The organism is Rhodococcus sp. LB1, assembly GCF_001583455.1.
GTDB classification, from domain to species: Bacteria; Actinomycetota; Actinomycetes; order Mycobacteriales; family Mycobacteriaceae; genus Rhodococcus_F; species Rhodococcus_F opacus.
Window position 1 is genome coordinate 1 of sequence record NZ_LTCZ01000012.1, and the last position, 48,127, is coordinate 48,127.

A 48,127-nucleotide genomic window follows, 5' to 3' on the forward strand; every position below is an offset into this window, starting at 1 on the left:
CGAGCCCGCCAACGCCGGATCGGAGGTCGCCTGAAACTCACTCATCCACAGGTATTGACAATATCTCCAGACTGACCGCGCGTCCCCTGAACATGGCATGGGTGGCGTTGTCGAAGAACACATCGTTTTCGAACCGACGCTCAAGTTCAGCCAGAGGCTGTCCCGATGCCGCCTCCAGGGTTCGGCGGTCGACGTACACCGTCATGATGTAGCCGTCCACGACGCCGTTTTCGATGATTGTCGACATGTACGCACCCTCGACGGCACCGACATTGATGGTGAACAAACGCCGGCCTGCCCCAGTCGAGGGCAGGCAGCTGATCGACCATCCGTCAACGATCGTGTCCTTGGGATGTGCGATCGCGGCGTGGAGATAGCTGCGTGCGACCGCCACCGCGAGTTCTAGGTCGTAGGACTCCTTCAGCCTGAAGTAGTTGTCCTCGGTGGCGGAGGGATAAGCGCGTGGCACGTGACGGTCGTCCTTCATAGGGTGGGATTCACGCACGTGTGAACACGGTCGCGATGGTGCTGTATCAGTCGGTCGGTAAAGGCATCACAGGGTCGGCGCCGAACAGTGATCCAGTCTGGTTCCTGAAGGTTCTCCAGACTAGTCATTCACTCGAATGTCATTCAGCCGGTCTAGGTGAGGTGTCTGTCTTTTCGAGATTTCGCATGGGAGCAACGACTGATTTGACCTGGCGAGTGTCGCTTGTAGCTTCCAGGGTGGCACCGATACCAGAAGGATCCTGAGCAGGGCGCCCGGTATGTTGGGGAGCCCGGCTCCATCTGCCGCTTGTCTGTTGCGGCGGTGTCGGGGGCGGAGTCGGAACGTGCGTGCTGATGTGGGCTACGGGCTGGTGGTTTCGAGTGCAGCCGCCGCGAGTTGTCGGCAGTGTGAAGGTTTGTATGCGGACTGGCGTTTGCGCATCAGATCGAGGTTGAATGCTGCGGCGGATCGGCGGACGTGCTTCGACTTCAAGACCGAGCGGAGATGGCGGATGTCGTCGATGAGCAGGCACTGTTCGTACGCGCCGCCCGATTTGTGGTTGTAGTCGTCGTCGAACATCACTCCGCGTGCGGCGAGGAGGGCCCGGCCCCACCTGCCGGTCGGAAGATGGCGTTTGTCGACGAACATCACAGCTCCGATGGTGTCCGCGTCGTCGGAGACGGCGATGTAGAACGTCTCTAGGGCTGCCATCGAGACGCAGAAGATTCGTCTCCGGTTGGAGCTGGGGAAGCAGCTAACGGTCCAGAAGGTCGCTTCGGTGCGGCGGGGGAACGGAATGCACTGAGCGGCATACACACCGAGTGTCTCGACGATCTCGGTATAGCGTGAGTGCTCTTGGAGGCGTCGGAAGTCACCGTCGTGGGCGGCGAGTTGACTGCGATCCAGTTCGATCAGTGGGTGCTGGTCGAGGGCGTTGTGAGTGATCGGATCGTGCAGCCACGCTTCTTGCTCGTCCTCGGTGATTAGTGTGTCGAGGGTCGACGGCCCGAAGTGGCCGCTGGCGTGTTCACGGTTTCGGACGATCAGCCCGGCGAGTTGTGCGTCGCGGACCAGTTGCCGCTCGACCTTGCGGCGCTCCGGTTCATCCCCGGGGTGTGGCAGGAAGCGAAAGATCTGCACATCGGGGTGTTTCTTGAGGTGGTGCGGTAGTCGCTGGGCGACATCCTTCGCGATGCCGATGTAAATGTCATGGTGGGCGCACTCGAACAGATAGAGGCCGCACCGCTCGGCAGGGAAGTCGGTCTTGAACTGCGTCAGACCGTCACGGTTGAACGTGTACGTTCGGTCGCCGTACCCCTGGGCAATTGCCCACTTCGCAATGTCGACGTTGCTCGACCATCGTGGTACGAGATCATCACTGGGCGCATTGGTTACCACCATGTGCGAATGGTACGAGGGGAGGTAGCCGGGGCGTTCGTTGGGATTCGGACTGTGTACTCGATACTCGCGGAAGCAGGTTCGCGGGTCGGCGAACTATCACGAGTCCGCGACCTTGGAGCCCGGCTGTCGGCCACCGCGACTGGACTGGGCCTGCCGCGATCGGACTACCCCGGACCCGTTTGAGAACTACCATCTGCGGGGTCGATAGATCGAAGTGGCCCTATGGACGGCGCGCTTCAGCTGCGAGTTGTCGATCTCGAAGTGAGCATCGACGTCCGGTGGTAGGGGATCGCAGGGACAGCGACCGTCGGCTTGACCGGCGTACGTTGAGAGCACGGCGCCGTCCTGAACTACGAACACGTCCGGATAGATCTCGCATGCCAGGCCATTTGAATTGGTGAGGTGAGTCGCCTTGACCTCGTACATTCGCGTTCCTCCCGGCGAGCGCCACGGGTTACCCGATGATCGTGTATTCCGGAGACCTTAACTGGTATGTGCCCACTGTTCTCGCAAAAGTCATGCCGTCATTCCTGTGAAGGGAAGGCGGCTGCGATTGGAATCGCACTCGAACCGCCAGTGGGTACCGGCAGTCCGAGTGTGCTGAGGGGGGGCACAGAGGCGTCGATCTCGCCCGGGGGCTTTTCGACGAAGGTGAGCAGAGGGTAAGGACGTTGTGTGGTGGTTTCGTTTCGATCCCGACCATTGGGCGGCGATTGATCATGCCGGTTCGTCGCGGTCTCTGTCGTTTGCATGACTGACTGCGCAAGTCTGCGACTGGTGAAATACTGACGACAATTTTCTACTTTCAGGGGGAGCGAGTGTCGGACATGATCGCCGAAATATCTGTGCGAGGATGACTTACAGCCCTGGTCAGGGGTCGTCGCGCCCATTTTTGCGTTCTCAGGAGACGTCACGGTGACCTCACCCTCGGACCCGTTCGCTTCCGATCCTTTCGCCGCCCGGTCGCCGTCGTACCCAGGCGGGTTACCGGCCCCGCCGTCATTCACCCCGAGCGCAGGTGACGCGAGTCCCGGTGCCCCCGGTGGTGGGCGTGGTCTGACGGTGGCGACCCCGCCTATCGGGCTCCTTGCGGTAGCTGGAGCGGTCGCCGTGCTCGGTGTTGTGCTCGGACTCGTGGCAGGCGGTTCGGGCCCGCTGGCCCTTGCGGGTTGGGCTTTGGCCGGTCCGGGAGCGATCGGGGTGTTATCGGCGTTCACCTTGCTGGACACGAAACGTCGGGCTGCCCCGGTGTACACGCAGCCAAGCTGGATTACGGCGGCGTATTGGAGCGTGTTGGTAGTAGCCGGAGTCGGAATTGTGATCGGCGCGTTGCGAGTCGCAGATTGGGTGGGCCGGCTGTGAGGATTTCCACACGGGTGGCGGTGGCAGCTGCGCTCCTTGCCTGCGCTGCTGGCGGGGCGGTTGTCAGTCCGATGACAGCCGCTGCGGCTCCATCGGGCACAGCGGTCACCGACTTCGGTGCCTGTCTGGCGTCTCAGCGTTCGGGCGACCTGCTGTTGATGATCGACGAGTCCTCCAGCTTGCAGACGTCCGACCCAGATGCGGCGCGGGTTACTTCGGCGGAGTACCTAGTCGGGCAGCTTGCCGCATTCGAGAACTCGTCCGGCGTCGACTTGAATGTCGCCGTCGCAGGGTTCGCCGACACGTATTCGGTCGATCTCGAGTGGACTGCACTTGACGACGGGACGTTGCCTGCCATCAACGGTGCGCTGGACGGATTCCGAACTCGCAACCAGGGCATCGATACCGACTACTGGTTGGCGTTGGACGGGGCACGCGAGACCCTCGCTGCACGGACCGCGGGCATCGACGGTGCCGGCTCGTGTCAAGCCGTTGCGTGGTTCTCGGATGGAAAGATCGATTTCACATCACGCGGCGACACACGCAAACCCTATGCTCCGGAGACGTCCCTCGACTCTCAGGCCGGGGTGGATCAGGTGGTCAGGACGGCGACGGAATCGATCTGCCGGCCAGGCGGCGTCGCCGACCAATTGCGTTCGTCCGGTGTCGTGCTTTTCGGTATTGGTCTCGCCGCGGGGACGGCGGCACCTGCAGATTTCGACGTGATGAGGTCGATCACGACGGGTGAGCCGTCGGGCTCCACGACATGTGGGGCGATCTCGTCGCCGAGCCCGGGCGACTTCTATCTGGCCCAGAACATCGACGATTTGCTGTTCGCTTTCGATGCGTTCAGCACGCCGGGGCAGTCACCGTTGGCGCGGGAAGCTGGAGTCTGCGCTCAGATCGTGTGTGAGGAGGGTAAGCACCGTTTCGTGCTGGACCGGTCGATCGGCAGTGTCGCGGTGCTCGGGTCCGCCGATTCGGAGGGTTTGATTCCCACCCTGATGTCGCCGCTCGGGGATCAGGTTCCTTTGCCGGACACCGGTCAGGAGGGGCGAGCCGATATCGGTGGCGTTGACATCAACTACCGGTGGCAGTCGCCCCGGACTATCTCGATCGAGATGACGAATCCTTCGGCGCCGCAGTGGCAGGGTTTGTGGTCCTTGGTCTTTGTCGATCCTGCCGGTTCGTCGTCTGCGCGTTCTAAGTCGAACATCCATATCTCGGGCAATCTGTTTCCGGCGTGGAAGGGGCAGCACACCGTCGCCATTCATAGCGGCGAGTCGTCCGTGCCGGTGGACCTTGCAATCGTCGATTCTGTGCGCTCCGAGATCGATGCGGAGTCACTGCTCGGTAAGGCTTCTCTGTCGGTGGTTCTGATTGGGCAGGATGGTCAGCAGCGCACGGTTGCGGCTGGTATTCCGAAAGATCGGATCGACCAGCCGGTGATTCTCGACCTCAATGAGGTGCCGGCGGGTCAGGCGACGCTCCGCCTCACGTTGGATGTCACCACGGCGGATGCGACGACGGTGTCGGGACAGACTGAACCCGGTACGCCGCTGGCTCCGCAGTCGGTTGACATTCCGCTCGCGATTGCTCCGCCCATCGGTTATCCGACGCTGCCGGCCAAGATTGACTTCGGCACGGTCGAGGGTGCCGGACAGTTCGGTGTGGATGTGCCTGTCACCGGTCCCGGGTGTGTGTGGCTTCCCGAATCACCTCCGGCTTCGGTGCTGGCGTCGCCGGACGGGGCCGGCAGCATTACTGTCGCCTCCTCGACGGCCGGGGCCGCCGCATGTGTTCAGGTCGAAGAGGGGCAGACCGGGTCGATTCCGGTGTCGTTGTCCGTTCCGAACTCGGTCAATGGTGTAGTCAATGGGTCAGTGTCGTTGATGGTTGCGCCTGCAGGTGAGCTGGATCGAGCGCTTCCCGTTGATGTGCCCTTCACGGCTGCGCTTGAAAAGCCTCTGGATAAGGGCAACTTCATTCTTGCGCTGGTCGTGGCTCTGCTGCTCGGCCCGGGGATTCCGCTGCTGCTGTTGTATGGCGGGAAGTGGTTCACGGCGCGGATACCTGCGCGCACGCTCAAGGCGCAGCAGTTCCCTGTCACTGTTTCGGGAGCCACGGTTCTCCGCGATGGTCGGCCGTTTGCGCTTACCGATCGGGATCTCATCGAGGTTGTCCGGGGGCTCGATTCGCCGGCGCGGCAGCTCGACATCGGTGGCCTGGTGTTGAGGACGCGTGTTGGTCGCTCGCCTGTGGGTGCCGGGTTCGTGGTGGTTGAGTCCGGTGCACGTGCCGGGGCATCCGGTTCCTCCCCGTCGATGTTCGGAAGGCGACCCCACGCGAGGTTGCCTCTGGCCGTGCACAACACCTGGTTCGTGCTCCATGACCCGGCGGGTCCGTCCGATGCCGCCACCGTGGTCCTGCTCGTCGGAGACGATGCAGGGCCGACGGTGCGGGGTGGGTTGGTCGACGATATGCGTAGTCGGTTGCCTGGCGTCCTGTCGGATCTGCGCGCGCGTGCAACACCGGCATCGGGTTCGCCTAGCGCTCCTGCTTCGGGTGGTGCAGCGGATTCGTTCGATCCCTTCGGAGGATCTCCGCAGGGTTCCTCGCCGATTTTCGGTGGTGGGAGTCCGGGCGCGGCTCCATCGGACCCGTTCGATCCCTTTCGTGGTGGAAGCAATCGATGACGGACTCGGCGACAACGACAACCTGGATCGACAACAAGGTGGAGGGTGACGGATGAGGCGATTTCTCGTCGTCGGTTGCGGTGGTTCAGGTGGAGCCACGCTGGCGTACATGATGGACCAGCTACGGTCGGACCTGGCTGCGCATGGTGTGAATGAGATTCCTGCTGGTTGGCAGTTCATTCATCTCGATGTCCCTACTGCTCCGTCACACGGTCCGGACGGTATGGGGAATGTGCGCGACCAGGGTGGCCAGTACGTAGGTACCGGTCCGCAGAGTGACAGCTACAGCGTTCTCGACAACGCGATGAGTCAGCAGTTCGCCGGGAAGCAGAAGCTGGACACGATCGCGACGTGGGCGCCGCGGAATCCTGCCACTGTGCACACGCCGCTGAGCACGGGCGCGGGTCAGTTCCGTGCATTGGGGCGGATGATCACGCTGAGTCGGGCTGTGACGGTTCGTGAATCTCTTCAACGTGCCTGGGAGAAGTTGTTTCTCGTTGAGACCGAGGCCGAGATGCGGGATCTCGATGTGCCCGGTGCAGGGAAGTACGATTCGGCTGAGCGCCCGGTGGTTCTAGTGGTGTCCTCGATGGCCGGCGGGGCCGGTGCGTCGATGGCCCTCGACATCTGTCGACTCCTTACCCTGATTCCGGGTGTCGATCCGCGGCTGATGGGTGTCTTCATGGTGGCACCTGACATCTTCGACGGGTTGGACGCGTCGGCGACTACCGGAGTGCGTGCGAATGCGCTGGCGATGCTCGGGGAGATCGTGGCGAGCCAGACCGGGTCTGCTCGTGAGCACGACGTGTCGATCCTGCGGGCGCTGGGACAACAGAACGGCGAGGGCGAGCTGATCCCGTTTGCGCGAGTGTTCCCGGTTGGCCGGTATGTCGGGGCCGAGCGGACCTTGTTCGGCGACGGCACCCCGAATGCTGTGTATCGGGGTCTTGGTCGAGGGCTGTCCGCGTTGATGATGAGTGTCTCGGCAACGCAGCAGTTCGTCGAGTGGGACTTGACCAATGGTGGCGGCCTGCCCGGAAGCCGGGAATTCCTCGGTTGGGGCAACGAGATCTGGGATCCGTTGCCGTGGGGTACCTTCGGATTCGCGAGCCTGAGCATGGGGCGCGACCGCTATGCCGAGTACTCGGCCCAACGATTGGCGCGGAGCAGCGCGGATAAGTTGCTCCGAGGTCATGTGCAGATCGGGAATCCGGCGTCGGAAGACGAACAGGCTGGTGCGATTCTCGACAACCAGTGGGGCAATATCCGCGGAAAGCTTGGTCTGCCGGCGGTGTCGGCAGGGTCGAATTTGCCATTAGACATTGGTAACTGGGTGACGTCCACCGTACTTCCGTCGAGTGACGCGGTTACCCTGTCGGCGCAGGTGGTGGACGGCGAGCTGCGTGACTATATTCCGTCGGGCAACGGTCTCAATGCGTCCAGTTGGGTTCCCGAAGTCAATCGCGCGTTGAGCGTCCGACGTGCCGCGCTGTTGACAGGTGCTCAGAGCGCCGCGTACTCGTGGGCCTACCGGTGGCATCTGGAATTCGCGCGCCGGCTTGAGGGTGTCGTCGCGGCGGCGATCGCGGACCTCGGGTTGCCGTATGCAACGGCGTTGGTCAAGCGGGTCTCGCAGTACATGCAGAACGACATCTTGACGACGACGCAGGACATCAGCAAGTACGCGCCGCAGGATATCGCCGCCCCGCCGGAGGATGTGCGCACCACGTTGGCGGCTTTGCGGGGCAACATTGCCAACGCCAACGAGATTGTTCAGAGCGTCCTCGATGGGGCGCGTAGGACGGTGGAGCGGCAGATCTACGCCTCGTTGTCGGCGCATCTGAGTGCTGCGGCGGGCGCGATGGTTACGGAGGTTTTCGATCCGCTGATCGCGGCGTTGAACGAGTCACACACACTTCTGCGTCAGGCTTCGCTGGAACAGACTCGTGATCTGGGTCTGGCGCGACTGCAGACCTCGCAGTATGCGGCGTGGCCGTCGGACAGCGATGAGCGTGTGCCGAGTCGGTTCGCGGAGGCGAACAACGAGGTGATGTTGACCAGCTCCGCGGATTTCAAGCAACGGTACGAGCTCGATTTGCCTGCGTCGGTGGGGCTGCAGAGCGTCGATCAGCGTGGGTTCGGTGAGGCGGTGGTCCGTGCGGGCGCGCAGGTGATCACGGGGCAGTGGCAGACCCTCGATGGGACGAGGGCGCCGGGGGAGGAGTTGCCTCTCGTGGAACGGATCGCGACGTGGCGTTCCCGGGTGTTCCCGACTGATCCCGGGACGGGGGAGTCGATTATCTCGTCTCCGTCCAAGTACGACGTGCACACTCGGCCGGCCGAGTTGCTCTCGCGTGCTCGTCTGTATGTGGCGCGCACGGGTGAGGCCTTCGACAAGTTCTGTTCGGTGTCGTTGCAGGAGTTCGTCACCGGTGTAGGTGCTGCGGAGTCGGAACTTGCCGGCCGCCACCGGGACGTGGTCTCGAAGTTCGGGCAGGCCATCTCTCTGGCGAAACCGTTGGCCAGTGTGAATGAACAGGCGTTGCAGGCTATTCACGGCGATCGTCAGATGGAGTATCGGTTCAAGTTCTCGTCGGTCCCGTTTCGGGGGTTGCGGGTGGGTGACGATCTTGTCGCCGCCCTGGATGAGGGTTCGCGGATCGATGAGAAGACGAAAGAGGTCCTCAGGAATGCGCTGAGCGACGAGAAGCAGATCAAGCGGATCGACATCTTCGGGTCGTACCCCAACTATTCGCCGTTGGCGTACAACTCGGTCCTCGAGCCGGCGGCGCGTCAGTGGCTCGAGTCGTCGCCGTCGCAGCGGAAGGCGTTCTGGACGATGCGGCGGGCGCGGCCTCTGGCTGCGTCGCTGCCGATGCATGGTGCTGAGCGTCGGGCGTTGGTGGCCGGGTGGATTCTGGGGCAGATTCTCGGCCGTATTCATCTGCCGCAGGCGCCGTTCGTGGAACCGGCCCGGATCTGGGATGAGGAGGCAGGGCGGTGGCTCGAGTTCCCGAACCCGCTGCTGACCCCTCCGTCGGAGTTTTCGGCGGATTACGACTGGCTGCCCGCGGTCCTCGAGTCGGTGCTGTTGGCGATGGCGCAGTCGCATGAACCGCCGGTGATGTCGTCGATGTTGCCGTACCGGGCGCTCCGGAGAATTTACGACGGATCGGCGGAGGACGAGGTCAGCGGCATCTTCGGGCTGTCGGCGGCCACTCACCTCACCGAATGGCTCCGAACGGGTTCCACGAATACGGGTGTGGGATCGAGTGTCCCGGACACCGGCGAATCGGTGACGGTGCAGGAACGGGCCGAGCGGGTGAAGTTGTCGCTGCAGGAGTCGCGAGATTTCGCGGGTCGGCACTACATGCCGCCGGGGTCGGGCGGCGCGGTCGGCGAGGCGGGTGCTGTCGGTGGTGGGGTGTTCTCCACTATTACGGTGCGGGCTCAGGCATCGAAGACACCGATCTTCAGGGATGTCGCCCCCGATGTGTTCTGGGCGACAGGAAAGCTGATTTCTCTGGTCGATGAGTGTGCGCTAGCTGCGCTCCGCCCGAAGGTGGGTGTGGACAGCGTTGTGCCGCAGGCTCCCACATCGAGTTGGCCGGCGTCTGGTGACGCATTCGAGATCCCCCAACGAGGAGCGATCTGACATGTCTGAACTGACCGTGTTCTTGGCGCCCCGCGGCATCGCGGAGGGGGTCAAGGATGTCCTGAAGGATTTGTCGGCTGCACAGTTGATCGAACCGTTCATCTGGATCGACGATGACGGGGCGGCCAAGAACCCGGTCGAGGCAGTGCGGGTCGAGCGGGGCAGTGAGTACGACACGACGCTGCAGGAAGTCGTCTCGACGCACCGGATCGATGTCCTTCGGCTCGGTGTTCTCGTCCCCGTGATCGGCGGCGAGGAACCGCTGGACACCGGCGTGGAACGGCGAATCGCGGAGTTGGCGACATCGACCTCCGGCGGCGCGCGGGTGGTCCGTGTTCGGCTTCTTCTCGCCCGCCCGGGTAGTGCTCCCACCGCAGACGCGGTGTGTGCACTCGATGGTTGGCACAACGTGCTTGTTGCGCCTGAGGACGCTCGTGGTCCGGGCATGGGGCATGTGGCGCTCGGTCCCGCCACTGGACCTGCCGATCTGGGGAGGTTCGCGGCTCCGGTGGTGGCGGGTGTAACCGGTCTGTGGAGCGATGTCGAGCACGCCCCCCTTGACGACAAGCCGGTCCTTCCCGGTCATCTGGTCCGCATTGCCCGGTCGTTCTATCGGCGTCTCGATACGTCGGTGGCCGAGGACTCGCTGCGGGGCAAGATCCTCGCACAAGAGGGTGGTTTCCCGCTGCCGCGCGAGAACGGTGCCCCAGTGACGTATATCAACGACGTCGCGCTGGCCACCCGATCGATGGCGGACGCGTTGTGGCGCAAACACGCCGGTGTGCTTCGGGGGCCGCGGTTGGCATATGAGGTGATCGATTCGCAGCGTGTCGGTTTCTGGGACGCGCTGCGGATGTTCTTCTCGTTCCTGTGGGCGGCACTGCGCAATGCGCCGTCGGCGTGGTACGCGCGGGTGGTGAACAGTGTGTCCACGGGAGTGGCGAACGCGGTTCACGCAACTGTGTTCGGGGCAGCGCCGTCGGCGTATGAGGTCGTTGTCAAGGGTCGGACATCGCAGGGTGATCGGGCGAGCTGGTCCGAGATCGGTTATGCCTCGGAGCAGCTCGGTGGAACCATGGATTCGCCTGGTGACGATCAGCATCATGCGGCGCGGGTGGACCTGTCCGATCTATGGCAGGACTACAGTCGAGCAGCGTTGACGCTTGCGGACGCGGGCGCGCGATCGGCGGATCTTCCTCCCGTGCAGGTGGGGGCCAGTCGAGGAATCCTCCGACGTGCCTCCGATGCGGTGCCGGGTCCGTCCGAGAGGTTCGACCAGATCCCGGGAATCGTGGCAGCGACGGTGGGAACCCACAGCGTCGACGCCACCGACACTCTGGGTATTCGTGAGCTCCGGGACAAGCTCGGGGCCTTGGATCAGGATCCCAATATCGGGTTGGAGGCCCGGCGGACGGGCGCCGCACTCGATGAGTGGCAGCGGCGGGGCTCCAACAGTTTCGGTGTCGTGGTGGGGCAGCGGATCGCGGGACAGTTCTACGCGACGTTCCAGGAGGTTCGGGAGTTGCTGGCCCGCTTGCGGGCCGCTGGTGAGGAGCCGGTGGAGGGGAGCCGGCGGCATAAGACGCTTGCACGGTGGGCGCAGATCACGTTCGCCTTGCTGGTGTTGGTCATCGCAGTGTCGGCGGTTGCGATTGCGCAGGACTGGTTGGTGTGGTGGCAGGGCGCTCTGGTGATCCTGACGGCGATCGTGTTGTGGATCGTCGGGTTGGTGATCGTCTTCATGCGGAGCCAGCAAGAGCTGTTCCAGCAGTTGAATAAGCGTAAGAAGGGGATCGCCGATCTCGAGGTGGACCAAGCCAATCTTCGTAGTGGGTTGCGTGACCTCGATCGTCTCGCCAGTGCGTACAGCCAGTACCTGGTGTGGAGCCGGGCGCTCGGCGCGTTCCTCGCCGAACCGCTGGGACCTGACGAAGTTCGCACCTCCCATGACGGACGCATCGCGTGGGGTCTGCCGAAGAGCACCGCGATCGGGTACGCGTCGCCGCACTCTGAGGAGGTGTCGACTGCGGCCGAGTACTTGCGGCAGGACCTGTTCGGCATGGGATGGTTGACGTCGTCGTGGGAGCGGCTTCTCGGTAGTGCGGGCACGTCGCTCGGTATTGAGGGTCGCGACATCGCGGCGAATCCTGCGGTGTTGTGGTCGGAAGCGGGTAGTGGATCGGGCTCGCCGCTCGAGCGGTGGTCGGCGGCGCTGTTCGCGGGGACTGTGACGTCTACTGGTGCTGCGTTGATGTGGGACAAGGCGCGCGCGAACCTCCTGGGTCCGAAGTCGGAGTTGGTTCGTTCCCTGGTGGGCACTGTCGATGTGGAGGTCGACGGCGTGACGAGGTCGACCTCGATCGACGACTTCATCGCGGGTGTGGGGGAGGAACGCCCGAGCGGGAGGGCGGACCATTTCGATAGAGGGGTGTTGACCGATTCGGCGACCACCGGGGGACTCACCGCAGTGAAGGATGACGTGCGTCACCGGAGTTACGTCGGCATCGGATCCGTCAGTGTCGTCACACAGTTCAGCGATGGGTTGTCGGTCGACAACCTTCAGTTGGCACCGGCCGCCGTCGCCGATGCGCAGGTCAGCCAATGGGATGTGCCGGCGTTCCCGACTGCGCACGCGGGTGGCAGCGCACCGTCCGGAGCTGCCGGGGTCGACAGCTTTGAGCCACCACGGGCAGAAGAGGGTTTCAGGTTCTGACATGGCAAGCGACAAGCAGGCCCGCCGCGAGACCGCACTGCTGGCATGGTCCCGTCCCGCTGGTGCTCTTGGCTTCGAGGTGCCCGCCGAGGACGAGCTTCGGCGGATAGCAGCGAATCAGGACACGTGGAGGTCCGAGGCTCCGTCCGCAGCGGCGGTCGACTGGGCCGACACGATCGTGCACATCCTGCATCAGATCAAGTTCGGTATGGATCCTCTCGAAGTCGTCCGCCACCTCCCGGACGACCTTCGGATCCCGACGAGCGGCCCTGTTCGTCGGCAGGCACCTGCCTCTGCTCCGGTTCCGGCTGCGGCCGCACCGGAGCCGCAGCCGGAACCGGTGCTCACGCCGATCGATGCCTTGTTCGCGTGGCGTGCGCAGCAGATCGCGAATGGTGTGGAGTACGCGGAGACGATCAAAGACGCCACTTTCCACAATCTCATCAAGTACGGCCACACCTCGGTCGAGCAGGTTCGCCGGCAACTGCGAGGTCCGGCGACAGCACTGGCCGAAGAGATCGCAGCAATTCTCGGTTCGTTTACGCAGCCGAGCGGTGAGCCGGCGCCGACCGATGCAACCGCTCCGGCCAACGAGGCCGCGGATACCCGGCCAGAGCCTGCCGTGACGGTGCCGCCGGATGCGTCCGGCGCTGCGGGCGTGCTGGATCGACTCATCACCGAAGACTTCTGCGAATACGAGTACGGCGAGACCGACATCGTCCCGACCGATCTGAAGTTCACGAAGATCGCGGACGGATACACCTTTACCTGGGCCCCGCACCTGTCCCAGACCGCGGTCACTCTGTACCGAATCGTCTCCGGTGAAGGTTCCGTTCCGCACAAGCCCGAAGCCGGTGATCTCGTCGGTGTCACCCTCGAGACGACGTGGGATGACGCACGCTTCTTCGCCTCAGCCGTGCGCAACCTGCAGATCTGGTGTCATACCGGAGCCGACGTCGACGATGCCCGCAAACGGCAACCCGTCCTGATCGCACAGGGCGAGATCGTCAGCCCTGTTACCGATTTCGTGCTTACCGAGGACGAAGGCCGGGTGATCGGCCAATGGAACGTGTGGTCGGGCACCCAGGCGGTGCGGATCCACCGGATCCCGCTGGGGACCGGATCGCCGGTGGTTCACGACCCGCGTAACGAAATTTGCTCCGGGCAGCCCAATCTCACAGGTTTCGTGGACCGCGACGTCGAGCGCGGAGCCCGATACCTCTACCGAGCGATGTCGGAGGTCGTCGTCAACGGCGGCACCCGGCTGTCGCAACCGGCGCAGGGTGAGATCCTGGTGTCGGTCGTGCTGGAATCGGTCAATGACCTGACGGTGCAGTCCGAGGATGCCGGCGACATCCCGTACTTCGACCTCGCCTGGACCGATCCTGCCGCTGGGCGGGTCGTCATCTACCGAACTGAGTTTCCGCCGGACGCCGGCTTGCAGGATACGGAAGTGCCCGAGGCGTCCCTGGGCCCTCAGGGGCTGACCGAGGAGACCCGACTGGCACACCCCGCAGTGGCCGGTGAGGGGCGCACCTCCCGGATGGTTGGTGTTCCGTGGCCGAGCGGGTGGGATCGCGCGTATCTGACTCCCGTCACCCTGCTGAATGGCACCGCACGTGTCGGCACCACCACGGTCCAGACGCGGCCCATCGCACCTGTCAGCAACGCGCGCATCATCGAACGGTGCAACAAGCAGATCGTCACCTTCGGCTGGCCGAAGTCGGCGGCTGCGGTCCTCGCCTACGTCGGGCCCATGGGGCTCCCCTTCGATCAGGTCTCGCCCAGTGCCGATGCTGACGAAATTTCCGCGCGTCAATACCGGCGGGACGGCGGAATGTCGCTTCGGTCGAACCTTCCCGCCGGTGGGTGCGCGGTGCACCTTGTGCCGATTGCGTTCTCCCGTGGTGAGCAGATCACGGGAACGGTCACGTCCATCGAGTACAACGGGCTGGTGCGAATGGCGTACGGCCTGCGGCGAGACGACAGTCCCGGCGCGTCGTCCTGGGTCTCCATCCATTTGTTCAGTGCGGAGGATGTGGAGTCGCCTCCGCCGCTCGTGCTGGTGTTCAATCGGGATCGATTGCCGCTCAGTTCCCGTGACGGCCGCAGTGTGCCTCTGCGGGGTGTCGGCGAGGATCGGCCGGTCATGCAGTGCGTGATGCCCCGATTGTCGAGGGGCTGGGCTGACACAGGCTGGAAGGCCGATCTGGGTGGGCATGCTGGGTATGTGCGTCTGTTCGTCGACGCCAGTCGGGCGCAGTTCGGTGCCAGGAGATTCGCCATGCTCGACCCGGCGGTCTCCACGCTGAGGCTGGATCCGGGTTCGGGGTCGTCGGCATGAGCGCTGTACTCCCCGAGCCGACCGGGTACCCGCAGGCAGAGGGTGTTGCCGCCCGTTGCCGGTTCGGTGAGTTGACGTACACCTCTTTCGACGACGGATCCGGTTCGGGGGGTGGGTGGCAGGTCAAGAGCACCGTCGGTGACCTGTCCGATCGTGAGCGTTCGGTGCTGACGGCGTGGATTTCTACCCGGTTCGACCTCGAGCCGCCGCTGCCTCGGTTCCCGACTCCGGCGGATATCGACGGTAGGCCCGCCCGGTTGATGTACGCGGCGGTCGACGGTGGTGCCGCGTATTGGCACACGGTCGATGCCGGGTTGGATGGATCTGGGCGCCCAGGCAATGTGTTCGCTCATGTCGTTCTGGATCGGGAGCTCGGGGCATCGACGTCGCCGCTGCGGCCTGTCGAGCTGTGGAAGTGGTCGGGGTGGCTGACGCCGTACGGGGCCAGGGCGGTGTTGGAGTCCTCGCTCGAGGACAGGCGAGTGCCGGTGCCGGACGGGCCTGTGACGCGGTCTCAGGTGATCGAGTTCTTGGACGATCCCGCAGTGTTCCGTGTCGGACTTTTTCAGGTGCTGCTCGATGCGGTTGCCGCGGCGATGGCAGGTGGTCCGTCGGTGGTGCTGACGGTCAGCGATGCGACTACCGCGGTGATGTGGATTGGCGCCGTGAGTTACTTCATGTCGCCGGGTTCCGCTCGGCGGTTTGCATGGTCGACCCACGACAAGGCGCATTCACTGACCGAAGATGTCCGGCGGGGATTGCATCTGATTGCGGTGCCGACCTCCGAGTGTGACGGGCTGAAGGCGGATCCCTCCTATGTGGTGATCGACGAGTACGAGGAACCTAGCCTGGGTTTGCTTGGTTCTGACCCGCATGTCACCAAGGATGGGCATACGACGGTGGCGGTCACGCCGTGGTCGATGCTTGCGCAGTCGATTCTGATCGATGCGCGTACGGCCGAGCAGGTGCTGGCGCAGCAGGACGATCTCGCACACGAGGTGGGCGATGTCGGGTTGTCGCCGATGTGGCCGCTGGCGATGGCCGTGGCCGACACACCGGAAGTGAGCGATGGTCACCAGGAGGCCATCAAGGTCATCCTCGAGGATTCGCCCCGCCACGTGCATGAAACGCCCCGGCTTCTCGAGCGGGTGCGTGGGATCTATCGTTCGGCGGCACCGAGACGGGCTGCGGAGGCATGGCGCCTGCTGATGCAGTTGGACGTGCGAAATGCGAATGCTTCGACCGCTGCGGTTCATTACGTCGAACGTGCTCTCGAGGATGAGGAGTGGCTGTATGGACCTGCCGTTCCACCGGTGGTTCCGTCGCAGTTGGTTCCGCAGTTCTCCGATGAGATCAATCGTGCGATCGGCACCGCCGTCAGGGATTTGCGGGAGTCCGCGCGGCGCCCCGATATCGATGAGGACGGGTCCGAAGAGTTACTGTTTCGGGCTCTGCGAGTCGCCGACCTCGCAGTGGTGACGTTGGCGTCGAGTCCGTTCGCCACTGAGGTGCAGGACATGTTGTCCGAGGTGCTCGAGCGCGCGCGTCTGGACGTGTTGTTCGATGACGTGCGTGGGGACGCGTTCGTCGCACGTGTCGGAGAGCTTTCGGGGTGCACGCTTCGGAATGTGGTGCGTCCCGTGGTCGAGACGGCGCCCAAAATGACTTTCGGCGATTTCGGGCGGAGGCTGAGCGCCCCGGTACTCCGGTGGCTGTTCCCGCGAGACGCTTCCGGCCCTGAGGGCGCCGATGCCGGCGAAGCCGAGAGCATGCTGTTTGCCGAGTATATTCATTCGGTCCTCGTCGCCGACGACGGCACTGTTGAGGAACGAGAGCGAGTTCGTCCGTATGCGGATCTGGCTGTTCGTCACCTCCTTCTCGCCGATCAGCGGACCGATGCGAGTGCGCGAACGGAACTGGTCGCACTTTCCCGTGCTGCGTCGCTGACCATCACTGATGTTTTGACGCTGTTCGGTAAGTTCGGTGACCGTGTTCCTCCCGGTGTGGCGGCGGATCTGTTGCTGCGGTGTGAATACGATTCGGATCTGGCTGATCTGATTAATTATGTTGGTGCACAGTGCGATGCCGTCTTGTTCGAGGCGTCGTTGGTGGTCAGTCCGGATTGTGTCGCCGTCGCGGCTGCGTCGATTCGTGGGATTCGAGACTGGGCAGCGATCGATCAGGCAGCGCTGGAAGAGCTGGTGCACACTCATGTCGAGGTTTTGCTTCCTGAATTTGTTCTTCTGGAAGCGGATTCGGTCCCGGTCGATCTTGCTGTCGATGTGTGTGTGCTCTTCATTGCCGCCCAGTCTATGCGTTTGGCCTGGGCGGACGCCGGTGAATCAAGTGGTCTGCGTTTCGAGTCACTGTTCGAGACCAACATGCGTGAGATCGTTTCTGCCGTCACCGAACTCGTGGCCAGCGGTGCAATGGATATTGACTGGATCGCGGCGCAGGCCATCCTGATTTCGCTCGCCCAGAGTTCCGCCGATACCGACGACTCGAATTTCATCGGTGTGCTCGGAACACACTCGCACAGACAACTGCGTGGGCCGTTGTGGTTGGACGACGTTGTGGAGAGCCTGGTGCAGAGTGGCAGATACACCGGGCCGCGGACCACCTCCGACATCCGCGACGCCATCTGGCCCGACGTGCGGAACATGTCCGCCGCCCGAGGCGAGGAAACCATTCGCGGCTATGAGCCAGTCGCGGTGCAATGGCTCCGGAATTTTGGAATCGGATCCACGGAAAGGCAGAACACATGGATCCACTGACGATCCGCCGCAGCGCGTGCGACGGACTGGCGAACAGGCCGACAGCGAAGCGAGAGGAACCAACCTCATGGTGACCCACGTTCTGGATGGCAAGAGCCGGGCGCACCTCCCGCGCCGCCCACTCGCCGTGTCGATGGCCGTGGTGGGGGAGCCAGGTTCGGCTGCACTCGCCGCCCGCATGAATGGAAACGCTGATCCGAGCGCCATCGTGCACAGCCCAGTGCTGTTGATTCTGCCGCGCGTGCAGCATGAAACCTTGATCGTGGCCGTGCCGGGCGAGGGACGATCTACCTTCCCGACCGGCACGACCATCCATGTCTCCGTCGCAGTCGACAGCGCGCAGGATCCGGATCCCGATCGCGCACAGTTAACGGCACGGGACGTGTCCGGGCTCAGCTACCTCGAGCTCGCCACCATAGGCCCGGACGGTGACCGGCTTGCGGTCACCACCCGGCTCGAAGATCCCGAAGTGCCATTGGGGCCCCTAGCTTCTCGGGCCCGCGCCGCGGCCCGCGCCGTGCTGGGTGTGGACCAGGTCCCCGACGAGCGTCAGACCGGAATTGACGTGCGCGTCGATACCAGTCTCTCGATGCTCGGGTCTGTTCGGAACGGCGGCGTCCACGCCATCATGGACATCGTCGCCGGCATCTCGTCGGTGGTGTCCGCAGACGAGGTGCCGCGGGTGTCGCTGATCGGGCATCGGAGTGTCGGTTTGCCAGCGGTCGACGTGACCGAACTGGCTGCGCGAACCCAGGAGGCGTTGCTGTCGTCGAAGTTCGGTGTCGGCTTCGACCCTTCGGTTACGACCGAGGGCTCGGTGTCGGGTGTGCGTCGAATGACCGTCTCCATCACTGATTCGGCCTCCGGGGCTTCACTTGGGGGTGGCGATCCCCTCGCGGTGACCGTCGTCGTATCCCCCTCCCGTGCAGCGCTGTCCTCCCCCGAGTTTGTCGGCGCAGTGGTTCCGCCGTCGCCGAACGGCGGCGACACGTCCGAGTTTCTGCTCGGAGACCCGGAAATCGTCGACCAGGTCGTCGAGGCAGTTTTGCGGCCACTGGTGCACAACAACGGACGTCTGTCGGGAACCGTGTCATGACGAAGTGCCCACGGTGTTTCAACAATCTCACCCACGAATGGTTCGCGTGGACGGAGGCCGCACCGCAGCGAACCGAACCGGATGAACGTGCGACGGCGTTCACGGGGTCTCCGGTGGTTGCCGGCAAGACCTGTGAGCTTCAAAAGCCCGCGGACGCTGCGCCGGACTGGACACCGCCGCCGAACTACCCGGAGACGCAGCTGGGCGGCGCCGCGGTGGAGATCTGCCCCATCTGTCATTTCGTCCTTCCGCCTCATTGGAGGTGGGGGCAGGCGACCTGCATCGCGATGGCCGGTGCACGCGCGACCGGCAAGACCGTCTACATCGCGGTGATGATCAAGCAGTTGCAGCTTCTGGCCGAACGAATGAATCGAGCCGTCGAGCCTGCAACCCCTGAAACGGACTACAACTACCGGAAGAACTACGAAAACCCTCTGTTCGAGGAGCGCGGCATCCTTGTATCGACACCGTCGTCGAACACCGGAGATTCGTATCAGCGTGAGCCACTGATCTTCAGCCTCGGGGTTTGGAATGAGGTTCGTCGGTTCCTCGTGATCCGAGATGTGGCAGGCGAGGACTTGGAGTCGGGCAACACGGACGGCCATTCCTGGCAGTTCTTCCAGGTCGCCGATGCCATTCTGTTCCTGTTCGATCCGCTTCGTGTCGAGGAGATCGGCGATCAGCTTCGAGACCTGGTTCCGGTGCAAGCGAACCGCGGGGGCGACCCGAAGGTTGTGCTGCGCACCGTGATGAACATGTTGGGATACGGAACCCCCCGTGTTGCCGTGGTGCTGTCGAAGTTCGACGCACTCCAAGCTCTGGAGGAAGTCCAGGGTGGGCAGTGGAGTCAGATCATGTCCAATGCAGGTGCGGCGTTCTCCCGCGATCCGAGCCTGGAGCAGGCTCCGTACGCAGACGAGGACGGCCAGCTCCTGCACGAGGAGGTGCGGAGCCTGTTGCAGAAATTGGACGCGGGTCCGATGCTGCAGTCGATGGAGAACCCGGTCACCGGCCAGCAGTACCGGAACAGGTTCTTCGCCGTCTCCGCTCTCGGAGCGTCCCCAGTAGGCGAAAGACTGCACCAAAACGGCATCTCGCCGTTCCGGTGCCTGGATCCGGTCCGATGGGTGCTCTCCGAGCACGGGGTCCTCTAGGGCGGGCGATTCCAGAGAGGAGATCTGACAGTGAATCAACCTGACGACCCGTGGTTTCTCGGGGGAACTGCGGGTGGATCGTCCGAGACGGCGACCAATGGGACGTTTCATCCCACCGCCAACCCGTTCCTTCATTCGATTGCATCGGCGGTGACCACGCCCGCGCCGAAGGTAGGGAAGCCGCCGTCGATCTACCTCGCGTTCGGTGCCCTATTGGTGGCGGCCGTGCTCAGCGTGGTGTCCGGTGTGGTCGAAGTCCTGTCGATTCTCGGTGCCCAGCGAAGAGCGAACAGGCTTCTCGCGGTCGACACGACCGGTCGGGCAGCCGAGCTCGGGGGTGGTTATGTCGACGGGACAGCGACCGGATTGATGTGGGTTGTCGTCGGGCTGTCAGTGGTCCTCGCCGCCACCTACGTCGTCTTCTCGGTTGCCGTGTTCAAAGGTCGGCTCTGGCCTCGAATTGCGGGCACTGTCCTTGCGGTCATCTCATTGTTCGGTCTGCTGGGCGGCCCCATCGTGGTGGTGACGGTACTCAGCGGAATCGTGGCGGTAGCGGCGCTCTGGGTTCCCACATCTCGCCGCTACTGCGAGTACGCCGAGGCGCAGCGCAGGATCGTGCCCGCACATCAGTGGGGTTATAACTAGGGCGCCCAGTTCGTCGTTGGTGACGTATTGTGCGCGAAGCCGTCGCCGTGGTGAGTAGGAAGTGCCCTCAGCCGAGTTCGAGTACGTTCTGATGGTCGGGCTCCTCCCCCGCGAAGTTGTAACGAAGAATCCGTGTATCGGCATCTGCTGTGCGCGATTCGCAGCACCCTAGAACTGCGGCGTTGCCGTTCAGTTTAGGGCCGTGAGTGCCTCCGATAGACCTGGATAGGAGGGGTCCTCGGCGAGAACCTTTTCGATGCTTTTGCGGGCTGCCGCTTTTCGGTTCTGCGTGAGGTCGACTTGGGCGCGTTCGAGGAGAACGCGATGTCGGATCGCCGCGCTGCGACTACGCACCCGCAAGGCCTCCTTGAAGACCTCTCGGGCGGCGTCGTTGAAGCCGATTTGGGCGAATGCGCGGCCGCGGAGTCCCAAGAGGAGGGCGGTGGTGTCGTCGGCATTAGTGACGTCGTTGGTTAGTTCGATGACGTCTTGGTGCCGGCCGGCGTCGCTGTAGAGATCAGCGATGGACAGTGCTGCGTGGGTGGTTGGGCGGGCCTGTTCGGCGCTCCAGATGGCAGCGGGAAGATCGCCGGCAGACTGGTGAAGTTCGGCGACCGCGAGGAGCACGACATCGTCGACGATTCGCAGCTGTGCGGTGACGGCGGGCATGATTTCGACCGGCCATGTCCGATCGGGGAGATACTCGAGGACGAAGTCGAGGAGCGGCCGGGTCGCGTCTTGCGCGGCGGCCCAGCCCAGGAGGAAGCGTGCCCGTTCTTGGGCCTGCGGGTTGCCGCGGCCCAGCTCGACATGCAGCAGTCCCTCGAGGATCGCGGCGAGCAGCCGAGCGTGTGGGGTGGATCGGCCGTGTTTGCGGGCGACCGCGATGAAGTCGTTCGGTTGGCGCGATTGTAGAAGGGCGAAGAGATCCTTTTCCCACGCTGGTGCGAGCACCCCGGGTTTCGCAGGCTTCGGGGGCGACGTCGGCGGAGGTGGGGGTGGGGGTGCGGATGCGGGATGAACGGTTCTGGTCGACGATTGTTGTGCGGTTCGGGTTCGCTGTGTCGAGGTCGATCGACGCAGCGTCCGCTGGTGGGAGATCCCGGTGCCGGGGATCGACACGGTTCGGCTCACCCGGCCGTTGGCATGCCTGGTGACGCGGACACCTTTGCCGCCGACCGAGTAGCCAATCCCGCTGCGGCTGACATTCATCCGAACTCCGGGCACGATCTGGATGCTCTTGCGGATGCGAAATCCCATGGTCTCGTCCTACAGTTCGTATCCGGCGGGCACCGGCGGATTGGTCCAGTCGATCGGGGGTGGGCCGGGATGGGTGGGGTGGGGAGCGGGCGCGGGAGTGCGCGGTTCGGGGTCAGGTTCGTCGACGGCGACTCCGAAGTCGCGAGCGAGGCCGGCGAGCCCGTCATGGTAGCCCTGCCCGATTGCGCGGATCTTCCAGGCACCGTCGCGGCGGTAGAGCTCGACTGTGAGGGCTGCTGTTTCGGAGGTGAGGTCGTCGATGCTGAACGTGGCGAGCTCGCCTCCGCCGTTGTCGTGGATGCCGATCGTGACTACGCCGAGAACGGCGAGACTGCTTGGGGGTGCGGCGTCGAGGCTGAGTGCAAGGGCGATGCTGTCCACCTGGGAATCGCAGGCGTGCAGGTCGATGCTGATCCGGTCTTCGACCAGACCGCCGGCTTCCCGCTTGCCGTCTTGGCGGATCGCACCGTCGCGGGAGTGTGGTTGGTTGTAGAACACGAAGTCGGCGTCCCTACGGACCTTCCCCGCGGTGAGTAGGAGCGCGGACAGGTCGGCGTCGGCATCAAGGGTGGGTCTCCACCGGCAGGTCACCGTGGCGCCAGATGCGAGGAGTGCACAGTTCTGTCCCTTGCGCAGTTGCACGTGTTCCTCTCCAACCGCAGAGCGGGTGCCGTGGGCAGTGTGACTGTCCACGGCACCCGCCCTGTGTTCTGCCGATGTTCGGGAGCGCTATTTACTTCCGGGAGTCCAGTTCAGGCCCCACCCGTAGACGCGGTCGAGTTCATCTTGGCTGCCGTTGATGTACCGGACCTCGCGGGTGACAGTGATCTCGTGTCCGGTGTTCTGCACCAAGGCGATGGCGCAGATCGGTGCGTTGTTGTTCGGTGAGTCCAACCGCACCTCAACCTGGGGGCCAGAGGTGGGGTAGAGGGTGACGACACCGTCGACGGCCGCCCAGTTCGGTGCGCCTTCGTAGATCATCGCGAACACCAGGATTCGCCGGAACATTTCCGGACGAGCGAGGTTGATCTGCATGTTCTCGCCGCCGACGTTGGTGCCGGTGCGGTCGTCGCCGTCGAGCTGGATGAACGGGTGAGTATTGAGGGCGCCGAAGCTATTACCCAGCGCCTGGACAACACCTTTCGAGCCGTCCGCGAGTTCGTACAGGCAGCCGAGGTCGAGATCGACTCCGCCCGCCGGTGCGGCCGCGGCCGCCCACTTGGCGAAGAATCCCTTCTTCGGCTGCGGTGCGCCCGTGGACCAGTTCAGGTTGACCCGCATCGCGCCCTGCTGCTCGCCTGCCTTGGCGAGGCTGACGGTGGGAGCGGCTTTTGACAGCGTCACCTTGCTCATGTTGACACCGCCCTGTGGTGCCCCGGTGGAGGGTCTGGTGTAGTCAATCGCCATAGTGGCTCCTTGATCTCGCGGTCAGGGTCAGCCGACGGGGACCGATTCGGCCTGGTCGTCGTGGTCGTCAACGGCGATCGGTTCGGGGTTCCGGCGGTTGCGGATGATGCTGGAGATGAAGGCGGCGCCGATGAGAGCGACGCCGACGAGTCCGGTGACGTTCTCGTTGACGTGGTAGCCGATGGACACCAGCAGGATCACGGCCAGTGCGCCGATGGCCCAGTGGGCGCCGTGCTCGAGGTAGATGTAGTCCGACAGGGTGCCCTAGGGCGATGATGATCGGGTCCGAGGTGATCGCGAACGCGCCGATCACACCGTCGAAGGAGAACGACGCGTCGAGGACCTCAAGGTAAAGGAACAGGAAGAACCCGGCCTTGCCGGTGGCCTTCGCCAGTTGGGTGGGTCCTGAAGATTTGGTGGTCTCGGAGTCCTCGTCACCCTCTTCGGTGTTGAACAGTTCACCGAGTCCGTTGACGGCGATGTAGGTGATCATGCCGAGGACGCCGGCGATCATCACCGTGGAGACGGTCTCGTCGGGGGCGATGTAGGCGGCGGTGATCAGCAGCAGGGCGCCGGCGATGACGACCTCTAGCTGGTCGAGTTTGCCGATGCGGGCGAGGGGCTTCTCCAGCCAGGACAGCCAGGTGATCTCTCGCTCTTCCAGGATGAAACCGAGGAACAGCATCAGCAGNNGAGCAGGGTTTCGTAGCTGGGGCTGCCGTCGGGGAAGTACGCGGCGTCGTCGGCAGGCGGGTTGAGGGCCAGGTCGAGGGCGGCGGCGGGGCCGAGGCCGGAGGCGAGCCACACGATGACGAGGGGGAAGACCAGGCGCATGCCGAACACCGCGATCAGGACACCGACGGTGAGGAAGATCTTCTGCCAGAACTCGCTCATCCGTTGCAGGACGGTGGCGTTGATGACGGCGTTGTCGAACGACAGCGACACCTCGAGGATCGACAGGATCACGACGAGCATGACGGCCTGGGGTCCGCCGTAGATGGCGGCGACGATCAACGAAGCGATCGTGACCGCGAAGGACCAGCCGAATATTCGCAGAACCACGAAGCGTGGCCTTTCTCTAGTGCGCATGCAGGGTGGCTACTGCAGGGAAAGTACTGGGGGCGGGCTCACGTCAGGCACGTGAGCCCGCCGGCAGTGGATTGGGTAGTGAGGTGGCTATGCCCGTAGGAGGGACGATCGTCAGACGTTGACGCCGTAGTCGCGGGCGATGCCGGCCAGTCCGGAAGCGTAGCCCTGGCCGATGGCGCGGAACTTCCACTCACCGTTGTGCCGGTAGAGCTCACCGAAGGTCATCGCGGTCTCGCTGGAGGCATCCTCGGACAGGTCGTAGCGGACCAGTTCGCTGCCGGTGGCGCGGTCGACGACGCGGATGTAGGCGTTGGTGACCTGACCGAAGTTCTGTCCCCGCGTGACCGCATCGTGGATGGAGACGGGGAAGAAGATGTTGGTGACGTTCGGAGGTACGGCCTGCAGGTCGACGTTGATGACCTCGTCGTCACCGTCCCCGTCGCCGGTGAGGTTGTCGCCGGTGTGCTCGATCGACCCGTCGGGCGAACGCAGGTTGTTATAGAACACGAAGTGGTCGTCCGACAGAACCTTCTTGTTGTCACCGGTTGCGAGTGCGCTCGCGTCCAGGTCGAAGTCGGCGCCGGTAGTGGACCGCGCATCCCAGCCGAGTCCCACCGCTACGGCGGTCAGGTTCGGCGCCTGCTTGTCGAGGGATACATTGCCGCCTTTGGCAAGAGTGACGCCCATGGGGATCCTTTCACGCATGGAGGGGGTGCGCTTCAAATGGCGACCCCGCTCGAGTGTTCGAGCTCGCTCACCATAGATCGTGAGGATTCGGACATGCGAGAGGAGGTCACCGTCTGGTAGCCGAGCACGTACTATCAGCGCGTGATCGGTTGCCGGACTTACCCAGACGAGTAGATTTCTGTCTCGATTGGGCTAGGTTCAGTGCTACCAGAACACATTCACGTTGTCTGTATATCTTGCAGATGACGAAGCGTTACCAACAGTGATTTCCCACCTCATGAAGTCGCTTCCATCCGCGCCCGCCACACCGTAGTTAGACCTCCATCAGACCGTGCTCCCTGGTCCCAACAGAAAGGAATCGGCCATTCGGCCGGATCTCATGTCAGAGCTTGCCCGCGGTGAAAACACGACCCTGGACGGCGGATCCGTGACGCTGTCCATCTCCGGCGTCCAACAGGGCGGCACCATCGACTTGTTGGCCTTCCAACTCGGCGCTGATCAGCGGGTACGCTCCGACGACGACTTCATCTTCTTCAACCAGCCGTCATCGCCGGAGGGCGCAGTGCGGCTGGTCGCGGCCGACCGCATCACCATCGACCTCCGCGCTGTCCCCGCCAACATCGTGAAACTGTCAATCGCGGTGGCGCTCGACGAGAACGCCGCGGGCAGCCTATCGGCAGTAGCGAACCTCGGCGTCACCCTCGAGCAGTCGACCGGCCGACCCGTCACCGCGCAAGCCCTCGGTTTGACCACGGAGCGAGCGGCGATCCTGCTCGAGGTCTACCGCCGCAACAACACCTGGAAGGTCCGGAACGTATCCGCCGGCTGGGACACCGGCCTGCATGCCCTCGTCAACCACCATGGCGTCGAGATCTCGGATGAGCCAACGACACAAGCACAGCCACAGGTCACACCGCAGGCCCAACAGTCGAACCAGCCGGATCCACTCGGCGTCCGAACGGTGGCCGATGAAGCGAAGCTCTCGCTCGACAAACGGCAGAAGCTGGACCTGCGCAAACGTGAGGTCGCGAAGGTTCTGCTCGACAAGGGCGCCTCCGGGGTGCGTGCCCGCGTGGTGCTCGTCATTGACAAGACCGGAAGCATGCAAGCCGAGTACCGGAGCAAGCGCATCAACCAGGTTGTCGAGCGGATGGTCCCGGTCGCTGTACAGGTCGACGACGACGGCAAGCTCGAACCCTACCTCTATGGTGCCAGCTTCGCGCGCCTACCCGACATCGCCGTCCACGAGGTAGACAGCTGGTCAGCGACGTATCTGCATCTCAACGGCACCCACGGCGGGATCGACTACGCAGAGATCGGCGGTTACAACGACGAGCTGCCGATCATGAAAGAGATCATGTCCTCGCTGATGCCCGGGTCAACCATGCCGACGTTGGTGCTGTTCTTCACCGATGGTGGATTCCACAAGAAGGGTCCGATCACCGCACTGATGAAGCGGGCCGCCACCCTTCCCGCGTTCTGGCAGTTCGTCGGAATCGGCCACGCCGACTACGGGATTCTGGAAAAACTCGACACCCTGAAAGGGCGGGTGGTCGACAACGCCGGCTTCTTTAGCGTCGACGACATCTCGAAGATCAGCGATGCGGAGCTGTATCGCCGGTTGCTGAGCGAGTTCCCCGAATGGCTCCGCGCTGCGCGCAAGGCCGGCATCGTGGCCTGATATCCCTCTGACCACGGGCCACCCGTGTAGAGGACCGGCGGACCTCCGCACAGGGTCTTCGTATCGCTGTCCCACTATCACGACACGTGCTTCGTGGTTGTTCGATCAGGACGATGAAAACCCTGCGGTGGCGAGGCAGCCGCGATCCGGGCGTCTGTCATTCATGTGAATGACAGACGAATGTCGGTCGTCCCGGGCACATTCGCGTGCATGAAATCTGGTACTCCCGGTCTATGCGAGCGGATAGGATCGAATCCTGATACTTTACTGTTCAACAACCGTCGGCAAATGGTGAGCAAAGGTAGATCAAGTACATGTTTCGCAGGGTTTCATGCACCGCTGCACTAGCTCTCGCACTACTTGGGATCGGTACTGCGGTGGCCCACGCCGAACCGGCAACTATCTTCGGCGACGGTACGCAAGTCGTCGGCGTCGACATCGCCCCCGGAACGTACATCGGGAATGGACAAGCCGATGAGTATGGCTGCTACTGGGCGCGACTGAGTGGGTCGAGCGGCGAGATCGACGACATCATTGCCAATGACTTTACCGACTCGCCGAAGGTCATCGTCACCATCAAACCCAGCGATCTGTACTTCGAATCCGAAGGCTGCGGCACCTGGACGCCAACTGGGACTTCAACGCCGCCATCCAGCCCTCCTGCGCCAACCGCGGTCGAATCTGATTCGGCAACCGTAGATTTGGGTGACTACTGCTCGTCGAAAGGTGCCACCGGCGTCCTCGCTGACGGAACCACCGTCCACTGCGTCCGCGTCCAGTTCACCGACGCATACGTATGGTCGACAACCGACGGTCTTGTCGCCACCGACCCGCACTTTCCCGTCGATCCAGGCGGTAACTGCCTCGATGCCAATGCCGTCACCGCCAACTCTCAGGGCCGAGCTCTGTACTGCAACCCCACCCAGAATGGACGCAACGCCGGAAATCTCGTCTGGCAACTCCAGCCCTGAATGTGAACGGTCAGTGAGGGCCGGGATTCGCCGGGACCTTCTATGGTGAGACACTTCGCGTGAGGTGTGGCCACCAATCAGTCGCCGCGCGACCGTGCGTCTTGGGCGCATCCGGTGGTATTGCGATGTGTCCGTCAGCGTGAGTGGCGAATCCCTTTGCAGTGGAGTCCAAGAGCCCTGTTGGACGGTGTCGAGATGTTACGTTGGGATTGCCTCGCGGACATTAGCAATGCTCCACATTGCGATCCGAACAGTCGTACCCGGGCTATGCGCGAGGCAAAGCCGGGGATTGCCCGCACCTTCTCCTTGCAACGCAGGAGTGGGCGAAGGGCGCCACCGTGTTCCTCAACCCCGCCAACGAGCTGCGAGCGCGGAATTCACGGTAGCTGGATGTCATTTGTCCGAATGACACCCAGCTCCGAATGCTGGCTGGCTGCGATCCACAAATCTGTCACGCTTGCGTAGCACGGTTCGAACTCACCGCGTTTGAATGCCCACCCGTACGCCGTCCGCGAAGAGGATCGTCCTTCTCGATGACCGAGTTACGCTCGAGACCATAGAAATAGCGGCCCACGCCTGTACGCAATGGAAGCAGGCTCGTCACTTGTCGCAGGCGATACCGTCCTTGTCTCGATCGAGCTTCGTCGAGTAGCCGGGGTCGCCCTTGTAAATCGGCGCTGCGCCGGCAGCCCTGGCTTCGTCGCAGGACCCGTAGCTCACCGATTGTTTCGGGACGGTTTGGACTGGCGCCGGGGGATTCGCCGGGACTACAGCAGGCGCCGGCGGGGGTGCGACGACAACAGTTGTAGTGGGCACGACCGGAGCCACTGGCTGAACTACGGCTGATGTAGTGGTGACCGGCGCTGCAGCAGTGGTCGTGGCCGGCGCTGCGCTAGCTGTGGTGGTGGTCGGCCGTGTGCTCGACGCATCGTCAAGCCGTGCAACGGATGCCGTGGAGGTCGGTGTGGTGCTCGACTGCGAACCGCTACTTCCACAGGCGGTCATGAGTACTGCGGTGGCCAGGAATGCCATCCCGAGGATCATCTTCTTCACCCCGGCATGTAATCAGACAAACGGGGCGTTTGGTATCGGTCAGGTGACTGACAAAGCAGAGTTGTTCGCTGGAAAGCGATTACAGCCCGGACCTACGGCTCTGTATTCACCTCGCCAGCCTCACCAGCGCGAATGCTTTGCGTTCTGCAGACTCCGAGTAATGCGTGCAAGCCACGGAATTCGAGCGCGAGAGCTACGTCGGTCAAGGACGTTGCTGTGTCCTTGTCTCCTTACTTTCGCGCCCCATGATCGTATCGGCGGAAGTGTCCGACGCCGATATCGACATCGTCCCGCCTGCGACGCTCACCCGGTGATCGTCGGTCGCGGTGGAAGTCTGGTCCGCGGCCCGCGGGGTGGGCGGCGCCAGTCCGGCATGGCACGACTGCGGATAAGCAACGCGCCCTGGTCCTACAGCGGCAATTGCATCTCGCTGGCGGGACGAAGGGTGGGCTGTCGGCTAATTCGGTGATGAAGTACCGCAGGGCCTCGGCGTTGGTCGCGTCCATCCGGGTGGGTCGACGCCCGTGCGACTATTGGTGTGGGTGAGATCGAACATCACCGACTGGATAGGCTCGTCGATCGCCGGCTCCACGATTGGGGTGTCATCCCGGATGAAAACCATATCGGTCGGTGATGGCTTCCCTATATTCATTGCGATCAGGAAGGTCAATCCACCCAGCGGACGGGGATTGTCGGAGTCGCGTGTGTACCTTATCCTGCCTCAATTCATTTGGGGCATTGTCCGCTGTACTTGTCCAACCCGCGGCCGCCGTTGCGCTTCTTGCTGCGGCCTTTGGGTCCATCGGCCGGAGTGCGCACCCATTTGCCTGTGGAGTCCAGGCCGGGCATCCGTTCGGTACCAACACGGCTATAGCGGGTTTCTCCGTCGACAGTGAGCACACCGTCTTGCACATCGATGTGAGCGACCGTCGCCCAGAAGGAGTTCTTGCTGTTCCCGACATAGACCAGGATTTCGTCCGCATCCGGGCCTGGAAGTCCACTCCTGCCGGCGCGGCCGTAGCGGATTGCTACGCGGGGGCGACCGAACTTGTCCAGGGCACCTATTCCGTTGTCGACGCTTTGGTAAATGTTGACCAGCAGATCACCGTTTTCATTGGGGAGCACTCGCACCTGCTCAACGGCAGGCTTGTTGCCTTTGCCCGGGCCTTTGCTGTCCCCGTGATGGTGGATGAATGGCCACTTCTTGAGATCGCCCTGGTGGCCTTTGTCTCCGCTGATGATGACGTAGCCGTTGGTCTCCTCGTTCCGGCAAAAGAAGTACACGTCGAGGTCCCCGGTGCCGTATTTCGCGACGTTGCCTTTGCGGTCGTATGTGGCGCCGCGACCATCCCACTCGAGACCTACGGTGAGCACCCATTTGGGGTCGCCCTGACTTTTTCTCAGGTCAATCCGTGCGGTCTGGTTAGGTGAGTCCTTGGTCAGAGTCACCTTGACTTTCTCGAAGGAGATCCCAGGCGCCGCGTCAGGGTGCGGGTGAGGGGCGGGTGTTGCAGGTGCCGTCGGAGTCGCGACTGCAGCCTTCGCCGCTACGAATGCGTCCTTGGCAGCGGCGAACACCCCCTTTGCTGCGGTGATCGCTGGGTTCTCCGAGGGCGGTGCCGCTGCGGCCGCGGTGGTATCTAAGGCCTCAATGGATGGTGGGGACGTATTGGGGGACTCGACGTCGATGCCGTGCTCCGTGGCGAAGGCGGCAAGACCCCGGCTGTATCCCTGGCCGATGGCGTCCAGCCGCCAGGCTGACCCGCGCCGGTACAGCGCGACAACCTGCAGGACCGTCTCGCTGGTCAACCCTTCGGGCGTGAAGGTGAGAGCTTGGTCGGTGCCTCGGATGTCGACGGCGAGGGTGGGGACATCACAGAACTGCTTCCCCTGAGCCTCGGTGCTGGCGGTGACGACGACACGGTCGATCTCCGCTGGCAGGGCGTGCAGGGCGATCGCAATGGTCTCTTCCGACAGCAGAGTCACGCCGGAGGCCTTCGGGTTGTTGAAGAAGATGAAGTCGTCGTCGTCGCGGACCTTGCCGTGGCTGGTCAGCAATACCGCGGCGATGTCCACTGTCCCGGAGGGCCCTGGGGTTGCGATCCGCACCGTGTAGCGGTCATCGGTCAGATCGGTCTTCGACCCCTTGGACACCCCGACCATCGACCATCTCCTCGCCATCGCACCAATTCGGCGAAGGAGTCGCCGTCCGTTCATGCTTTCACAACCCGCGAGGAGAGTGTGATCCGCAGGCCGATCGCGTAGCGCTAATCGCCCCGGGGAATGGGAGGCCCACTGATGGTCTCCGAGCATGAACCGAATGCTGTGACGCAGACTGTCCAAGATGGTGTCCAGTCACCGGATCAGTGTTGACTAGAGGCAGCGGTTGGAGCTCGCGGGTTGCCTACCAGGGCGACTGTCGATGAAGTTTGAGGGAGTCCTGCACCCCGCGGCTACATCGATTCGGCCCTGGCGGATATGTGACGCAAGTGACGCACCCGGTCGGTGCGCTACATGTCGGGGCTCTTATCTGCGGGGGATGCCATGGCACCCCTGAGTTCGGGGGCATTCCCGAGCGGGCGTGGCCCGCTTTCTAGGCGATCAGGAGCGGATTGGCGCAGAACTAGGAAGCGTGACAGTGCAATGAGGGAGAGGCGATGCGCTAGTCAAGCGAGCGCGGCGATAACGAGGGGGTCGCCGCGATCATCATACGACCTTGGCTAGTCGTCGACTATCGGTGTCTCTGATAGTTATTCAGTAAATGTGTTTAGCCACGCCTTCACCGACTCCGCGTCTGCGTAGCCTTTGTCCCGAAGTGCCGACACAACGTCTCCGCCAGAGATCATCGCCACCGGGTGCTCGTCAGTTCGTACCTCCGTGTAGACCTGACTGTGGAAGTATGACAGCGTCACGAACACGCCGAAGTGCCGATACCGCAATCGGGAGATTAGGCGACTCATCGCCTTGACGCCGATCGGGCTGTCGATTGCGTAGCACTTGGCTTCTAGCGCAAAGTCGATCGCGATCGGATCGGACGGCGGTCCCAACATGTACTGGCCCACCGCATCACGGCCGCCGTCTCTGGTTGGACGCGTTACGTCGACGCGCCCGGTCGACGGCGCGATCAATTGCCAGATCGCTACGGCGCATGCCTCGAAATCGTTCGGTCGGCCGTCGAAGTGAGCATGAATCGTGCGAAGGATCGCCATACCTGTCGGCGTGGTGGGTAGTTGATCCGCCTTGCTGCGAACGATCAGGGTCGGTGGCGCGAGGAGCGCTCGATAGGACCGACCCTCCACCCATTCCCGCCACCCAGTCGGGCAATCGGGCGCCGATGTTGCGCTGGCGCCATCCCTCAATGCGGCGAGCCACGTACGGGGAATCACGCCTGCGTCCAGGACTGTGAATCGTGCGCGGTAGTTTTGGAATCGCAGTCCACCAGTACTGCGCCAGATCGCGACCAGCTCGTCATCACTCGTGAGAGTCTCGGCACCGGGGGCGAGTAGGCCACGAAATCGAACCGACCGACCAGGAAGCGCCTTTTCGAACAGGAAGAACGGCGGCACCTGGTCCCGGTCTCCAATTCCACCATGGGCAGCCTCGAAAACACTACGAAGTAACCGGTTTCCACCGTTGCTGGTCTCGTGAAGCTCGCACCCGGGTTTCCTGTTGTCGCCGTAGTAGGTGAACACGCCGGTCTGTGGATCCAGGAAGTCAGGCCAGTCAGGCTCCGCGCCGGTCGTGAAGAGCACGGCGTACTTAACGCCGCCAGGACTCTTCTGCGAACCTGAAATTCGGAAACCGCTTCGATTGCCCACACCCATCAAACGAGGAAGCGGTTCGTCAGCCAACGTCCCCTTCGTGCCGGATAGGTAGATCGCGTCGACGTGCAGATCGGCCGCCGCCAGGGAGTCGAATGGCACCTCGTTCGCTTTGCTTACCATGCGAGAAACAGTATCCGAACGCACCGACACGGCAGGGCGGACCATCTCATGTCGTAGGTACAGTCAGCTGTTGGGCGGAAGCCCGCATTACATGAGGCGATGACAGTCGCGGCACAGGCCTGGGGCTTGCTCACGGGCCGCTAACCGCTGGAGTTAATGTGCGTGCGCCAGTCGTCAAGTCCGCGGCACGTAGATGCTTTGCACCCTATCTGGTATTGGTCCGTCGACGACAAGTCGGTAACGCTTCTTGTTTCTACACCGACCACCTGGATAATTGCGCGCCAGACGTGCGCTCCCACCGCTAAGGGCCATTCGTGAATAGTTTGATTGTCGTCGTTCCTGCTGTGCTGTTGCTGGCGCTCACTGGCTGCGCTGGACAAGACCGCCTCCAGCCCGAAGGCGCCGACGCCAGCTCCCCGGTCGCCACTAGCGTGGCCACCGCGACTACGGCGCCATCGACCAACACATTCAGTGCACCACCGGCGGAGGAACCAGGAGCGGCGGAAACCACGGTCGTCGTGACCGAAGCCGCAGTAGATGAGGAGCCGTTCGTGTGCTGCGGTCCTTATGGGTGCCGCCGAGGAATTGGGGCACACCGTGGGCAGCTCGACGGTGATGTTCCCTCACCTCCTCGTCCACCATGAAGAGAACAAGCGCCGGATTCGCCATGCGCTCGGTGAGCGCGCCTTTCAGGCCGCCCACCGGGAAGGGCGGACGCTCGGAATTCAAGGTGCCATTGTTTATGCCCTGAGCGAGCCGCCCAGGGGCACGACGCCGCCCGCTGGTACCGCGACGAACCTGACCAAACGTGAATGGCAGGTCGCCGACCTTGTAGCCAAGGGATTGACCAACAGGGCGATCGCCGCCAGTCTCGTCATCTCGGACCGTACCGCCCAAGGCCACGTAGAACACATCCTGACCAAGCTCGGATTCACCTCACGAGCACAGATCGCGGCCTGGTTCGTTGACCAGACCCGACGCGAAGAACTCTGATCGTTCGAGCTCAATCAAGTTTGATGTGGGCGTGCAGGCTGCGGTTGAGACGGGAGCGCGAACAGGGGTGAGCGGTACAGGGGCGTCTTGGGAACGAATGGGGACGGCGCGCGATCTTGGACAGTCCGTCCAGACCTCCGGCTTCGTACTGTTTGCGCCTGTCGTGACAGTTTGTCAGGAGACCTCGAACCGTTCGGGTACGTCGACGATGCGTGCGCCGTCACGCACCTCGGGGACGGCTCGTAGTCGGATCTCCACGGTCGGTGGCGCGTCCCGGTTACGGCATCTGGTACGGCGCCGTCAGTCCTCGCGGCGGGTTGGCCGAGGCGTTTCAGAGCGCCCGGGTGATCGACCGGCACCGCGGCGACCCGTATCTGACCGGGCTGCGATTCACCCGCCAGCTGAGACTGCTCGATGTGTCCGGCATCGGGGAGGGGGCGTGGGTGACCCGGGTCGGCGGCAACCACGCCCTCGACTCCGCCGCGCACGGCCGAACCCAGCACTGGGCCCGCACCATTCACCGGGCCCATGACGATCTCGATGGGATCGCCTACCGCGGCCGGTTCGCCGGCGGTGTCTGCATCGCGATCACCGAACGCGCCGCCGACGCGTTTCCTGCGCTGCCGGCGTTGTCGCATCCCGGGTTGTCCGGGCCGATCGACAGCGCGGCCTATCAGCTGGGCTACACCATCACCTGACGCTGCGACACACGCGTGGGCGAACCGGCTGGGCACACGGCGTCCGGCGCCGGGGTCCGCGATGCTCCCGCACGTGGCGCGGCGAGTAGAGCTCACACCGCCACAACGCGAGTTCCAAGAGCAGCTCACGACGTACAGCACGATCCGTGCCGCAATCGGGGTAATCCACTCACCCACGAAGGACCGAGAAAGCGGACCGTCGGCCGTCTGAGCCGAACTATCAAGTATTTGAATCAGGTCGAGCGGAATGCGCCCACGCGGAACTATCCGACGGTCTCCGTTGTTGACGCATACAGCAGTCGCGAAGTGTCGCGGCACTCGACGAAGGAGCACAAGAGATATGCGCATCGGAATCATCGGAGCTGGTCAGATCGGTGGCACGCTGACACGCAGGCTGACTGCGCTCGGTCACGATGTGCGCGTGTCGAACTCTCGGACACCCGACACCCTCGCAGACCTCGAGGCGGAGACCGGCGCAAAGGCGGTACTGAACACCGAAGCCGCCGAGGGTGCAGACCTGGTGATCGTGAGCATCCCGCAGAAGAACGTCGTGGACCTTCCCGCCGACATCCTCGCAGGCGCAGCCAATGGTGCTCCGGTGATCGAGACCAACAACTACTACCCGCTGCAGCGAGACGGATTGATCGCCGCCATCGAAGACGGTCAGGTAGAAAGTGAATGGGTGCAAGAACACCTCGGCGTGCCGGTGTTCAAGGCATTCAACGGAATCTGGTGGAAGCACCTTCTCGAGAAGGGCCTACCGGAAGGGTCGAGCGGACGGATCGCGATCCCCGTCGCCGGCGACGACGCACTCGGCTTTGACCCTGTCGATGCGGGCACCGTCGAAGATTCCTGGCGTCAGCAGCCGGGAACCCCGGTCTACGGCAAGGATTTTGATCGGGAGGCGACGTTGAAGGCACTGGCGCAGGCAACGCCTGAGCGCACAGACGAGTGGCGTGCTGTGGCGCAGTGAGCGCTCGGTGTCGAGCGGCGGTTCCCAATAAGGAAGACGCCGCCCGGCCGGTGGGTTGGTCCTGGTGCGACGCGCGCGCCCAGGACGGCATCGGTATCGCGGCTGCGGGGCGCGGGCGCCTGGTCCGGTGTACGGCCAGCCGCTGGGCAGCGTGCGGGCGGTACTCATTTCGGTGGTTGTTGCGGGTGGCGGACCCGGATCGGGACCTGGTCGACGATTCGGTCCCGCTGGCTCCCGGGGTGGCCTGCCTGCACAACACCACATCGCGACCCGCGCTAGCCGCGATGTCCTGATTTGGCTCGTTGACGCACAACTTGTTGGACATGCACAATCGCTGAACGCCACTTCCGGTGCCGTCGCCCTCCGCAGCGCGTTCAAATACAAGGTCTGGCGCACTCGACTGCCCTTAATGCATACAGCTCCCAGGGACTCCACCAGCTCCCAGGCAAAAATCGGCCGGATACCCCTTGCATGCGTCGGAGGCTGTATCCCGGCCGCGCGGTGACGGGATACGAACCTCCGACTGAGGTGGCTTCAGAGGCGGGCTACGCAGTCAGATCGATGATGAGCTTGCCTGGTTGGCCGTGGGAGAACGAGTCCACGAAGGCAGCCGGCAGCTGCTCGAATCCGGGCAATACCGATTGCACGGCCTCCAACTGTCCGGAACTGAGGAGTTCGGCGAGCGTGGCTTCAACCTCTGCCGCACGGTCCATGTAGTCGAGCACGACGAATCCCTGTGTGAGGATACGCTTGGTGAGAAGCTGTCCGAAATTTCTTGGGCCGGATGGTCGTTCGGTCAAGTTGTAGCCGTCGATCAGGCCACACAACGCGATGTGTGCGTGGTTGTTCAGCCGGGCGATCGACGCCTCGAACATCGGGCCCCCCGAGTTCTCGAAGAGGCGGTCGATGCCGTCCGGTGTTGCCGCCTCGAGCTGGTCCTGCCAATCAGGGGCCTTGCGATCGACGACGGCGTCGGCGCCCAGTCGAGCCACCATCGAGCACTTCTCGGCGCCTCCTGCGATGCCGACAACCTGTGCGCCCGCCTGCTTCGCGAGCTGGGCTGCCACGCTTCCGACTGCGCCAGAGGCGCCGGAGATCAGAACGGTGTGCCCTGGTTCCGGCCGCAAGATGTCGCACACTCCGGCCCACGCGGTCAGGCCCGTCATCCCGAGGACGCCAAGGTAGTGCTCCAAGGGAACGACCTCGCGTGATGCGATCCGGTCCCAGTCGGTACCGGGCGAGCTGACGATCTGGTGCCGTTGCCAGCCGACGAAGCCACGAACGATGTCGCCCGCGGTGAAGTTGCTGTTGCGTGAGGCGGTCACGCGGGCCAGTCCGAAAGCGCGAACTGGCTCTCCGATTGCGACTGGCGGAAGATAACTCGGTCGGTCGTCGAGCCAGCCCCTGATGGCCGGATCGATCGAGATGAAGAGGGTCTCGAGTGCGACGTCGCCAGCCTTGAGTTCGGGCAGGGCGACGTCCTCCACGCGGAAGTCCTCCAAGCTCACGTGCCCGTGGGGGCGCTGCGCGAGGACGATCTGTTGTGATGAATTCACGGTGTGCTACTCCTTCGTCACCAACGACGGTAGAAGTCATGACAAGGCGAAACTTGGCCCTATGCGCACGGGAGTCGAAGAGCGCGCACAGCGCGCATCTCGATGCCGAATGCGATGCGCCTGAGGAAAGCAGGTGCGCGCAAACAGCCAAGACGTGATGTCCATCACTTCATAGGGTCGGTGACAAATGGGCTTCGTGCCGAAAAGCCCTCCTGGTAGATCTGGAGTCAACGCAATGAATGACACACGCGCCGACCGACCTCTTAAGATTGCGGTCACGATCGATGACTTCGTCCTGTGGGACGGCGTTCCCATGCCGGACGACACGACTCCCACCGACATCACGCGGTCTGTGGCGAAAACGTTGAACGACTACGGACTCAAGGGGACCTACGGCTTCTCTCACACATACCGGCTCGAGAACGAGCCAGAGCAAATCGAGGCCTTCGAGGCGTGGGCCGAAGCAGGCCATCACCTGGGTAACCACACTCACCAGCATGCGCCGCTGCGCTGGATGCCCGAGGCGGCATTCCGACGCGATTTTGAGACGGCCGAGAAGTACATCGGTCATCTGATCGACGCCGCACCGTCGAAGTACTTCCGGTACCCCATGGACATGTCGTCAGGATCCGAACGACGTCGAGGGGAAGTCGAGAACTACCTCGCTGATCTCGGCTACCGCACTGCCCCGATCACCAGTTGGTTCAGTGATTTCGCGTTCATCATGCCGTACTTCCGCGCGATGACCCTAGGCGACAAGGACGTGCAGAAGCAGGTACGCGACCTGCACGTGTCGACCGCTGTTGACATGCTCTACCAGCACGCGGACACCGCGCATACCCTGTTCGGTGCCGACGCGCCTCTCATCTGGCTCGTACACGGCACCACGATCTCTCGTGACACCCTCGCTCCGATCCTCGAGGCATTCCTCGAGCGTGGCGTGGAGTTCGTAGCCCTCGATGAGGCGATGAAGCATCCGGTGAACTTCGGGAAGCCGCCGTGTAATGAGAGCTTCACCAACCAGCTTCAGAGGTTCGCGCTTGCTGCGGGCTTGCCGAAACCTGAACTCGACGTCGAGCGGCTTGCCGAGATCCTGAACCTCGCGCCCATTCCCGGCCTCGACACGATGGCGACTTACGAAGAGCGCATGTTCAAGCCGTTGGCGAAGCGGGTGGGAGCTGAGTACGACTGGGATTGGTCCTGAGTCGGCAATCCACATTCACAACGTCACACCGTCATTATCTGAAAGCAGGATCATGCTCAACCTGGCCACCATGCTTGCCGACACTGCTCGACGCACTCCCGGCAGAACCGCTGTCATCGAAGGTGACCGAACCCTCACCTTCGGTGAGATCGATGCGGCTGCGAACAGTGTTGCCCGTTTTCTTCTCTCACGGGGGTTGCGCCCAGGCGACCGCGTTGCCCTGACGATCGCGAATGTTGTCGAGTTTCCGATTGTCTACTTCGGCATCCTCAAGGCCGGTGGAGCCGTCGTGCCGCTCAACACGATGCTCAAGCGGGAGGAGGTTGCCTACCACCTCCGTGACTCGGGCGCGACGGTGTACTTCTGTACCGTGCTGGGGCTCGACGACGAGGCGTGGCGCGGATTCCAGGACGTCGAGTCCTGTGAGCATCTGGTCACCCTTGGCTCCGCAGTGCTCGATGAGCCAGGCGTGGGAACTACCCTGGCTGACGCATTGGCCGAACACCCCGCGGAAGAGGTCCTGCAGGTGACCGAGGCAACGGACACAGCGGTGGTCCTGTACACGAGCGGGACGACCGGCAAGCCGAAGGGGGCGGAGCTCACCCACGCCAACATGGTCCTCAACGCCATCGGGCATAACCAACTGCTCGACGCCCGAGCCGACGACGTACACCTGGTCACTCTTCCGCTCTTCCACTCGTTCGCACAGACCGTACAGCTGAACGCCGGCTTCGCAATGGGGGCCACCCTGGTCCTGCTGCCACGATTCGACGCAGCCGAGGCCCTGGCGTTGATCACGCAGCACCGGGTGACAGTCTTCGCCGGTGTCCCGACGATGTACTGGGCTCTGCTCAACAAGGCCGCTGACGGAATAGACGTTGACCTCGCCGGTCTCCTGCGAATCGCGCTTTCCGGCGCAGCTGCCATGCCCGTCGATGTGCTGGAGCGGTTCCGGGATGTCTTCGGTGTCGGGATCCGGGAAGGCTACGGACTCTCCGAAACCAGTCCCACCGTCACGTTCAACCCGCTCGACCAACCAAACCGGTCGGGATCGATCGGCAAACCGATCTGGGGAGTAGAGGTGAAGCTCATCGACGATCACTGGAACGAGGTCCCCGCCGGTGAACCAGGAGAACTCGCCGTACGTGGATACAACGTGATGAAGGGATACCTGGGGCGGCCCGAGGCGACAAAGGAAGTGATCCGCGACGGCTGGTTCCGCACGGGCGATATCGCAACGCGAGACGAGGACGGCTACTACTCCATCGTCGATCGCGCCAAGGACTTGATCGTGCGGGGAGGCTTCAACGTCTATCCGCGCGAGCTCGAGGAGGTGATCATCGGCCATCCAGAGGTCAGCCTCGTGGCCGTCGTCGGAATCCCCGATGAGCGAATCGGTGAGGAAGTGAAAGCCTTCGTCATCCGCGAGCCCGGATCGGAGTTGAAGGAGGAAGACCTGATCGGCTGGTCACGGGAACGGTTGGCGGCTTACAAGTACCCGCGCCTGGTGGAGTTCAGGGATACCTTGCCGATGAACGCGACAGGAAAGCTACTCAAGCGGGCTCTGCGATGATCACGCCGTTGGCGTGGGCGCCGGCGCGCGCTAGCGTCGACGGTGGCACGAGTCGCAGTTTCGGCATAGCGGTGGGAGAAGGTGCTCTGACGTTGTATTCCGTCGATACGTTGCGCAGCAACGAGCACGACCAGCGCGAGCGCGGTGATTGGTGGCGCGATCAGGTCTCGTCGATCCACTGTCCGATGGCCTTCTCCCTTGCGGACGGCTACCAGGGAACCCTTCAGCATCAACATTCGGACACGTACCAGCTAGTTCGTTGGTGGGGCGAAGCGGAGGTCCTCTCCCGCACGGCAGCGGACATCCGTCGACATCCACATGGCGCCTACGAACTGCTCCTACCGGTCCGGGGCGAAGTGATCCTCGAGCAGGATCGTCGTGAAGCCACGATCACACCGGCGGTCATGGCTCTCACATCGCTGGACACCGCGACTGTTCTGCGCCATGGTGATGGCTTCTCTTCTGTTGCATTCGTGATTCCACGTGACCGGATCGAGGCGCGGGTGCCGACATTGCCGCAAGCTGGCACCGTCCTCGATGCGACATCTGGACTGGGACGCATCGTTGTCGACGTGGTCAGTAGTCTGCGCAGGGAGCGGCACGAGCTCACCGGGAGTCAGTTCGATGCGATAGCCGACCGAATCGTCGATCTCGTGGCGCTCGCCTACAACGCAGACACGGCCACCCCCTCCGTCGATGTTCAGGAAGGGTTGGTCACCGCCATCCGGCGCTTTGTTCGAGAGAATGCGCACGACCCGAACCTCACAGGAGCCGTGGCAGCGGCGCGCCTCGGCTGGTCGCTCCGGCACGTTCAGGCCCAGTTGCAGCGGATTGGGACAACACCGTCGGATCTCATCCGAGAGGAGCGTCTGGCGTTGGCGCGGTTGCGTCTGCAGGACCGTGGCTGGAGCCACCAGAGCGTGACTCAGGTGGCATACTCCTCAGGATTCGGCGACCTCAGCACCTTCAGTAATGCGTACCGGCGGGCCTTCGGTGAGCGCCCTTCCGACACACGTTCTGCGGCATCCGCAAACGACTGAATCAGCGGCCCGCGGGCCCGCTCGACGACCGGGTCTGCGCGTGTCTGCTGCGCGCGATGCAAGCGAAGTGCGCTGCCCCCCAAGAGATAACGCCAATGTGGACCTAGCGTAGATGGCATGAATAGTGCAACCACCTTAGAAGTGCGACCGGCGCCCGACACCCTCTTCTCTGTCGCCGGGCGGACCGCCGTCGTAACCGGTGGCTCACGAGGGATCGGCGCCACGATCGCCCGCGGCCTGGTACTGGGTGGTGCCCACGTTGTCATCACCAGCCGAAAGGAAGAACAGTGCCGCGCGACGGCCGAAGCCATCAATGCCGAGGCAGACGCTGCGGGAACGGCAGGACGCTGCACCCCCGTCGCCAGTGACCTGTCGTCGGCCGAAGGGGTGACCGGTCTGGTCGACTGGCTCGGCGAGCACCTGACAAGCATCGACGTCCTGGTGAACAATGCCGGGGCCACCTGGGGTGCGCCACTTGAAGAGTTTCCCCTCATCGGTTGGACGAAGGTGCTCAACACCAACCTTGTCGCTCCGTTCTACCTCATCACGGGAACGCTTCCGCTTCTTCGCAATGCGGCACGCCCCGACCGGCCCGCTCGTGTCATCAACATCGGCAGCGTGGATGCCTTGGCTACACCTAGCTGGGAGAACTACTCCTACAGTGCGAGCAAAGCCGGGCTGCACATGGTCACCCGCCATTTAGCCAAGCAACTGGCTTCCGACGGCATCACCGTCAACGCGATCGCCCCCGGACCGGTCTTGACGGACATGCTCGGACACGTCGCGGCGGATCCAGAGGTCGAGGCAGAGCTCCTCGAGCGCGTCCCGCTGGGCCGCTACGGACAAACCGACGACCTGATCGGCACGGTCCGGTTCCTGGCCTCCCGTGCCGGCTCTTACCTGACCGGCACCATCATTCCGCTCGACGGCGGGATCTCCGGCTGCGCCGGCTGAACCTTCGCCTCCACCTTCTTCCACGTACAGCAATCACCGATTCGAGGAACAACCATGCCTGAAGTTGTCATCGTCGCCCCTGCACGTTCGCCGATCGGAAGAGCCATCAAGGGCTCCATTGAAGGACATTCGGCTCGATGACCTCCCCGTCCAGATGGTCACGGCCACGTTGGCGAATCTACCCGCACTCGATCCAAGCGCCATCGACGACCTCATGCTCGGTGTCGGCGAACCCTCATCAAACTCACTGCAGACGCACGACAAGCAGTTCGGCCTCGAAACCATGTGCGTAGGCGGAGGACAGGGCATGGCACTGATCCTCGAACGCTCTCCTGACCCGAAATTACATCGATCCAATCCTTGAGAGGTACCCCATCTCGTGAACGCATCACCTCATCCCGAACACCGCCGTACCGCAATCGTCACCGGTGCTGCACGGGGAATCGGCGCCGCCGTCGCGCAGCGGCTCGCCGCAGACGGCCACGCTGTCGCCGTCCTCGACCTCAAGGAGGCCGCCGCCCAGTACGTGGTCGACACGATCACTCAGGCCGGAGGCACTGCACTTGCTGTCGGCGCAGACGTCTCCAACGGAACTGGTGTCGAGAAAGCAGTGGATAAGATCACAACGGAGCTCGGAGCGCCGGTCGTTCTGGTCAACAACGCTGGCGTCACCCGCGACAATCTTCTGTTCAAAATGTCGGCCACCGACTGGGATACCGTCCTGAACGTCCACTTGCGTGGCTCGTTCCTGATGACGAGAGAGGTTCAGGGACACATGACTCAGGCCGGTTTCGGACGGATCATCAACCTCTCGAGCGTGTCGGCGCTCGGAAACCGCGGTCAAGCGAACTACGCCGCAGCCAAAGCCGGGCTGCAAGGTTTCACCAAAACCCTGGCCCTCGAGCTCGGCAAATTCGGCGTTACCGCCAACGCCGTTGCTCCCGGTTTCATCGAGACCGAGATGACAGCCGCGACGGCAGCGCGAATGGGAATGAAATTCGACGATCTCAAGAAGCGGGCGGCCGCCGACATCCCCGTCGCCCGAGTTGGGGTCCCCGACGACATCGCACACGCGATCTCATTCCTTGCCAGTGAGGGAGCCGGATTCGTCTCCGGGCAGGTTCTCTACGTCGCCGGAGGGCCCAAAGTATGAAGACACTCAACGGAATCGATGAATTGCACGCGGTGGCGAACACCCCGATCGGCTACTCGTCATGGCACACCCTCACACAGGAGAAAATCGACGCGTTCGCTGACGCGACGGGTGACCACCAGTGGATTCACGTCGATCCCTCACGGGCTGCTGACGGACCGTTCGGTGCCACCATCGCCCACGGACATCTGCTGACTTCGATGATCCCGATGCTTGTATGGGAGGTCTACGTTGTCGACGGCGTCCGAATGGGAATCAACTACGGGTCGAACAAGGTTCGATTCCCGGCACCCGTTCCCGTCGGTTCACGGATTCGGGCTGGGGTTGAAATAGCAGACGTTGAAACCGTTCCCTCGGGCGTCCAGGTTGTCACGGCCGTCACGATCGAACGCGAGAATGCCGACAAGCCGGTTTGTATTGCTGAGATTGTCAGCATCTACTTTCCGAATTAACGTCGCAACTTTGCGAAATCCCCACCGGATAGATTGCACGATGACAAGTGATCGAAGGGGGCTGCACTGGCTCAGCGGGTCCGCTTGCGGCGACCACGTCGCGGCGGAAACTCTTCGGGGAACGGCTTCGGGATCGCGAAAGACTTCGGGATTTCCGAGGCGACCCTGCACAACTGGGTCAAAATGGGTCTCGGTGACGAGGGAAGTGGGGAGTGAGGCTCCGGTGAAGACGTCGCCGAAGGAGATTCGTGAGTGGGCGATCAGCGAGGGTCACGAGGTGTTGTCCCGCGGCGGATTTCGGCCGAGCTCGAGCGAGCCTTCCGTGATGCTCAGGTAGCGACGCCGGTCGCGTGAGTCGCAACATTGCCCTGTTCCAAAGTGTGGCCATCCTGCCAGGGAGGCTATGAGCCTGCGGGACGATGATCTTCGGCGCCGTGCGGTGGCGGTTGTCCGCTTCGCTCGGCGTGAACTCTGAGGGGGAATCGACGGTTCGCCCACAAATTGAGCTGTGGTGGTGCGGTGTGGGTAGCCTGCTCCCATGTCGCAGCCTCCGCCTTTCAGTCCTACGGTCACGCTGCTCACGGTGAGCCGGGTGTGGGAGGCGGCATTCACCGACGGTTTGAAGCCGCTCGGGTTGACTACCCGCAAGTACGGGCTGTTGGGGCACATCCGCGGGACGCCGGGCATCTCGTTCAGTGAGCTCGCTCGGCGTTCCCGCATCACCGTGCAGAGCGCTCACACGGCGGTCGCGGCGTTCGTCGAGTCCGGGTTGGTCGACGACTCGACCGCGCACGCCGGGGCCGCCTCGACCCTGCGGATCACGGCGGAGGGCGAATCACTGCTGGCTCGCGCGGCCGAGGTAGTGGCCCGTCTCGATGACGAGTTCGCCGCGCAGCATCCCGAGCTGACCGAGGCGCTGCGGGCGCACATGGTGCGGGTGATGTCGGCGACTGACTGACACCTCACCCGCCAACCTTCAGTTAGGCTGAAGGTCATGGAATCGTTGTTGCTCTCCCTCCACGTCGTGGCGGGCATCCTCTTCGTGGGCCCGGTCGCGGTGGCCACCAGCCTGTTCCCCCGGCACGCGCCGGTGACCGCCACAGTGGGCGGTGCGCAGCAGATCGAGCGGAACATCAACACCGCCCGGGTGCTGCACCGGATCACCCGTATCTACGGCGTCCTGGCGATCGCGGTCCCGGTCGTCGGCCTTCTCCTCGCCACCGTGCAAGGCCGCACGAGCGAGGTCTGGGTCGTGGTCGCGATGGTGCTCACCGCGATCGTCGGTGGACTGCTCGCCCTGCAAATCGCCCCGCTCCAACAACAGGCGCTCACCACACCCGACGACGGAACCCAACTCCGGCGCCTCGGCATGGTGACCGGCCTGTTCAACCTGCTGTGGGTGGTCGTCGTCGTGCTGATGATCGTGCGACCCGGATCGAGCTACGTATGACCGGGTTGCTGCGGACGCTGGCCGTGCTCTCGGCACTCGAGACCGTCAGCGTCCTGGCGTTGCTGGCCAACCTCGGCACCGTGCACGACGCCGCGGTCGCCGGTGTCCTCGGCCCGATCCACGGTGCGCTCTACCTGTCCGTCGCCGTCACGGCACTGCTCGGTCGCGGCCTGACGACCTGGACCCGCATTGGTGCGCTCGTGCCCGTGCTCAGCGGCCCTCTCACGATGGTCAACCTGCGGCAGGAGGCGCGCAGCGCATGAGTCTCAGACATTATCTGCGCCGACCGCCGGCGATCAGCGCCGCGGAGGCGGTCCGCCTCGTCGAACACGGTGCCCTCGTTGTCGATGTCCGCCGCCAGTTCGAGTGGAACCGGGTACACATCCCCGGCGCCGTGCACGCGCCACTCGAGGAACTATTCGACCGCTGCCTGGAGTTCCCCGACGACCGTCTGCTCATCACCTTCTGTACCGGCGAAATTCGCTCGGCCGGGGCTGCGAACCTGCTGGTGGAGAACGGCTTCGATGCGGTGAACATGAGCGGTGGCCTCGTCCACTGGCGCGGTGCGGGAGGGTCACTGACCGCCCGGTGAGAGGGTGGCACTCTCCCCGCGATCCCGTCCCTTGCGACACTGGTCGAGCTGGCACCCGGCCTGGGCGGATCGTCTAAGGGTGTGCGCCGCCCGCCCGATACTTGGTGTCATTCGCTCGATATGCAATGGGTGTCGACTGGAGTGACGCCATGTCCCGCAAGGGCAGAGTGGTGGTCCGCGCGCGTTGTCGGCGTTCTTCTCGGCGCCACGCGGAGGCATAGTTCTACTCGCACTCCGCTGGGGTGGGATGCTAAGACCGTGAGCGAGCGAAACGTAGCCGACGTCGAGCGTGAGCTCGCCATGCTCGCCTACGTCCGCGACCGCCTCCGGGTCTCGGAGGGGCACAGACTTACGGATCCCGACCACCGCCGTAGACCGGGTTCTCGATGAGCTCAACAGTCTCGAACGGGCGCCGCGGAAGCGGAACTGACCCCCGCCGGTGCGGACCGGTGGCGGGGCCTCGCATCTGAGGTGGCCGGCCGCGCACGGGTTGTAGCGGCCTCTATGAGGTGGATCTACGCATATACCCCGCCGATGACCCACGACAGCGCTCGCGTTCCGGCCTTCTCGTTGCCGTCCACCGGTTTTTCGGGTCGGCCGCAGGGCAGGAGTGGTGCAATGAAGGTGTGTGACGAGGTGAGTGAGCGATGAAGCAGGTCCTGAAGGCGGTGCTGGTGTGCCTGGTGGTCGGCGCCGCGGTGCTGGTGGTGTGGGCGGTCGCGTCGCGACCGCACCCGCCCGAGCCGCCGCGCCCGCTGCCCGAAACCGCGGTCATGGTCCACGGCCGGCCGACGACGTGCAGTGAACTCTTCGGGCAGCCCTGTGATTTCGGGTTGCAGTCCGCCTTCAACCGGTGGGGGCCAGGCCTCGCTCCGTTCGTCGATTCCGGGGTCCTGGGCCCGTACGCCGAGCGGATCGGGTTCGTGGCGTCGGCGAAGCTGAGTCTGGACGCCTGCGCACTCTCGCACACCACCGGAAAGACGGTTCTCGAATTCATCGAGCAGGCGAAACGGCAACACCCGGACGCCGGCAGCCCCGAACTGTTTTCATTCTGGAACCGGACCCGGCAAACCCTGTGCCCCCTGTGACCCGCACCGTCGAACACGGCACGACGTCGACGATGTTGACGCCGCATCACTTGTCGTAGGCGATACCGTCCTTGTCCCGGTCGAGTTTCGTCGAGTAGCCGGGCTCGCCTTGGTAGATCGGCGCCGCACCGGCTGCTTTTGCCTCGGCGCAGGACGCGAAGCTGAACCGTGTCGTCGAAGTCGTCGGCGAACACCGGTCGTCCCCTTGGACTGCGGAAGTATGTCGGGTTGCGTACAATTTTTTGTACGTAGTAACTGGAGGTGTGCTCATGCGAACCATGACCTACTCGGAGTCTCGCGCGCGGTACGCCGAGGTCCTCAACGCCGTCGTCGATGACCGGGAAGAAATCGTCATCACGCGGGCGGGTCACGAGCCGGTGGTGATGGTTTCGCTCGACGACTATGAGTCGTTGAAGGAAACGGCATACTTGCTCAGGAGTCCGGAGAACGCCCGCCGGCTGTTGGGGTCGATCGATCGGTTGGAGTCCGGCGGGGGAACTGTCCGGGATCTGGCTGAATGAAACTTGTCTGGGACGAGTCTGCGTGGGAGGACTACGTCTGGTGGCAGGCGCAGGATCGGAAGATCGTCAAGCGGATCGACACACTACTCAAGGATGTCGAACGCAACGGGAACGACGGAATCGGCAAGCCCGAGCCCCTCAAGCACGGTTTTCAGGGCTACTGGTCCCGGCGTATCACCGATGAGCACCGGCTGGTTTATAAAATTGTCGATGATCAGATCCGCATTGCTGCCTGCCGTTACCGCTACGGACACTGATCGCGCTCACCACGGCGGCTGGGCTTGTCGACAACGACTGCGGAATGGTTCTAGTCCGCTGGGCATGGCGCTCCGACTGTCCGCGTGTCGGGAGGGCTCGCAGTAGGCAGGATTGGTGGTTGAGGTGTGGCCGACCCGCCGAGTTGGGGGACGTCTTGGTGGCTGGGCTGGACGCCCTGACCGACCGCGGCCTGCTGACCGGTAGAACCGATCGGCAGCGTCTGCTGACGATCGGCTTCGACGACCTTCGGGGAATCCTGCACCACGCGAATCGCTGCACGGGCCATCACCTCAGCCGACGAAACGGCCTCCCCGTACCGACGCTCTCGCTGCAGCCAGCTGATGCGCATGGACGGCGTGTTTCGGCCGGCGAGGGGCAGGGTGCCCTTGACGGTCGTTTCCACGATTCTGCCGATCACGGTCACCGCGACGCCCCGGAGGAGCAATGTGCCACCGGCCGAGGAGGAACCGGCGACGAGCCACGCCCTCGAACCCGGCGACGCTCCACTCGCGGGTCCACTTCGCCCAATCCGATGCCGAGTGCTCGCCGGCCAGGATGAGCCCGGCGCCGCATAGAAATAGAATGGTGTGATACGAACGCCTTCGCTGGATCGGGCGAGGTGGTCCGCGGCGGGGCTGCTCGTGAGCCGACCCGTGGGAGGTGGCCATGCAACCGTCCGACCGGATGCGGGCGCTGCCGCGGCGGGCCCGGGTCATGATCATGGTGACGATGGCGCTCATTGCGTTGCTGGTGATCGGGCCGCGTCTGGTCGTGGGGTATACCGATTGGCTGTGGTTCGGTGAGGTTGGTTACCGTCGCGTGTGGGGGACGGTCCTGGTCACCCGCCTGATCCTGTTCACGGCGGTGACGCTGCTGGTGGGTGCGGTGATCTTCGCGGCCGTGGTGTGGGCGTACCGGTCCCGCCCACTGTTCGCGGCCTCGGGCGCGAGCACGGCGAAGGATCCGGTCGAGCGGTACCGGGAGGTGGTGTCGCGCCGTCCGCGGTCGTTCACGGTGGGGATCGCATTGCTGCTGGCGCTGCCGTTCGGGCTGCACGCGCAGGCGAGTTGGGAGACGGTGCAACTGTTCTTGCACGGCGGCGCGTTTGGCACCGTGGACGCAGAGTTCGGGTACGACATCGGCTTCTACGTCTTCGATCTGCCGTTCTACCGGCTGATCCTGGCGTGGCTGTTCATCGCGGTG

General features: G+C 63.5%; 40 protein-coding genes and 2 pseudogenes. 29 read left to right on the forward strand and 13 right to left on the reverse strand.

Annotation, left to right across the window (positions count from 1 at the left end):
* Window positions 1-37: 37 nt before the first annotated feature.
* Window positions 38-487 carry a hypothetical protein gene (locus AZG88_RS02330; RefSeq protein ID WP_061696932.1) on the reverse strand — a complete coding sequence of 150 codons (450 nt, stop codon included), beginning with the start codon at window positions 485-487 and terminating at the stop codon, window positions 38-40.
* Between the two features lie 360 nt (window positions 488-847).
* Window positions 848-1,888, reverse strand: a complete 1,041-nt coding sequence (locus AZG88_RS02335) for a hypothetical protein (protein ID WP_061696933.1) — start codon at window positions 1,886-1,888, stop codon at window positions 848-850.
* Window positions 1,889-3,321: 1,433 nt separating this feature from the next.
* Here AZG88_RS02335 and AZG88_RS02345 point away from each other — a divergent pair.
* From AZG88_RS02345 to AZG88_RS02380, 8 genes are all read left to right on the forward strand, one after another.
* On the forward strand, window positions 3,322-5,946 hold the full coding sequence (locus AZG88_RS02345; protein WP_061696935.1) for a VWA domain-containing protein: 2,625 nt from the start codon (window positions 3,322-3,324) through the stop codon (window positions 5,944-5,946).
* A 52-nt stretch (window positions 5,947-5,998) separates the two neighbouring features.
* On the forward strand, window positions 5,999-9,601 hold the full coding sequence (locus AZG88_RS02350; RefSeq protein WP_061696936.1) for a tubulin-like doman-containing protein: 3,603 nt from the start codon (window positions 5,999-6,001) through the stop codon (window positions 9,599-9,601).
* Between the two features lies 1 nt (window position 9,602).
* Window positions 9,603-12,314, forward strand: a complete 2,712-nt coding sequence (locus AZG88_RS02355; RefSeq protein WP_061696937.1) for a hypothetical protein — start codon at window positions 9,603-9,605, stop codon at window positions 12,312-12,314.
* 1 nt (window position 12,315) lies between these two features.
* Complete coding sequence (locus AZG88_RS02360) at window positions 12,316-14,658, forward strand: hypothetical protein (RefSeq protein WP_061696938.1); 2,343 nt, start codon at window positions 12,316-12,318, stop codon at window positions 14,656-14,658.
* Window positions 14,655-17,432, forward strand: coding sequence for a GAP1-N2 domain-containing protein (locus tag AZG88_RS02365; RefSeq protein ID WP_061696939.1), 2,778 nt, complete (start codon window positions 14,655-14,657; stop codon window positions 17,430-17,432). The genes AZG88_RS02360 and AZG88_RS02365 overlap by 4 nt, the downstream gene beginning before the upstream one ends.
* 67 nt (window positions 17,433-17,499) lie before the next feature.
* Window positions 17,500-18,528 (forward strand): hypothetical protein, encoded by a 1,029-nt coding sequence (locus AZG88_RS02370; RefSeq protein WP_061696940.1) that lies wholly within the window; start codon window positions 17,500-17,502, stop codon window positions 18,526-18,528.
* Window positions 18,525-19,682 carry a TRAFAC clade GTPase domain-containing protein gene (locus tag AZG88_RS02375; protein ID WP_061043385.1) on the forward strand — a complete coding sequence of 386 codons (1,158 nt, stop codon included), beginning with the start codon at window positions 18,525-18,527 and terminating at the stop codon, window positions 19,680-19,682. The genes AZG88_RS02370 and AZG88_RS02375 overlap by 4 nt, the downstream gene beginning before the upstream one ends.
* Before the next feature lie 30 nt (window positions 19,683-19,712).
* Complete coding sequence (locus AZG88_RS02380) at window positions 19,713-20,327, forward strand: hypothetical protein (RefSeq protein ID WP_061696941.1); 615 nt, start codon at window positions 19,713-19,715, stop codon at window positions 20,325-20,327.
* A 189-nt stretch (window positions 20,328-20,516) separates the two neighbouring features.
* Here AZG88_RS02380 and AZG88_RS02385 read toward each other — a convergent pair whose 3' ends face one another.
* The 5 genes and pseudogenes from AZG88_RS02385 to AZG88_RS02405 form a co-directional block, all read right to left on the reverse strand.
* Window positions 20,517-21,587 carry a DUF4236 domain-containing protein gene (locus tag AZG88_RS02385; RefSeq protein WP_061696942.1) on the reverse strand — a complete coding sequence of 357 codons (1,071 nt, stop codon included), beginning with the start codon at window positions 21,585-21,587 and terminating at the stop codon, window positions 20,517-20,519.
* A 9-nt stretch (window positions 21,588-21,596) separates the two neighbouring features.
* Complete coding sequence (locus tag AZG88_RS02390) at window positions 21,597-22,229, reverse strand: TerD family protein (protein WP_061696943.1); 633 nt, start codon at window positions 22,227-22,229, stop codon at window positions 21,597-21,599.
* Window positions 22,230-22,316: 87 nt separating this feature from the next.
* Window positions 22,317-22,994 (reverse strand): TerD family protein, encoded by a 678-nt coding sequence (locus AZG88_RS02395; RefSeq protein WP_061696944.1) that lies wholly within the window; start codon window positions 22,992-22,994, stop codon window positions 22,317-22,319.
* A 27-nt stretch (window positions 22,995-23,021) separates the two neighbouring features.
* Window positions 23,022-24,056 (reverse strand): annotated as a pseudogene (locus AZG88_RS02400) (DUF475 domain-containing protein).
* Between the two features lie 138 nt (window positions 24,057-24,194).
* The gene (locus AZG88_RS02405) at window positions 24,195-24,770 is read right to left on the reverse strand and encodes a TerD family protein (protein WP_061043390.1); all 576 of its coding nucleotides are present in this window, start codon (window positions 24,768-24,770) and stop codon (window positions 24,195-24,197) included.
* 379 nt (window positions 24,771-25,149) lie between these two features.
* On the opposite strand from AZG88_RS02405, the gene AZG88_RS02410 reads away from it, so the two are divergent.
* Window positions 25,150-26,451, forward strand: coding sequence for a vWA domain-containing protein (locus tag AZG88_RS02410; protein ID WP_061696945.1), 1,302 nt, complete (start codon window positions 25,150-25,152; stop codon window positions 26,449-26,451).
* Between the two features lie 377 nt (window positions 26,452-26,828).
* Window positions 26,829-27,422 (forward strand): hypothetical protein, encoded by a 594-nt coding sequence (locus AZG88_RS52465; RefSeq protein WP_063886769.1) that lies wholly within the window; start codon window positions 26,829-26,831, stop codon window positions 27,420-27,422.
* A gap of 600 nt (window positions 27,423-28,022) precedes the next feature.
* Here AZG88_RS52465 and AZG88_RS53280 read toward each other — a convergent pair.
* From AZG88_RS53280 to AZG88_RS02425, 3 genes are all read right to left on the reverse strand, one after another.
* A complete protein-coding gene (locus AZG88_RS53280; RefSeq protein ID WP_231913792.1) occupies window positions 28,023-28,142 on the reverse strand; it encodes an excalibur calcium-binding domain-containing protein in 120 nt (39 codons plus the stop codon).
* A gap of 1,059 nt (window positions 28,143-29,201) precedes the next feature.
* Window positions 29,202-30,638, reverse strand: coding sequence for a TerD family protein (locus AZG88_RS02420; protein WP_061696946.1), 1,437 nt, complete (start codon window positions 30,636-30,638; stop codon window positions 29,202-29,204).
* Between the two features lie 587 nt (window positions 30,639-31,225).
* Window positions 31,226-32,419, reverse strand: coding sequence for a restriction endonuclease (locus tag AZG88_RS02425; RefSeq protein ID WP_061696947.1), 1,194 nt, complete (start codon window positions 32,417-32,419; stop codon window positions 31,226-31,228).
* 597 nt (window positions 32,420-33,016) lie between these two features.
* On the opposite strand from AZG88_RS02425, the gene AZG88_RS02430 reads away from it, so the two are divergent.
* From AZG88_RS02430 to AZG88_RS02440, 3 genes are all read left to right on the forward strand, one after another.
* Window positions 33,017-33,412: a response regulator transcription factor gene (locus AZG88_RS02430; RefSeq protein ID WP_320443236.1), complete on the forward strand. Its 396-nt coding sequence runs from the start codon at window positions 33,017-33,019 to the stop codon at window positions 33,410-33,412.
* Between the two features lie 263 nt (window positions 33,413-33,675).
* Window positions 33,676-34,110 (forward strand): RES family NAD+ phosphorylase, encoded by a 435-nt coding sequence (locus AZG88_RS02435; protein ID WP_082833213.1) that lies wholly within the window; start codon window positions 33,676-33,678, stop codon window positions 34,108-34,110.
* Window positions 34,111-34,357: 247 nt separating this feature from the next.
* A complete protein-coding gene (locus tag AZG88_RS02440) occupies window positions 34,358-35,083 on the forward strand; it encodes an NADPH-dependent F420 reductase (protein ID WP_331712221.1) in 726 nt (241 codons plus the stop codon).
* Between the two features lie 545 nt (window positions 35,084-35,628).
* Here AZG88_RS02440 and AZG88_RS02450 read toward each other — a convergent pair.
* Window positions 35,629-36,639: an NADP-dependent oxidoreductase gene (locus AZG88_RS02450; protein ID WP_061696951.1), complete on the reverse strand. Its 1,011-nt coding sequence runs from the start codon at window positions 36,637-36,639 to the stop codon at window positions 35,629-35,631.
* A 187-nt stretch (window positions 36,640-36,826) separates the two neighbouring features.
* Between AZG88_RS02450 and AZG88_RS02455 the strand changes: the two genes are divergently transcribed.
* From AZG88_RS02455 to AZG88_RS02510, 13 genes and pseudogenes are all read left to right on the forward strand, one after another.
* On the forward strand, window positions 36,827-37,843 hold the full coding sequence (locus AZG88_RS02455; protein ID WP_231913793.1) for a polysaccharide deacetylase family protein: 1,017 nt from the start codon (window positions 36,827-36,829) through the stop codon (window positions 37,841-37,843).
* Between the two features lie 52 nt (window positions 37,844-37,895).
* Window positions 37,896-39,416: a long-chain-fatty-acid--CoA ligase gene (locus AZG88_RS02460; protein WP_005571152.1), complete on the forward strand. Its 1,521-nt coding sequence runs from the start codon at window positions 37,896-37,898 to the stop codon at window positions 39,414-39,416.
* A 92-nt stretch (window positions 39,417-39,508) separates the two neighbouring features.
* Complete coding sequence (locus AZG88_RS02465; protein ID WP_061696963.1) at window positions 39,509-40,456, forward strand: helix-turn-helix transcriptional regulator; 948 nt, start codon at window positions 39,509-39,511, stop codon at window positions 40,454-40,456.
* A gap of 117 nt (window positions 40,457-40,573) precedes the next feature.
* On the forward strand, window positions 40,574-41,410 hold the full coding sequence (locus tag AZG88_RS02470; RefSeq protein WP_061696952.1) for an SDR family oxidoreductase: 837 nt from the start codon (window positions 40,574-40,576) through the stop codon (window positions 41,408-41,410).
* 54 nt (window positions 41,411-41,464) lie between these two features.
* Window positions 41,465-41,657: pseudogene (locus AZG88_RS53285) on the forward strand (acetyl-CoA C-acyltransferase); the annotation flags it as partial.
* Between the two features lie 132 nt (window positions 41,658-41,789).
* Window positions 41,790-42,563 carry a 3-oxoacyl-ACP reductase FabG gene (fabG, locus tag AZG88_RS02480; RefSeq protein ID WP_061696954.1) on the forward strand — a complete coding sequence of 258 codons (774 nt, stop codon included), beginning with the start codon at window positions 41,790-41,792 and terminating at the stop codon, window positions 42,561-42,563.
* Window positions 42,560-43,015: a MaoC family dehydratase gene (locus tag AZG88_RS02485; RefSeq protein WP_061696955.1), complete on the forward strand. Its 456-nt coding sequence runs from the start codon at window positions 42,560-42,562 to the stop codon at window positions 43,013-43,015. Before fabG ends, AZG88_RS02485 begins: the two co-directional genes overlap by 4 nt.
* A gap of 538 nt (window positions 43,016-43,553) precedes the next feature.
* Entirely contained in the window at window positions 43,554-43,973 is a 420-nt protein-coding gene (locus AZG88_RS02490) for a MarR family winged helix-turn-helix transcriptional regulator (protein WP_061696956.1), read from the forward strand.
* Between the two features lie 36 nt (window positions 43,974-44,009).
* Window positions 44,010-44,465: a hypothetical protein gene (locus AZG88_RS02495; protein WP_061696957.1), complete on the forward strand. Its 456-nt coding sequence runs from the start codon at window positions 44,010-44,012 to the stop codon at window positions 44,463-44,465.
* Window positions 44,462-44,728, forward strand: a complete 267-nt coding sequence (locus AZG88_RS02500; RefSeq protein WP_061696958.1) for a hypothetical protein — start codon at window positions 44,462-44,464, stop codon at window positions 44,726-44,728. Before AZG88_RS02495 ends, AZG88_RS02500 begins: the two co-directional genes overlap by 4 nt.
* Window positions 44,725-45,057, forward strand: a complete 333-nt coding sequence (locus AZG88_RS02505) for a rhodanese-like domain-containing protein (RefSeq protein WP_061696959.1) — start codon at window positions 44,725-44,727, stop codon at window positions 45,055-45,057. The genes AZG88_RS02500 and AZG88_RS02505 overlap by 4 nt, the downstream gene beginning before the upstream one ends.
* 258 nt (window positions 45,058-45,315) lie before the next feature.
* Window positions 45,316-45,447 (forward strand): hypothetical protein, encoded by a 132-nt coding sequence (locus tag AZG88_RS54920; RefSeq protein WP_269455023.1) that lies wholly within the window; start codon window positions 45,316-45,318, stop codon window positions 45,445-45,447.
* Window positions 45,448-45,704: 257 nt separating this feature from the next.
* On the forward strand, window positions 45,705-46,145 hold the full coding sequence (locus AZG88_RS02510) for a hypothetical protein (RefSeq protein ID WP_061696960.1): 441 nt from the start codon (window positions 45,705-45,707) through the stop codon (window positions 46,143-46,145).
* Window positions 46,146-46,191: 46 nt separating this feature from the next.
* On the opposite strand, the gene AZG88_RS49485 is transcribed toward AZG88_RS02510, so the two are convergent.
* Window positions 46,192-46,425 (reverse strand): excalibur calcium-binding domain-containing protein, encoded by a 234-nt coding sequence (locus AZG88_RS49485; protein WP_331712222.1) that lies wholly within the window; start codon window positions 46,423-46,425, stop codon window positions 46,192-46,194.
* Here AZG88_RS49485 and AZG88_RS02515 point away from each other — a divergent pair.
* Together AZG88_RS02515 and AZG88_RS02520 are read left to right on the forward strand one after the other, a co-directional pair.
* A complete protein-coding gene (locus tag AZG88_RS02515) occupies window positions 46,415-46,666 on the forward strand; it encodes a type II toxin-antitoxin system Phd/YefM family antitoxin (RefSeq protein WP_061696961.1) in 252 nt (83 codons plus the stop codon). The genes AZG88_RS49485 and AZG88_RS02515 overlap by 11 nt on opposite strands.
* Complete coding sequence (locus AZG88_RS02520) at window positions 46,663-46,923, forward strand: Txe/YoeB family addiction module toxin (RefSeq protein ID WP_009472328.1); 261 nt, start codon at window positions 46,663-46,665, stop codon at window positions 46,921-46,923. The genes AZG88_RS02515 and AZG88_RS02520 overlap by 4 nt, the downstream gene beginning before the upstream one ends.
* Before the next feature lie 50 nt (window positions 46,924-46,973).
* On the opposite strand, the gene AZG88_RS53295 is transcribed toward AZG88_RS02520, so the two are convergent.
* Complete coding sequence (locus AZG88_RS53295) at window positions 46,974-47,327, reverse strand: hypothetical protein (RefSeq protein ID WP_231913795.1); 354 nt, start codon at window positions 47,325-47,327, stop codon at window positions 46,974-46,976.
* Between the two features lie 263 nt (window positions 47,328-47,590).
* Here AZG88_RS53295 and AZG88_RS02530 point away from each other — a divergent pair.
* Window positions 47,591-48,127: UPF0182 family protein (locus tag AZG88_RS02530; protein ID WP_197487770.1), on the forward strand; the 537-nt coding region annotated here is incomplete at its 3' end.

What these genes read in the sequence shown, in the direction of transcription:
- AZG88_RS02330 (WP_061696932.1), bottom strand. Translation starts at nt 487, where the DNA reads ATGAAGGACGACCGTCACGTGCCACGCGCTTATCCCTCCGCCACCGAG.
- AZG88_RS02335 (WP_061696933.1), bottom strand. Translation starts at nt 1,888, where the DNA reads ATGGTGGTAACCAATGCGCCCAGTGATGATCTCGTACCACGATGGTCG.
- AZG88_RS02345 (WP_061696935.1), top strand. Translation starts at nt 3,322, where the DNA reads ATGACAGCCGCTGCGGCTCCATCGGGCACAGCGGTCACCGACTTCGGT.
- AZG88_RS02350 (WP_061696936.1), top strand. Translation starts at nt 5,999, where the DNA reads ATGAGGCGATTTCTCGTCGTCGGTTGCGGTGGTTCAGGTGGAGCCACG.
- AZG88_RS02355 (WP_061696937.1), top strand. Translation starts at nt 9,603, where the DNA reads ATGTCTGAACTGACCGTGTTCTTGGCGCCCCGCGGCATCGCGGAGGGG.
- AZG88_RS02360 (WP_061696938.1), top strand. Translation starts at nt 12,316, where the DNA reads ATGGCAAGCGACAAGCAGGCCCGCCGCGAGACCGCACTGCTGGCATGG.
- AZG88_RS02365 (WP_061696939.1), top strand. Translation starts at nt 14,655, where the DNA reads ATGAGCGCTGTACTCCCCGAGCCGACCGGGTACCCGCAGGCAGAGGGT.
- AZG88_RS02370 (WP_061696940.1), top strand. Translation starts at nt 17,500, where the DNA reads ATGGTGACCCACGTTCTGGATGGCAAGAGCCGGGCGCACCTCCCGCGC.
- AZG88_RS02375 (WP_061043385.1), top strand. Translation starts at nt 18,525, where the DNA reads ATGACGAAGTGCCCACGGTGTTTCAACAATCTCACCCACGAATGGTTC.
- AZG88_RS02385 (WP_061696942.1), bottom strand. Translation starts at nt 21,587, where the DNA reads ATGGGATTTCGCATCCGCAAGAGCATCCAGATCGTGCCCGGAGTTCGG.
- AZG88_RS02395 (WP_061696944.1), bottom strand. Translation starts at nt 22,994, where the DNA reads ATGGCGATTGACTACACCAGACCCTCCACCGGGGCACCACAGGGCGGT.
- AZG88_RS02405 (WP_061043390.1), bottom strand. Translation starts at nt 24,770, where the DNA reads ATGGGCGTCACTCTTGCCAAAGGCGGCAATGTATCCCTCGACAAGCAG.
- AZG88_RS02410 (WP_061696945.1), top strand. Translation starts at nt 25,150, where the DNA reads ATGTCAGAGCTTGCCCGCGGTGAAAACACGACCCTGGACGGCGGATCC.
- AZG88_RS02420 (WP_061696946.1), bottom strand. Translation starts at nt 30,638, where the DNA reads ATGGTCGGGGTGTCCAAGGGGTCGAAGACCGATCTGACCGATGACCGC.
- AZG88_RS02425 (WP_061696947.1), bottom strand. Translation starts at nt 32,419, where the DNA reads ATGGTAAGCAAAGCGAACGAGGTGCCATTCGACTCCCTGGCGGCGGCC.
- AZG88_RS02440 (WP_331712221.1), top strand. Translation starts at nt 34,358, where the DNA reads ATGCGCCCACGCGGAACTATCCGACGGTCTCCGTTGTTGACGCATACA.
- AZG88_RS02455 (WP_231913793.1), top strand. Translation starts at nt 36,827, where the DNA reads ATGGGCTTCGTGCCGAAAAGCCCTCCTGGTAGATCTGGAGTCAACGCA.
- AZG88_RS02460 (WP_005571152.1), top strand. Translation starts at nt 37,896, where the DNA reads ATGCTCAACCTGGCCACCATGCTTGCCGACACTGCTCGACGCACTCCC.
- AZG88_RS02470 (WP_061696952.1), top strand. Translation starts at nt 40,574, where the DNA reads ATGAATAGTGCAACCACCTTAGAAGTGCGACCGGCGCCCGACACCCTC.
- AZG88_RS02485 (WP_061696955.1), top strand. Translation starts at nt 42,560, where the DNA reads ATGAAGACACTCAACGGAATCGATGAATTGCACGCGGTGGCGAACACC.
- AZG88_RS02490 (WP_061696956.1), top strand. Translation starts at nt 43,554, where the DNA reads ATGTCGCAGCCTCCGCCTTTCAGTCCTACGGTCACGCTGCTCACGGTG.
- AZG88_RS02495 (WP_061696957.1), top strand. Translation starts at nt 44,010, where the DNA reads ATGGAATCGTTGTTGCTCTCCCTCCACGTCGTGGCGGGCATCCTCTTC.
- AZG88_RS02500 (WP_061696958.1), top strand. Translation starts at nt 44,462, where the DNA reads ATGACCGGGTTGCTGCGGACGCTGGCCGTGCTCTCGGCACTCGAGACC.
- AZG88_RS02505 (WP_061696959.1), top strand. Translation starts at nt 44,725, where the DNA reads ATGAGTCTCAGACATTATCTGCGCCGACCGCCGGCGATCAGCGCCGCG.
- AZG88_RS02510 (WP_061696960.1), top strand. Translation starts at nt 45,705, where the DNA reads ATGAAGCAGGTCCTGAAGGCGGTGCTGGTGTGCCTGGTGGTCGGCGCC.
- AZG88_RS02515 (WP_061696961.1), top strand. Translation starts at nt 46,415, where the DNA reads ATGCGAACCATGACCTACTCGGAGTCTCGCGCGCGGTACGCCGAGGTC.
- AZG88_RS49485 (WP_331712222.1), bottom strand. Translation starts at nt 46,425, where the DNA reads ATGGTTCGCATGAGCACACCTCCAGTTACTACGTACAAAAAATTGTAC.
- AZG88_RS02520 (WP_009472328.1), top strand. Translation starts at nt 46,663, where the DNA reads ATGAAACTTGTCTGGGACGAGTCTGCGTGGGAGGACTACGTCTGGTGG.